We start from the raw sequence: 56,878 nt of genomic DNA on the forward strand, positions 1-56,878 counted from the left end.
CCTGCTCCACGTCGCCCGCGTACCAGGCGCCCAGCGGGGCGATCCGCATGGCGGCGCCGTTACCCCATGATCCCTGCCCCTGGAACAACCCGGCGGCCAGATCACGCCAGTCGCCGCCCTCCCTGACCAGCCGGAGCATCCGGTTCACGGCGGGGCCGTACCCCCGGTCGAAATCATGGTGCACGGCGAACGACCGGGCGAGGCCGTCCTGGTCGATCCGGCCGTGCTCGGCGAGGACGGCCAGCACGGAGCAGCCCATCTCGGTGTCGTCGGTCCACTGCCAGGGGGCGGGTGGCAGTTCCCGGCGCTTGAGGAAGGGATGGTTGGCGGGGACGAAGAACTGGGAGCCGAGGGCGTCGCCCACGGACAGCCCGCGCAGGCTCGCCAGAGCCCGGTGGTAACGGTCAGCGGTCATCGCTGGGCACTCTAACCGGTGAGTCCGTAGGGCTCGGGGGTACACCAGCGCTCGAAGGGCCGGTCGAGGTGGTAGCGGCCGTCGGAGCCCAGCAGCAGCATCCGTGTCTCGGCGTTGTCCGGGTTGGACAGCGACTCGAATTCGGCGACGCTCCAGTGCAGCCAGCGCATGCAGAACAGCCTCATGGTCAGCCCGTGGGTGACCAGCAGCACGTTCGGCGGATGCGCCGGGTCATCGAAGCTGCGCCACAGGCTCTCCAGGAACGCGTCCACCCGGTCGTAGACATCGGCCCCGGACTCGCCCTGCGCGAAGCGGTAGAAGAAGTGCCCGTAGGCGTCGCGGTAGGACTTCTGCTTCCGCACGTCCTCGCGGTCCTGCCAGTTTCCCCAGTCCTGCTCGCGCAGCCGCGGCTCCTCCCTGACCCGGGTGCGGGACGGATCCAGGCCGAGGAGACCCAGGGTCTGGTGGGTGCGCCGGTACGGCGACACATAGACCGACACGCGCTCGTCGGCGAAGGTGGCCCGCAGCCGGACGCCCGCCTCGAGTGCCTGCCGCCGCCCGGTCTCGGTCAGCCTCAGGGCGTGGTCGGGCACACGTTCGTACACCGAGTCATCGACATTCCCCTCCGATTCTCCGTGCCGTATGAGGATGATGCGCCGGGGTCGTGCCATGCCGCCCACCCTAGAGCGGGTGCGCGGAGACCGCCTCGCTCCCCTCGTCCGCCACCAGGCGGCCCGTTCGACGAGCCGGTAAACACAACCACAGTTGCATTACCCTCGGAGTGACGCAGGAAACCCACTAACGCGATCGGAGTTGCGATTGTCCGCGGAGAGCACAGCCCACACCCCGGGCACCGTCCGCCCCGGCGGGCGCACCGCGCGCACCCGCGCCGCGGTCCGCGACGCCGTGCTCACCGGTCTCGCCGAGCACGGCTACCCGGGCCTGACGGTCGAGTACGTGGCCGAGCACTCCGGCGTCCACAAGACGACGGTCTACCGGCGCTGGGGCAGCGTCGAGGGGCTGGTGGCCGACGCACTCGACCTCGCCGGGGAGGGCTCCTGGCGGCCGCCCGACACCGGCAGCCTCGACGGCGATCTGCGGGCCCTGGCCCGCGAGGTGACCGAGACGTTCGGCGACGCGCCGGCCGCGGCCGCGCCGACCGCCTACGTCGCCGCCGCGTTCCACTCCCCGCGCGCGGCGGAGGCACTCCGTGCCTTCTACGCCGAGCGGTTCGCCCGGTGCGAATCCGTGGTGACGCGGGCCGTCGAGCGTGGTGAGGCGCCCGTGGGCACCGACGCCGCGGCGGTCGTACGGGCCGTGTCCGCCCCGCTGTTCTTCCGGGCGCTGGTCACCCGTGACCCCATCGACACACCGCTGGCCGACCAGTCGGCGGCAGCGGTCGCCGCCGCCGTCCGGGCCGGGGCGTATCTCCCGGCCGGGTGACGATCAGGCCACGTGCCCCGATGCCGTCTCCGGGCGCGGCCGCCTTCTCAGACCGTCCAGGCGGACTCGACGCCCACCACATCGCCGGCTATCGCGGCCACGTCCGCCTCCGTCTGAGCGCGCAAACCCAGCCGCTCCACCCGCTCCACCCGGTACTTCCCGTGCTCGGCGGCCGAGTTCCACATCGACAGCACGAGGAACTCGTTGCCCGGCGCCTCGCCGAAAACCCCGCGCAGCATGCCGGGCGATCCGGCCATCGCCGGATTCCACACCTTCTCCTGCACCAGCGTGAAGTGGTCCACCCGCTCCGCGTGCACGCGGCAGTGCGCGACCCGCAGCACGTCCGCGTCGTTGAACCGGGGCTGGAAGCCGACCTTCACATCGAAGCGATGCTCGAAGAGCCGGACTTGCATGTTCCGGTACGTGCCCGACTGCGCGGCCGCCAGCCGGTTGTGCGATCGCGCCATGAAGGAGTCGTAGAACGCCCGGCTCTCCCAGAACGCGAAGATGTGCGCCACGTCCGGTCGTCCCCGGCTCCAGCCTCCGCCCTGCCCCCGGAATCCCGGCTCACCGGGCAGCCCCGCCCACTTCCGCTGCCCCCGCTCGAATCCCGGACGGTCCACCACGGTGCAGCGAATCCACTTGACCAGCACCGCGCCATCCTACGGCCCCGACGGTGGCCCGCATCACACAGCGAACCGTCAACTCAGGGCTTCGGTGATGGACAGGGGGGTGCCACCACAAGAGATCGCATCCGACCTCCCCCAGGCCTCCGGTCAGCGCCGCCTGCGCCCCGTCCCCGGCCCCGGAAGTCCCGCACCGGCACCCGGCATTCCGGTACCGGGACCCGGAAGCCGCATGCCCGGACTCGGCGCGTACGCCGCCTGCAGCTGCTGCCCGCCGGGGAGGGGCGCGTACCAGGCGCTCCCGTACAGGACGCTGCTGAGTCCGGACAACAGCCGTTGCACATCGGGTTCCGATCTCACCACGAGCCGCATGAACCGGCTGCTGCTGCCGAGCTTGTTGCCGCACTCGCGCACCAGCACGCCGTGTTCGGACAGCAGCCGGTCCCGCACCTGCACACCGTTCGCCCCGTCCGGCAGTTTGACGAACACGAAGTTGCCCTGTGAGGGGAAGACGGTCATCCCCGGCAGACATCCCAGCTGCGCGATCATTTCCTGCCGGTCGCGGCCGAGCATCCGCAGGCTCATCTCGTAGTCCTGCTGATGGTCCTTGAGCATGAAGACAATGATCTCGGCAAAGGAATTGAGGTTCCACTTCGGCAGCCTGGACCGGATCTTCCCGGCGAGCGAGGGATTCGCCACCAGGTAGCCGAAACGCACGCCGTGCAGGCCGAAGTTCTTTCCCAGACTGCGCAGGACGACGACGTTCGGGCGCACCACGGCCTCGTCGACGACGCTCGGCCAGGGACCGGAATCAGGGTCGGCGAACTCCAGGAAGGACTCGTCGATGACGACCAGGTCGAGGTCCGAGAGGGAGTCCATGAACGATATGACGGCGTCGCGGGAGAGGAGGCCGCCGTCGGGATTGTTGGGGTTGCAGATGACGGCGGCGCGTGATCCCCGCTGCCGTATGAAGTAGACGAAGGCATCGGGATCGAGGGCGAAGCCGTGCCGCTCCGGCAACCGGAACATGTCCACGCGCTTGCCGGTTCCCTCCGGCTGATCCGTCCAGCGGCCGAAGGTGGGGATCGGGACGGCCAGGCTGTCCTTGACCAGCAAATGGTCGATCCACGTGATGAGTTCCGTCGATCCATTTCCCATCGCCATGGTCTGTGGCTGGAGATCGAGCAGATGTGCCAATTCGGCCGTGATCGTCTCGGCGGAGCTGGGGTAATAGGTGAGAATGTCCCGCAGCATGGCCGACAGCTCGTCGAACATGCCGGGAGTGGGGAAGTAGGGATTACAGGGGATACAGAAATCCACGATGTCCTGTCCGCCGCCTGAAACTCCCGCGCGATTCAGCATGAAGTACGACGGACTGTGGTTGGTGCCCCGGAAAAGCTGTGCGGCGTTACCCGTGTTGCCGAAGGCGGCGACAGTCACAGCAAGACCTCCTCGGTCACATGGGCCGTGCTGGGCACGACGCGCGGCTCCGCTTGCACAGAGCGTCGCGCACGTGCCACCGCCAGTCGGGGCGTTGCCGAATTTCATGGTGCGTATGAGAAGTCGAGTGACAGGAGATACCGGAACCGCTACAGTCCTCCGGCTTACGCCTGCCCCCGAGCAGGGCTCCCACAGGTCGGCAACCCGCTCCCCCAGCGCGCGAGCGGGGCGCGGCCCGAAGGCCACGCCCCGCGTCGAAGGTCACCCTTCAGGGTGGACGATCAGCTGCAGCCGCTCGTCGAGCCGCAGCCCTCGCACAGGTAGCAGCTGCCCGCGCGGCGCATCTTGGTGCCGCAGGAGAAGCACAGCGGTGCGTCCGCGTTCAGGCCCAGCTGGATCTCGACCAGCTCGGTCGAGCTGTGGGCCTCCTTCGGGGCGGTCGTCTCGGACTGGGACGCGGTCGTGGTGGCCTTCGGGGCCTCCAGCCTCCGCGGCGCCGACTGGGCCAGGCCCTCGACGTCGACGTCGTCCTCGGACGCCTCGTACGAACCGGTCTCCAGGTGACGCTGGCGCTCCTCGGCGGAGTGGATGCCGAGCGCCGACCGGGTCTCGAACGGCAGGAAGTCCAGCGCCAGCCGGCGGAAGATGTAGTCGACGATCGACTGGGCCATCCGCACGTCCGGGTCGTCCGTCATACCGGCCGGCTCGAAGCGCATGTTGGTGAACTTCGAGACGTACGTCTCCAGGGGCACCCCGTACTGGAGTCCGACCGAGACGGCGATGGAGAAGGCGTCCATCATGCCCGCGAGGGTCGAGCCCTGCTTGGACATCTTCAGGAAGACCTCGCCAAGCCCGTCGTCCGGGTAGGAGTTGGCCGTCATGTAACCCTCGGCGCCGCCGACCGTGAAGGAGGTGGTGATCCCGGGACGGCCCTTGGGCAGGCGCTTGCGGACCGGGCGGTACTCGACGACCTTCTCGACCTCCGGCGCGGCCTGCTCGACCGCCTTCTCCTCCTTCTTCTTGGCGGAGAGCGGCTGGCCGACCTTGCAGTTGTCGCGGTAGATCGCCAGCGCCTTGAGGCCCAGCTTCCAGCCCTCGAAGTAGATCTCCTCGATCTCCTCGACGGAGGCCGACTCCGGCATGTTGACCGTCTTGGAGATCGCGCCGGACAGGAACGGCTGCGCGGCGGCCATCATCCGCACGTGCCCCATCGGCGAGATGGAGCGGTCGCCCATCGCGCAGTCGAAGACCTCGTAGTGCTCGGGCTTCAGCCCGGGCGCGTCGATCACATTGCCGTGCTCGGCGATGTGCGCGACGATCGCCTCGACCTGCTCCGGCTGGTAGCCGAGCCGCTTGAGCGCCTTGGGGACCGTGTTGTTCACGATCTGCATCGAGCCGCCGCCGACCAGCTTCTTGAACTTCACCAGGGCCAGGTCCGGCTCGACGCCCGTGGTGTCGCAGTCCATCATCAGGCCGATGGTGCCGGTGGGGGCGAGCACCGACGCCTGGGCGTTGCGGAAGCCGCTCTTCTCGCCGAGGCGCAGCACGTCCTGCCATGCCTCGGTGGCCGCCGCCCAGACCGGGGTGTCCAGGTCGTCCATGCGCTTGGCGATGGCGTTGGCGTCCGAGTGCTGCTTCATGACGCGGTTGTGGGCGTCCGCGTTGCGGGCGTAGCCGTCGTACGGGCCGACGACGGCCGCCAGCTCGGCGGAGCGCTTGTACGAGGTGCCGGTCATCAGGGAGGTGATGGCTCCGGCCAGGGCCCGGCCGCCGTCGCTGTCGTAGGCGTGGCCGGTGGCCATCAGCAGGGCGCCGAGGTTGGCGTAGCCGATGCCCAGCTGGCGGAAGGCGCGGGTCGTTTCGCCGATCTTCTGGGTCGGGAAGTCCGCGAAGCAGATGGAGATGTCCATCGCGGTGATGACCAGCTCGACGACCTTGGCGAAGCGCTCGGCGTCGAAGCGCTGGTTGCCGGCGTCGTCGTCCTCGAGGAACTTCATGAGGTTGAGCGAGGCCAGGTTGCACGAGGAGTTGTCCAGGTGCATGTACTCACTGCACGGGTTGGAGGCGGTGATCCGGCCCGTCTCCGGCGAGGTGTGCCAGTGGTTGATCGTGTCGTCGTACTGGATGCCCGGGTCGGCGCAGGCCCAGGCCGCCTCCGCCATCTTGCGGAAGAGGGACTTGGCGTCGACCTCCTCGATGGGCTCACCGTTGAGACGGCTGCGCAGACCGAACGGCGAGCCGGACTCCACGGCCTTCATGAACGTGTCGTTCACGCGGACCGAGTTGTTGGCGTTCTGGTACTGGACGGACGTGATGTCGTCGCCGCCCAGGTCCATGTCGAAGCCCGCGTCCCGCAGGGCGCGGATCTTCTCCTCCTCCTTGACCTTGGTCTCGATGAACGCCTCGACGTCCGGGTGGTCGACGTCGAGAACGACCATCTTGGCGGCCCGGCGGGTCGCGCCGCCCGACTTGATCGTTCCGGCGGAGGCGTCGGCTCCGCGCATGAAGGAGACGGGCCCGGAGGCGTTGCCACCGGAGGAGAGCAGTTCCTTGGAGGAGCGGATGCGGGAGAGGTTCAGGCCGGCGCCGGAGCCGCCCTTGAAGATCATCCCCTCTTCCTTGTACCAGTCCAGGATCGACTCCATGGAGTCGTCCACGGAGAGGATGAAGCAGGCGCTGACCTGCTGCGGCTGCTTGGTGCCGACGTTGAACCACACGGGCGAGTTGAAGCTGAAGACCTGGTGCAGCAACGCGTACGTGAGCTCGTGGTCGAAGATCTCGGCGTCTGCGGGGGAGGCGAAGTAGCCGTTGGCCTCGCCGGACGTGCGGTAGGTGCTCACCACCCGGTCGATGAGCTGCTTGAGGCTCGCCTCGCGCTCCGGGGAGCCGACGGCACCACGGAAGTACTTGCTCGTGACGATGTTGACCGCGTTCACCGACCAGAAGTCGGGGAACTCCACGCCGCGCTGCTCGAAGTTGACCGAGCCGTCACGCCAGTTGGTCATGACGACGTCACGACGCTCCCAGGCCACCTCGTCGTACGGATGCACGCCGGGGGTGGTGTGGACACGCTCGATACGCAGACCCTTGTTCTTGCTTCCCTTGGAGCGGGAGCCTCGTGCGGGGCCGCTCGTCGTCTCTGTCATTCCGCCTCCCAGTACGGGCGAAAACGCCCTGATGTGCCCATTTCTTCCCGGGCACGGTGTCTCTGTTTTTCACCCGGCGGCGCGATACGCCCCGGGCAGATCTTCGGCCGCCGGTCAGTCGGCGGCGGTGACGGGCGCGGGGGCCTCCGCGGCCCCGTCGGCGCCGGGCCCGCGGTCGTGCGCGGGAGGCCGTTGCTGATCACGCAGCTCCGCCACCGCGGCCTCGAAGTCCTCGAGCGAGTCGAAGGCGCGGTAGACGGAGGCGAAGCGGAGGTAGGCGACGAGGTCCAGCTCCTGGAGCGGACCGAGTATGGCGAGCCCCACGTCATGGGTGGACAGCTCGGCGCTGCCGGTGGCCCGAACGGCCTCCTCCACGCGCTGACCGAGCTTGGCGAGGGCGTCCTCGGTGACGGGACGGCCCTGGCATGCCTTGCGGACCCCGGAGATGACCTTGTCGCGACTGAAGGGCTCGGTGACCCCGCTCCGCTTGATCACCATCAGTGACGCGGTCTCCACGGTCGTGAAGCGGCGCGAACAGTCGGGGCACTGGCGGCGCCTGCGGATCGAGCAGCCGTCATCCGTGGTCCGGCTGTCGACGACGCGGCTGTCGGGGTGCCTGCAGAAGGGGCAGTGCATGACTCCGTACCCTCCCTCACCCTCAAGAACGGCGCATGACTGACAAGCCCCGACCGGCCGCGCGGGCCCGTCGAAGCGACCACAAGCATAGGCGAAGATCTCGGCAACGAATCACCAGGGACCACAAGCTGTGGGTGGCTGACATCCATCAAACCACTAGATCTGGTGTCTGGCACTCAATCGCACCGAATGGCGTGTCATGGCTCGGAAGCAGGCACGAGACTACGCGAACCCCACGGGTCCCGGCTCCACGGGGAGCCGGGTGCGAGACTGGGACCCGCCGCCGGACACGGCCGGAGATCACCCCTCAGCCCGTACCGGAACCGGCCTATACACCCAAGCCTGTGATCACGTCAGCTCATCTGGGATATTTCACTCGAACGTGTGTTTGGCGCAACCTTTCGAAAGCAACTACCGTTGTCCAACTAGGGAGAACATCTCGAGAGGGGCCGTCGTGACCACCACCGCAGAGAGCGCCGCTGTTACCGCCCAGGAGCGCTCCCAGAGCCGACTCGAACAGACGCACGCGATGAATCAGACCCACGCGATCAACGACGCGAGCACGAACCCGGAGGGACAGAAGGCGACCCGATCACTACCCGGGCGACCTCCAGGAATCCGGGCGGACAGCTCAGGGCTGACCGACCGGCAGCGTCGCGTCATCGAGGTCATCCGCGACTCTGTGCAGCGGCGCGGCTACCCACCGTCCATGCGGGAGATCGGTCAGGCGGTGGGCCTCTCCAGCACCTCGTCCGTCGCCCATCAGCTGATGGCCCTGGAGCGCAAGGGCTTCCTGCGGCGTGACCCCCACCGGCCGCGGGCCTACGAGGTCCGTGGCTCGGACCAGCCCAGCACGCAGCCGACGGACACCACCGGCAAGCCCGCCGCCTCCTACGTCCCGCTGGTCGGCCGGATCGCGGCAGGCGGGCCGATCCTCGCCGAGGAGTCGGTCGAGGATGTCTTCCCCCTCCCCCGCCAGCTGGTCGGCGACGGTGAGCTCTTCGTCCTGAAGGTGGTCGGCGACTCGATGATCGAGGCCGCCATCTGCGACGGGGACTGGGTCACGGTGCGCCGCCAGCCCGTCGCCGAGAACGGTGACATCGTCGCCGCGATGCTCGACGGGGAGGCGACGGTGAAGCGCTTCAAGCGCGAGGACGGCCATGTCTGGCTGCTCCCGCACAACGCCGCGTACCAGCCGATTCCCGGTGATGAGGCGACCATTCTGGGCAAGGTCGTCGCGGTGCTGCGGCGCGTCTGAACCGGCTGACCGAGGCGCGCCCCAGCGTGCCCAACGACCGGGCCCCGGGACCACTGCGCCGGTTCCGGGGCCCTGCTGTATGCCCGCGCGCTACGCCCCGTCGGCCTTGGCCGCCGCGTCGATCGCGGCCAGGGAACGGCGCACCTGATTGCGGTCGGTCGTGTACCAGAAGTCCGGCATGGTCTTCCGCAGGAACGAGCCGTAGCGGGCCCGCTCGACCCGCGGGTCCAGAACGGCGACGATGCCGCGGTCCCCGGAGGCTCGCACGAGCCGGCCCGCTCCCTGCGCCATCAGCAGGGCGGCATGCGTGGCCGCGACCGCCATGAAGCCATTGCCCCCGGCCTCCTCCACGGCCTTCTGGCGGGCGCTCATCAGCGGGTCGTCGGGGCGCGGGAAGGGCACCCGGTCCATGACCACCAACTGACAGCTCGGGCCCGGCACATCCACGCCCTGCCACAGCGACAGCGTGCCGAACAGGCAGGTCCTGGCATCGGCGGCGAACGCCCGGATCAGCTCGCCGAGGGTCTCCTCGCCCTGGAGGAGGATGGGCATGTCGAGCCGTCCGCGCAGCTCTTCCGCGGCGGCCTGGGCGGCGCGCATGGACGAGAACAGCCCGAGTGTGCGCCCGCCCGCGGCCTCCACCAGCTCGGCCAGCTCATCCAGCATGTCGCTGCGGCTGCCTTCGCGGCCGGGCTGGGCGAGATGCTTGGCGACGTAGAGGATCCCCTGTTTCGCGTAGTCGAAGGGCGAGCCGACATCGAGGGACTGCCAGCGCGGAGCGGATTCCTCGCCGCCCTCGGGGTCCTGCGGGCTCTCGGGAGCGAGGCCGAGCGATGCGGCCACACCGTTGAAGTCCCCGCCGATCTTGAGCGTGGCGGAGGTGAGGATCACCGAGCGGTCATCGAACAGCTTCTCGCGCAGCAGCCCGGACACGGACAGCGGGGCGACGCGCAGCGAGGCACCGAAACGGTCGTGCCGCTCGTACCAGACGACATCGAACTCGGAGGCCTCCACGATCCGCTCCGCCACCTGGTGGATGTTCTCCACCGCGCCCAGGGCCTGCTTACGGACGGCGTCCTCGTCCTGAACCGACGCATCGCGGGTGGCGCCGAGCGCGGAGATCACCGTACGGGCCGCGTCGCGCAACGCCATCAGGGCATAGCTCAGGTCCTCGGGGATGGTCTCGAGGCGGCCGGGCAGGGCCAGCTCCATGATCCGCTCGAAGGTCTCCGAGGCGGTCTGCAGAGCGTCGGCCGCCTTCTCGTTGACCAGCTTGGCGGCGCGCCGCACGGCCCGGTTGACCTGGCCGGGGGTGAGCTCGCCGCTGGCGACGCCGGTGACGCGGGAGACCAGCTCATGTGCCTCGTCGACGATCAGCACCTCGTGGCTGGGCAGAACCGGGGCGCCCTCGATCGCGTCGATGGCGAGCAGCGCGTGGTTGGTGACGACGACCTCCGCGAGCTTGGCGCGCTCGCGGGCGGCCTCGGCGAAGCACTCGGCGCCATAGGCGCATTTGGACGCGCCGAGGCATTCCCGGGAGGTGACCGACACCTGGGACCAGGCACGGTCGGAGACGCCGGGGGTCAGGTCGTCGCGGTCGCCCGTCTCGGTCTCGTCGGACCAGTCACGCAGCCGCATCAGGTCCTTGCCCAGCTTGCTGGTGGGCGCGGCCGCCTCGAACGGGTCGAACAGCCCGGCCTCGTCGGCGTCGTCCTGCGGCACCCCTTCGTGGAGGCGATGCAGGCACAGGTAGTTGGAGCGCCCCTTGAGCATGGCGAACTCGGGGCGGCGGCGCAGCAGCGGATGCAGAGCGTCGACGGTGCGCGGCAGATCGCGCTCGACGAGCTGGCGCTGCAGGGCGAGGGTCGCCGTGGCGACGACGACGCGCTCGCCCTGGGCGAGGGCGGGCACCAGATAGCCGAGCGACTTGCCGGTGCCGGTGCCGGCCTGGACCAGCAGATGGGAATTGTCGTCGATCGCCTCGGCCACGGCTTCGGCCATGGCTGTCTGGCCAGGGCGTTCGGTACCACCGACAGCGGTGACGGCGGCGTGCAGCAGGTCTGCGAGTGGAGGCGAGGACGTGTCAGTCATAGGGGTGCCAGCCTACGCGGCGGCACCGACATCACTCCCGTTGACGGCCGCATCACCCTCCGCGGAGAGAACCCGTGGTATCGGCGGAACCTGGACGGGCCGAGCGGTGTATCACAGGAAAAGGCGGCGTTCGGAGGCCGTCGCGGATCACAGGGGGTCACGATGGCTCACAGCAGGTGGCGCAGGGACCGTTCGCGCAGCATCAGCGCCGCCCGTTTCCCGGGGAGTTCCACCTCGGCGGAGAAGCGGAAACCGGCGCCGAGGAAGGCCGCGACGGAGGGGGTGTTGCGCAGGTCGGGTTCGGCCACGACGCGCGCGCAGGACGGGCGGTGTTCGAGCACGAGATCGGCCGCGGCGCGGAGCAAGGTCGCGCCGAGGCCCCGGCCGCGGTCGCTGACGCGGCCGATGAGCAGGTGGATGCCGGTGTCGTGCGGCCGGGCCGGGTAGTACCGGGCGAGCGGGTCGAGATCGGCGCGGTAGACCTCCCAGTAGCTCATCGGTACGCCGTCCAGCACTCCCAGGCAGGGCACGCTCCGGCCGTCACCGTCGAGCTGGCCGCCCAGGTGGCTCGCCGTGATGTCGTCCGGGCCGTCGAGTTCCCAGAAGGCGGCCACGGACGGGTCGTTCATCCATCGGGCGATGAGCCGCAGATCGCGCCCGATGCGGACCGGGACCAGCTGGAAGGCCCCCACCGGGGTGCTGGTGGGGCCCCATTCGGCGATGCGGTCGAGGAGGTCGGGGCTGCTGTCGAAATCCAAGCCGCTCAGCTGGCTCTCGGGGATTCGCGCGGTGTCCTCTTCCTGGCGCATCCGCATGTCGATGGTGTCGTCGGTGCTGGAGTCGGAGTGCGGCACGGCGACGCTCTCCTCTCATGGATCTCAGACGCGCCGTGAGGGGCGTGGGCAGCGGGATGGACGGACGTCATGCCGTGGAAGCGGCGGACGTGACAAGGGGGTTGGTGATGGTGACGTAGACGGACTGGGTGTCGACCGGCCCCACGAGTTCGTCCAGGCCGCGCAGGCGGGTGAGCAGATTGGCCTTGCAGCGCAGGGTGGGTGTCTCGAGGAGGCGGGCGGGCAACCGCGAGCGGAGTTTGCCGGGGCCGGACGCGGCGTCGGCGAGAAAGCGGCGGAACGCGGCCAGCAGCACGCGCTCGTCGGCGAGCCGCTGCGCCCCGAACGCTCCGATGACTCCGAGGACGTTGTTGACGCCGAGGTAGTAGGCGAAGCGCTCATCGGTGACCTCGTCGGACACGAAGGTGTCGCTGCGCCCGCCGATGCCGGGCAGCCGCCGCTGGAGATCGTCATATCGGGACTCACGGAAGTAGTAGCCCTGGTTGTCCCGGTAGCGGCCCCCGACCGGCCAGCCCTCCGGGTCCAGCAGCACCAGGGTGTTCTGCTGGTGTGCCTCCAGGGCGATGCCTGCCTCTCCGTCCAGCCAGAGCACGGGGCGTACGACCGTGCGCAGGTAGCGCAGGAACCACTCGGCGCTGACGGCCGCCGGGGAGCGGCCGGTGCGGGCGGCGAGCCGGGCGACGAGGTGGGCCAGCCGTGAGCGCATCGCGAGCTGTCCTGGCCAGGGCCGGAGCGCGAGGAGCCCGGCGACGCAGACGGCGTCGTCGCCCGGGCCGAACGGGTTGTGCCGGATGACGACGTCGAGCCCGGTCAGGGGGTCGCCGTCCGGCCCGTCCACCGCGAGCCAGGCCGGGTCGCGGACGATGTCGAAGCCGGGAAATCCGGGGAAGGCGGCCCGCCACTGCTCGGCCAGCCCGCTGCGCAGCAGCCGGTGCACCTCGACGCCGCGGCGGAGCTCCTTGCGGAGGTTCTCGCGGCGGGAGTTGGTGATCCGCAGCCCGAGGGAGAGCTTGAGCATCGCGGGCGCGCCGGGCCGGTAGACGGTGCGGACCGAGGAGGTGGGGTGCCAGTGTCCGCCGGCCGGGCCGAGGTCGTGCAGCAGGCCCGCGTCGAACAGCGCGGCGACGGCCGGGCGGTGCCGGATCTCGTGGGCCTGCCAGGGGTGCAGGGGCAAGGGCACGGATCCGGGGGGCAGTTGCAGACCGCTGCCCGCGAGAGAGAGGGCCAGCCTCTCGGCCGGCACGGTTCTGCCGCGTTCGGTCCAGGCCGACTCGCAGGCGAGCGCGGACCGGTCAACGGCGAGCCAGTACAGGGGAAAGGAGCCACGCGATTCGGGTGAGCACACAGGTGACGCGGCATCGGAGAGACCTTCGCGGCTCTTCGGCGTGGGGTGAAGGGGGTGACCGAGAAGGAGGGACTGTTCCGCGCTGAGGAAGGGGGTGCCGGCGGCGGGATCGGCGGGCACGGCCCGGCGGTGGGCGAGGAATTGGGCGGTGCGTCGTACGGAGTCCGCGACCCGGCCGACGAGGTCGGAGGCCTCCGCGTCGGTTTCGTCCTGCCGGGCCGCGTACGCCGCCTCCCGGGTGAGCAGCGCCGCGAGGGCCACCGCGCCCACGGCCGGGGCGTCCCAGGGGCCGTGTTCCAGCACAGGTGCGCCGAAGCGGTGCCAGCCGGTGGCCGACCAGTAGCGCACGGGCGCCTGGAGGGAGGTGCCGCTCGCGGGAAGGGGGATGCGCAGGGTGTCACCGTCCGGGGGGCCCGCGGCGGTCTCCCGTACCCAGCAGCGCAGCAGGTTCTCGACCCCCGCGGTGTCGGCGGCGAGCTGCGGGTCGGGATGGTCGAGCGGGTCCTGCCCGGCGGTGGGAGCGGGGCCCTCTGGAGCGTCAGGACCGCTGTGGTCCTGACGCGGTACCGGGGCCGTCACGAGGTGGGGCGGCTCGGCAGAGGCTGCCGAAGGTGCTGGTGCCATGGCCTGGGTCGGTGCGGGTTGAGCCGGCGCGGGCCGGGCCGGAGTTACCCGGGGCGGCGTGGTCAGGGGCGGTGCGGTCAGGGGCGGCGCGGGCGGGAGTCCGGCGGCCTCCCCCGCGGCGACGGCCGCAGGCGACTGGGGCACGAGCGGCGCGACGGTGGGGGGCTGGGCGGTCGGCGTCGCGGCCGGGGGTGTCGCCGGCTCGGGCGGTGCAGCCGGGGGCGACATCCGCGGCTGCGGTTCCGGCAGCGCGGTCGCGAGCGGGAAGCGCGTCGTCGTCTCCACGGCCACCCCTGGTGCCGCGGAGGGCACGGCGGGCGGTGCCTCGCCTCCGGATGGGGGACGCCCGGCGGCGGGGGTGTGGGCCATACGGTCGCTCATGGCACCGTCCTCCGGGTCCGGCTGGGAATGCAGGGGGGCTCGCCCAGGGGAGTGCGGCATGGTGGGTGCGGCGCTCGCGTCACGGCCTTCACGCCGGGAGCCTCGCGCCTGCCTCCTTCGATGGTGCGGTGGTGGGGCGGTCTTACGGCCGTCCCGCCCGTCACCGGCGGCCTCCGGTGACGGGCGGGGCGGATGGCGGGAGTTCATGGGCGGAGCGGTCGCCGAGAGCGCGGATCGCGCCCTCCAGGGCATCGGCGAGCCGGTCCAGGACGGCTTCGACCTGCTCGTCGGTGATGGTCAGCGGTGGAAGGAGGCGGATCACGGCGGAGTGGCGGCCCCCGAGTTCGACGATCAGGCCGCGGCGCAGGCACTCCCGCTGTACGGCGGCCGCCAGCAGCGGTGCGGCGGGACGGGCCGCGGCAGCGGTGTGCGTACGGCCGCCGGCATGGCCGTCCGCACCGGCGACGGCACCGCTGGTCACGGCGGGGGTGTCGGTCGTGGCCTCGGGTCGCTCAGAGCACTCAGAGCACTCAGGGCACTCAGGGCCGGGGCCCGGCTCCGCCGGGTCGACCAGTTCCAGGCCGATCATGAGGCCGCGGCCGCGGACGTCCCCGATGTGGGGCCACCGCGCGGCGAGGGCGCGCAGCCGCGTCAGCATGCGCTCGCCGACGACCGCGGCCCGCTGCGCGAGGCCGTTCTCGCGGACATACGCGAGGGTGGCCGCGCCCGCCGCCATCGCCAGCTGGTTGCCCCGGAAGGTGCCCGCGTGGGCGCCGGGCCGCCAGACGTCCAACTCCTCCCGGTAGACCACGACGGCCAGCGGCAGGCTGCCGCCGATGGCCTTGGACAGCACCATCACATCGGGCACCACGCCGCTGTGTCCGACCGCCCAGAAAGAACCGGTGCGCCCCACCCCGGTCTGCACTTCGTCCGCGATGAGCGGGATACCGCGGGCCGCGGTGATCTGCCGCATCCGGCGCAGCCAGCCGTCCGGCGCGGGAATCACCCCGCCCTCGCCCTGCACCGGTTCGAGGATCATCCCGGCCGGTGCGCCCGCCCCGCCCTTCGGGTCGTCCAGCAGCCGCTCGGTCCAGCGCGCCGCGAGTTCCGCGCCGCACTCACCGCCCACCCCGAACGGGCAGCGGTAGTCGTAGGGGAAGGGCAGCCGGGTCACGCTCACCGCCGGGGCTCCGCCGGAGGCGGCCAGCGCTCCGGCCGTCATCCCGTGGTAGGCCCCGGAGAAGGCCAGCAGGCCGTCTCGCCCGGTGGCGGTCCGTACCAGCTTGAGTGCGGCTTCGACGGCGTCCGTGCCCGCGGGTCCGCAGAACTGCACGCGTGCGTGTGCGGCGAGTTCGGGCGGCAGCGTGGCGAACAGCTCGTTCGTGAAGGCGTCCTTGACCGGCGTGGCGAGGTCCAGGATCTGGAGCGGGGCTCCCGAGTCCAGGACGGCGCGGATCGCTTCCAGCACCACCGGATGGTTGTGCCCGAGCGCCAGCGCCCCGGCCCCGGAGAGGCAGTCGAGGTAGCGGCGGCCGTCTGCCCCCTCGATCGTGAGCCCGCGGGCGCGCACCGGGACGATGGGCAGCGCTCGGGCGTAGGTGCGGGCGGCCGACTCCCGTAGCGACTGGCGCCGCAGGATGGCCGGAGCGTCCTCGCCGGACCCGTCGCCGTCCGGCACGACGGGCGGCGAAGGGTCCGGCGTCATCGGCGGGAGCTGGGTCATGGCCACGGCTCACGGTCCTCTCGCTGCTGAACACCCTCCGGCTGTCCCCCGTACGTACCAACGACGGGTCAGGCCCGGGATCACGGGCTGACCGAAGATCCTTGCCGCTGGGAACCAGGGACCCGCCTGTAGCCGTCGTAGGCGGCACCGGCATAGTGGGGGATCGCCCCACTGTCGGGGGGAGCATGACAATTCCGGACAGGCCATGAAGCAGTTCAGATCATCAGGGGGAGTCCCGCCCATGCCTTTCAAACGCCGGCCCGCGCTCGCCACGGCGGCCGTCGCCGCCGTGCTGGCGCTCACCGCCACCGCGTGCGGATCGTCGGACGACTCGGCCGATGCCGAGGCGTCCGCATCGTCGGACCAGCGGGGCGCGGACGACATCAAGCTGCCCGACAACCTCAACGACAAGCTGAAGAACCTCGGCGTCGATCTGGACCAGTGGAAGAACGGCGCGTGGAACAAGTGGAACCGGGACGACTGGCTCCGCGAGGCGGGCGACTTCATCAACCCGATCATCAAGGGGCTGTGGAAGCCGGACCGGATGCGGGAGGCCCAGGAGCCGGACAAGCCGGTCGACGACAGTGACATCGCGGACGACCAGGGTGTGACCGATCCCGATCCGCAGCCGGTGAAGGCCAAGGAGGTCGGCAGTCCGTACAGCTCCCGCGTTCCCTACGCGGGCAAGGTCTTCTTCGACGGCCCCGAGGGGTCGATGGTCTGCTCCGCGACCGTGGTCGAGGACCCCGCCCACCCCGGCAAGTCCAACATGGTCTGGACGGCGGGCCACTGTGTCCACGCGGGCAAGGGCGGCGGCTGGTACAAGAACCTGATGTTCGTGCCCTCGTACAACGACTCCGGCAAGTCGGCGGCCGAGCTGGAGAACGCCACCCGGGAAGAACTCGCCCCCAAGGGCGTCTGGTGGGCCGACTGGGCGCAGACCTCCTCCCAGTGGATCGACAGCGGCGCGGCCACCGGCGGCAAGGGCGCCCCGTACGACTTCGCGGTCATGCATGTGAAGCCGGAGGTCAGCGGCGGTAAGTCGCTGGAGGAGACGGTCGGCGGCGCGCTGCCGGTCGACTTCAACGCCCCGGCCGTGAAGTCCATAGACGAGATCACGGCCACCGGCTACCCGGCGGCCCCGCCGTTCGACGGCCAGAAGATGAACCAGTGCGCCGACAAGCCGGGCAGGCTGTCGCTGGACGCCAAGCAGCCGACCATGTACCGCATCGGCTGCACGATGACCGCCGGTTCCTCTGGCGGCGGCTGGGTCGCGAACGGTGCGGACGGCAAGCCCGCGCTGGTGTCCAACACCTCGATCGGCCCGTCCAACGCCACCTGGCTGGCGGGCCCGCACCTGGGCCCCGAGGCCAAGGGCGTCTACAACGCGGTCAGCAAGAAGTTCGCGGGGCGGTAGTCACCCGCGGTCGGCAACGGCGAAGGCCCGCCCCCGGGATGGGGGCGGGCCTTCGCCGTGAGTGCGCCGTTCCGTTCTACTGCCGCGTACCTGCCGCGGCCGGTACGAACCGCCGCAGCTCGGCTGCCAGCTCCTCGTGCACCCGCGCCTTGAGCAGAGTGCCCTCCGGGGTGTGCTCCTCGGAGATCACCTCGCCGTCGGCGTGCGTACGCGCGACCAGTTTGCCGTCGGTGTACGGCACCAGTACCTCGATCTCGACCTGCGGCCGGGGCAGCTCGTCATCGATCACCGCGAGCAGTTCGTCGATGCCCTGCCCGGAGCGGGCCGAGACGGCCATCGCGCGCCGCTCCATGCGCAGCAGCCGCTGCAGCACGAGCGGATCGGCCTTGTCCGCCTTGTTGATGACCACGATCTCGGGCACGTCGACCGCGCCCACGTCACGGATCACCTCGCGCACCGCGGCCAGCTGCTCCTCCGGCGCCGGATGCGAGCCGTCCACCACATGGAGGATCAGATCGGCGTCGCCGACCTCCTCCATGGTGGAACGGAACGCCTCGACCAGGTGGTGCGGCAGATGGCGGACGAAGCCGACCGTGTCCGCCAGCGTGTACAGCCGCCCGCTGGGCGTCTCGGCCCGGCGCACGGTCGGATCCAGGGTGGCGAACAGCGCGTTCTCCACCAGCACGCCCGCGCCGGTGAGCCGGTTGAGCAGCGAGGACTTGCCCGCGTTGGTGTACCCGGCGATGGCGACCGAGGGAACCTTGTGGCGCCTGCGCTCCTGCCGCTTGATGTCGCGGCCGGTCTTCATCTCGGCGATCTCGCGGCGCATCTTCGCCATCTTCTCGCGGATGCGGCGCCGGTCCGTCTCGATCTTGGTCTCACCGGGACCACGGGTGGCCATACCGCCGCCCGACGATCCGGAGCCACCGCCACCCATCTGCCGGGACAGCGACTGACCCCAGCCGCGCAGCCGCGGCAGCATGTACTGCATCTGGGCGAGCGAGACCTGCGCCTTGCCCTCGCGGGATTTGGCGTGCTGGGCGAAGATGTCGAGGATCAGGGCGGTGCGGTCGACCACCTTGACCTTGACGACGTCCTCGAGATGGATCAGCTGGCCCGGGCTCAGCTCACCGTCGCACACGACGGTGTCGGCACCGGACTCGATCACGACATCGCGCAGCTCCTCGGCCTTGCCGGAGCCGATGTACGTCGCCGGGTCGGGCTTGTTGCGGCGCTGGATGACGCCGTCGAGCACCAGGGCGCCCGCGGTCTCCGCGAGCGCGGCCAGCTCCGCCAGGGAGTTCTCTGCGTCGTGCACCGTGCCGGACGTCCAGACGCCGACCAGCACCACGCGCTCCAGGCGCAGCTGCCGGTACTCGACCTCGGTGACGTCCTCGAGCTCGGTGGAGAGTCCCGCCACACGCCGCAGCGCGGCGCGGTCGGAGCGGTCGTACTGGTCGCCGTCACGCTCCCCGTCGATCTCGTGACTCCAGGCGACGTCCTCTTCCATCAGGGCGTCGGCCCGAAGGCTCTCGGCGAGGCGCTGCCGGTCCTGCGGAAGGGAAGAGGAGTGGGTCAAAGGAATCCTTACGTCGAGGGACATCGTCACTGTCGACAACGCACGAGGGGCCCGTGGGATTCCCCACCGCTCCGGCGGCGACGCCGACCCCTCGATGGTCGCACGTGACGGCAGGGCCGTCACTCGGGTTTCGCGCTCCGGCGCGCCGCCGGGCCGCGCGGGGCGGAGTGGGCCGCGGGCCCGGCGCCCGTCTTGGCGCCCGGCTTCGCACCCGGCTTCGTCCCTTGCTCGGCACCCGCCTTGGCTCCCGGCTTCGCGTCCGGGCTCGGGGCGGTCTTCCAGTCGGGGTGCCCGGGCATCTTCGGCGTCTTCTCCCCGTACAGCCAGGGGTGCAGGAAGCCGTTCAGATCCCGGCCCGCCATCTCCGAGGCGAGCCGGACGAAGTCGGCGGTGGAGGCCACGCCGTCACGGTGGCGGACCACCCACTGCCGCTCCAGCCGCTCGAAGTCCGCCCGGCCGATCCGCTGCCGCAGCGCGTACAGGATCAGGGCGCTTCCGTCGTAGACGACCGGCCGGAAGAGCCCGATCTGCTTGCCGGGCTCGGCGGGCCTGGGCGCGGCGGGTGGCCCTCCGGCGGCGCGCCACGCGTCGGACTGCTCGTAGGCCAGCCGCATCCGGCGCTCCAGGCTCGCCTTGCCGTACTGCTCCGCGTAGAGCGCCTCGTACCAGGTGGCGTGGCCTTCGTTGAGCCACAGATCGGACCAGCGGCGCGGGCTGACGCTGTCGCCGAACCACTGGTGCGCCAGCTCGTGCAGCATGATCGACTCCACGTACCACCGCGGGAACTCGTCGTCGGTGAAGAGACCGCGTTCGAAGAGCGAGAGCGTCTGGGTCTCCAGTTCGAAGCCCGTGGTGGCGCGGGAGATCAGCACGCCGTAGTCCTCGAAGGGATACGGTCCGACCTTCTTCTCCATCCAGGTCAGCTGGCCCGGAGTGCGCGCGAGCCACTTCGCGAGCTTCTTGCGGTCCGCGGCGGGCACCACGTCGCGCACCGGCAGCCCGTGCGGGCCGGTGCGGTGGAGCACGGCGGAACGGCCGATGGATACCTGCGCCAGCTCGGTGGCCATGGGATGGGCGAGGCGGTACGACCAGGTGGTGCGCGCCCCGTCGCGGACGTGCCCGGCCGGAAGACCGCCCGCGACGACCGTGAGGTTCTTCGGCGCGGTGATCCGGAAGGTGAAGCGCGCCTTGTCGGACGGATGGTCGTTGCACGGGAAGACCCGGTGGGCGGCGTCGGCCTGATTGGCCATGGCCAGCCCGTCCCGGGTGCGGACCCAGCCACCGCTCGCGCCGTCCCCCGGGTCGCTGGTGTGCCGGACGGTGACCCGGAAGCCCGCGCCCCGCTCGATCCTGGTGCGCGGGGTGATGACCAGGTCCTCGCCCGCGGTGACGAACGCGGCGGGCGCGCCGTCCACCTGTACGGAGCGCACGGTGCCCTGGGCGAAGTCCAGATTGAGGGTGCGCAGTCCGGCGGTGGCGCGGGCGTCGATGGTGGTGACGGCGTCCAGCGGCCGGTCCGGGCGGCGGTAGTCCAGGGCGATGTCGTACGCCGTGACGTCGTACCCGGGGTTGCCGAGCCGCGGGTAGAGCGGGTCGCCGATGCCGAGCGGCCGCGGGCCCGTGGCGCCGACCGGCCCGGCGGCTGATGACGGGCCGACCGAGGCGAGCACGGCGGCCAGGGCGACGGCCACGAGGGCGGTCCTGCGGCGCCCCATCCGCGGGAGGGGACGGGCCAGCCGCGGGAGGGGACCGGGGCGGGGGCCCGGAGAATGCGTCATGCCTTACGGCTACCAGCGCCCGGGCGGGGGCGCAGTCCGACCCGGGCCCGATCCACCCGAAGGAGTTCAGGAACGGGCGGTCGCCACGCGGCGGCCCTCCCGGGTCACGTCGTAGACCCCGGGGACGTCGCGCATGGCCCGCATCAGGGTCGGCAGCCGGCCCGCGTCGGACAGCTGGAGCGTGTACGTATGGCGGACCCGCTGCTCACGCGGCGGTTCGACGGCGGCGGCGACCACCTCGGCGCCCTCCGCGGCGATGGCCTCGGTGAGGTCCGCGAGCAGATGGGGCCTGCTGAACGCCTCCGCGAAGAGGGTGACCCGGTAGTCGCCCCCGTCCCCGTCGTACTCCTCCGACCAGCGGACCCCGACCCGGGCCCGCCCGGCCGCGGTCATCCGCGCCACGGCGGGGCACCGCTCGCGGTGGACGGTGACGGCGCCGCCGCGCACCGCGAAGCCGGTGATCGCGTCCGGTGGTACGGGGGTGCAGCACCGGGCCAGCCGTACGATCACACCGGGCAGGTCGACGACGATGCCCGCCTCCGGGCGGCCGACGGGGGCCACGGGGAGCGCGGCCTCGTCCGGCCCGGAGTCATCCGGCCCGGCCTCCCCCGGCTCGGCCTCTTCCGGTTCCGCGGGACCGTGCAGGTGCTCGGCACCGGGCGCCTCGCCCTGCGGCGGCTCGTGCGCCGGGCCGGCCGGATGGGCGGCCAGCCAGCGGTTGATGGCGATGCGCGCGGCCGGGGTACGGGCGTGGTCGAGCCATTCCGGTGACGGCCCGGACGACGCCGCGTCACCCGCCATGAGCAGCTGGAGCGTGTCCCCGTCGCACAGCACGGTGCTGAGCGTCGCGATCCGCCCGTTGACCCTGGCCCCGATACAGGAGTGGGCATCCTCGCCGTACTGGGCGTACGCGGCGTCCACGCAGCTCGCGCCCGCGGGCAGGCCCAGGGTGCCGCCGTCGGACCGGAAGACCGTGATCTCCCGGTCCTGGGCGAGGTCGTCGCGCAGCGCGGTCCAGAAGATGTCGGGGTCGGGCGTGGCACTCTGCCATTCCAGCAGCCGGGACAGCCAGCCGGGGCGGGTGGGATCGGCCCGCTCGCCCTCGGGCGCGGCGGCCGCCTCGGTCGGGGCGTACGGATTGCCGAGGGCGATCACCCCGGCTTCGGCGACCCGGTGCATCTGGTGGGTGCGGATGAGGACTTCGGCGACCTCGCCCGTCCTCCCGGCCACGGCCGTGTGCAGCGACTGGTAGAGGTTGAACTTGGGGACGGCGATGAAGTCCTTGAACTCCGAGATCACCGGGGTGAAACAGGTGTGCAGCTCGCCGAGGACCGCGTAACAGTCGGCGTCCTCGGCCACGAGGACCAGCAACCGCCCGAGGTCGGATCCGGTCAGCTCGCCGCGCTTGATCCCGGCGCGGTGGACGGAGACGAAGTGGCGTGGGCGCACCAGGACTTCGGCGGTGATCCCTGCCTCCTGCAGCACGGCCCGTACGTCCTCGGCGGCGCGGGCGAGCGGATCGGGTCGGCCCGCGTGGACCTGGAGCAGCTCCCGGGTGCGGGCGTATTCCTCGGGGTGGAGGATCGCGAAGACCAGGTCCTCCAGCTCGGTCTTGAGCGCCTGCACGCCGAGCCGTTCGGCCAGCGGGATCAGAACATCGCGGGTGACCTTGGCGATGCGGACCTGTTTCTCGGGGCGCATCACGCCGAGGGTGCGCATGTTGTGCAGCCGGTCGGCGAGCTTGATCGACATCACCCGGACGTCGTTGCCGGTGGCGACGAGCATCTTGCGGAACGTCTCGGGCTCGGCCGCCGCCCCGTAGTCGACCTTCTCCAACTTGGTGACGCCGTCGACGAGATAGCGCACCTCCTCGCCGAACTCCTCCCCCACCTGGTCGAGCGTCACCTCGGTGTCCTCGACCGTGTCGTGGAGCAGGGAAGCGGTCAATGTGGTGGTCTCGGCGCCCAGTTCGGCGAGGATGAGCGTGACGGCGAGCGGATGGGTGATGTACGGCTCACCGCTCTTGCGCATCTGGCCGCGGTGGGAGGACTCGGCGAGGACGTACGCCTTGCGCAGCACGTCCAGATCGGCGCCGGGGTGGTAGGCGCGGTGCACCTTCGCGACGTGTTCGATCGCGTCCGGCAGCCGGTCCCGTGACGCCGGTCCCAGCAGCGCGGCCCGGCCGAATCTGCGGATATTGCGCAGATCGATACGGGGGAGGCCGCGCCTGCGGCCGAGAGCGGCTTGATCTGGGGCCTCTGCGCTCATGGGCACCTCCGGCGGCGTCGAGCGTCAACCGGCGTGGGCACTCCCCCGGGCCGGTGCTTGATGCTATCGAGCCCACCACGCACGGCCGACCGGCTCTCGCCCAGAGTGAAACGGATCACCCATGAGAGGGACGAGTCAGTCGAGGGCCGTGTCCAGCCATACGGAATCAAGCTCCCCCTCGGCGACGATCACGGCAGGGCCCGTCATCTCCACCGTACCGTCCGGCCGCTCGCTGATCACAAGTCGCCCACCGGGCACGTCCACCGTGTATGTGACGGGCCGACCGGTGACGCCGGGGTCGGCCCCGTCGCGGCGGGCGGCGGCCACCATGACGGCGCAGGCGCCGGTGCCGCAGGAACGGGTCTCGCCGGAGCCGCGCTCGTGCACGCGCATCGCGACGTGCCGCGGCCCGCGGTCGACGACGAATTCGACGTTGACGCCATCCGGGTACGCGGAGGCGGGGTGGACGGCGGGAGCCGTGAACAGGTCCCCGGCCTGGGCGAGGTCGTCGACGAAGGCGACCGCGTGCGGGTTGCCCATGTTCACGTTGCGGGCGGACCAGGTCCGGTCGCCGACCGCGACGGTGATACCGCCGTCGGGGCCGGGCTCGGGGAGCACGGCCTTGCCCATGCCGACGGTGATCGCGCCTCCGTCCGCGCCTTCGTCCGTGCCTCCGCCCGAGGTGCCCTCGGGGCCCCCGGCGGCCTTGGCGATGTGGATGTGCCGCAGTCCGGCCCGGGTCGCGATCGTCAGATCGCCCTCCTCGACGAGCCCCGCCCGCCGCAGATACCGGGCGAACACCCGGACGCCGTTTCCGCACATCTCGGCGATGCTGCCGTCGCCGTTGCGGTAGTCCATGAACCACTCGGCCTCGGCGGCCATGGCCCGCGCCTCGGGGTGGGCCGACGACCGTACGACGCGGATCAGCCCGTCGCCGCCGACACCGGCGCGGCGGTCGCAGATCCGGGCGACGGCGGCGGCGGACAGCTCCAGCCGACCGTCCGGGTCGGGGACGATGACGAAGTCGTTCTCGGTGCCGTGGCCCTTCAGGAACCGCAGCCGGGGCGCGTTGCTCATCCCTCGATCCTACGGCGCGCCGCACGGGCCGTCGCTCCGCGCCGTACGGGCACGGGGAGGCCCCTAGCGCAGGCGGGCCACGCGCCAGAAGGTGAGAGTCGCGAGCAGCACCACGATCACCACGTAGAGCACCACGAAGCGCCAGTCCGGGCGGCGGCCGGAGCCCCGGGGCGGCAGGCCGGGCCAGGTGTAGCCCACCCGGCGGGCGGCCATCAGACCCCAGCCCGCCGCGCAGCAGCTCAGCAGCAGGCCCAGCATGGCCACGACCGCGCCCCCGTCGCCGAACTCGAAGGCGAGCGGGAAGGCGAACATCAGCGAGCCGAGGATGGCGAGGCCGACGATCGGCGCGATCTGCCAGATCCGCATCCGACGCGGCGGGCGCAGCTCGCGGAAGGACTCCCCGGAGCCAGGCTCACCCGGCTCCCCCAACTCCTCCGCCTCGTCGAGGGCCGGGCCCAGCAGCTCGGGGAGGGCAGGGACCTCGTCGGGGCCGTCAGGGGTCAGCGGCCCGGGCTCGCCCTGCGGCGAGTCCCGCGCTGCTTGCTGCGATGCGTTGCGAGGGCCGGCCTCCATCGCCACGCGCCCTCCCAACTCCAGACACCACGATCGGAGCTTGATGATGGCATGCCCGCGAGGGCCTCAATGACGAGCGGAGCGTCCCGATGCCATCACGTGATCAGGCTGTGACCGCCCGTTCAACCAACGCGAGCGCGTTACTCAGGAGTTCTTCCCGGTCCGCCGCCGCTCCGCTGAGCCAGTGGACCCGCGGATCGCGCCGGAACCAGGAGTCCTGACGGCGCGCGAACCGCTTGGTGGCGCGCACGGTCTCGGCCCGTGCCTCGTCCTCCGTGCACTCTCCGGCGAGGGCGGCGAGCACCTGCTGATAGCCGAGGGCCCGGGAGGCGGTACGCCCCTCCCGCAGCCCGGCCGCTTCCAGCCGGCTGACCTCGTCCACCAGCCCGGCCTCCCACATCCGGTCCACGCGGACGGTGATCCGCTCGTCCAGCTCGGGCCGCTCGACGTCCACGCCGATCTGGAGGGTGTCGTAGACCGCCTCGTGACCGGGCAGGTTGGCGGTGAAGGGACGGCCGGTGATCTCGATGACCTCCAGCGCCCGCACCACCCGCCGGCCGTTGCTGGGCAGGATCGCCCGGCCCGCCTCGGGGTCGGCGGCGGCCAGCCGAGCGTGCAGGGCCCCCGGGCCCAGCTCCGCCAGCTCGGCCTCGAGCCTGGCCCGCACGGCGGGATCGGTGCCCGGGAAGTCGAGCGCGTCGATGGCCCCGCGGATGTACAGGCCCGAGCCGCCGACCAGGACCGGCGTACGGCCCTCGGCGAGCAGCCGGTCCATCTCGGCGCGGGCCAGTCGCTGGTATTCGGCGACGCTGGCCGCCTGGGTGACGTCCCAGATGCCGAGCAGACGGTGCGGCACGCCCTGCCGCTCCTCTTCCGTCAGTTTGGCGGTGCCGATGTCCATGCCCCGGTAGAGCTGCATGGAGTCGGCGTTGACGACCTCGCCGTCGAGGTGCCGGGCGAGTGCGACGCCCAGATCGGACTTGCCGGCCGCGGTGGGGCCGACGACGGCGATGACTCGCGGCGGATGGCCTGCTGTATTCACCCGCCCAGTCTCGCAAACCCCGGGGGGCCTCCTCGAACGAGCGACGTGACGGGGGACGGCCGCGGTCGTTGCCAGTTGCGAGGTTCCGAGGACCGGTTCGGGAAACCGGTCCCCGCGAGCGGCGCAATGGGACGCTCCGAGCGGCACGGGATTTCGCCCACACGAGTAGGCTATGGAGTAGATATGGGCGTGTTTTCCAGGTTTCGTCGTGCGTCGAAGGAGACGAGCCGTTCGTCCGAAGAGGCGCCATCCGAGCAGACCGCGGCCGACGCCGTGACGGCGGCACCGGCCTCCGAGCCCCCCGCCGAAGCGGAGCCGGAGCGGAGCGAGGAGGAGCCCGCGACGGGTGAGGCGGCGGCGATCCCCAAGCAGCAGTCCGCGGCCGAATCGGCGGACAGCGAGGCCGGTGAGGGCGCCCGCGCATAAGGGATCCGACAAGGGAAGGTGGCCCATGGGCCTGATGGACAATCTCAAGGCCAAGGCCGGTGTCATGAAGGACCGGGCCGGCAGCTTCGCCCAGCAGCACGAGGCCAGGATCGGACGGGGCCTCGACAAGGCCGCCAAGACGGTCGACACCAGGACCAAGGGCAAGTACAGGGCAAAGATCGAGACTGGCACGGGCAAGGCGAAGGACGCCCTCAGCCGCCTCTCCCACCGGGACGAGGACCGCAACCGGACCGAGCGCAAGGACCAGGGCGGCGACAGCGCCTGATCCCCGCCGGTACGCGGCCGCGAAGCGGATGCCTCGCGGCCGCGGCGGCCCCGCGCCCCCGCACCCCGCCGCCGCACATCCCGACACCGCACGTCTCGCCGCTCCGGCAGCGGATCGCGCCGTAGATCTCGCCGCTCCGGCAGCGGCTCGCCCCGGGACGCCGTGATCCGGCGGCCGCGATGGGCGATACCCGCCCTACGCCCAGCGGGCCACGAAATACCCCACGCCGTATGGCGCCTCGTCATACCGCAACTCCCCCTTCAGCCCCGCCCCTTCGGCCGCCCCCGCGAGCACCTGCAGCGAGGCGCGGCCCGCGGCCTTCAGCTCGTAGGCCAGCTCCTCGTCGAGCGCAGCGAGGGCCGCGGTGTCGGCCGCCGCCAGCGCCCGCGCCACCTCGGCGTCGAACGCGGCGGCACGCTCGTCGAGATAGCCCGGCGCCTTCAGCGTCCGGCACGCGCTGCCGTCACCCATGACCAGCAGCCCGACCCGCTCCGCCGACGCTGCGAGCTTCCTTCCGACTTCGATACACCGCTCGGCCGCGAGCGGTTCCCCCACCCCCAGCCCCTCGACGGGCGAAACGTCCCACCCCGCGCGCTCCAGCAGCCAGGCGCCGACCGCCAGCGACGGCGGCAGCGGCCGCCCGGGCGCCCCGTCCCCGGCTCCACCGCCCCCGTCCCCGTCCCCGGCCTCACGAGTCCCGGCCTCACCGCCCCGGTCCGCCCCCGGCGCCGCGCCCCCGAGCCGTACCTCCACGTCCACGCCGAAGCCGCTGAACGATCCGGTGGCGCCCTGCGGATGGGACCCGTGCCCGGAGTGCTCGGCCGGACCGGCCACGACCAGCCGCTCCGGCCGGGCCGCCGCGAGCGCCGCGAGCGCGTCCAGACACGCCGCACGCAGCGAGTCCAGCTCGGGGGCCGCTCCCGCGGCCAGCTCGGGCACCAGCAGCGGCGGACACGGACAGACGGCGGCGGCGATCAGCATGATCGCCAGCTTATCCGGCGGGCTCGGGGCGGGGCGCCGAGTCCCACAGCAGCTCGGCCACCCTGAACCGGTAGCAGTAGTTGCCGGTCGCGGCCTCCAGGACCATCAGGAAAACGTCCCCGTCCCGGTACACCAGCTTCCGGTAGGGGTTCACCGGGTGCCGGGGCTCGTACCGCAGCGCGCGCTCGCGCAGGGCCTCCAGCGCCTCCTCGCGGGTCCCCCGGACATGCCCCAGCGCCGTGATCGAGTGGTTACGGGCCCCCGGGCCCATGATCTGGAGGTAGTCCTCGGCCAGCAGGCCCCACCACGTCGTCATTCCATCCCCCGTGTCCTCTGCGGCGCCGCGCTCGCCGCGCGTCACCCGCCGCTCGTCAGTCGCAGCCGCAGCCCGCCGCGGGCGCCGGGGCGGGAGCAGGGGCGCCGATGGTGGGCAGCCCCAGCATCACGCCCGCCGGCTTCTTCTCCTCGGCCGTGTTCCGCCGCTCCCAGGCATCGCCGGCGCGCGTGCGCCGGACGCCCCGCGCCGGGCTCTCGGCCAGCAGGTGGTGCGGTGCGGCGTAGGTGATGTCGACGGTGACGACGTCGCCGGGGCGCACCGGCTCCTCGGGCCGGGCGAAGTGCACCAGGCGGTTGTCGGGGGCGCGGCCGGACAGCCGCCGGGTGGCGTCGTCCTTGCGGCCCTCACCCTCGGCGACGAGCACCTCCAGCGTGCGGCCCACCTGCTTCTTGTTCTCCTCCCAGGAGATCTCCTCCTGGAGGGCGACCAGCCGCTCGTACCGCTCCTGGACGACCGCCTTCGGCAGCTGCCCGTCCATCTCGGCGGCGGGCGTCCCGGGCCGCTTGGAGTACTGGAAGGTGAACGCCTGGGCGAACCGCGCCTCGCGCACCACGTGCAGCGTCTGCTCGAAGTCCTCGTCGGTCTCACCGGGGAAGCCGACGATGATGTCGGTCGAGATGGCGGCGTCCGGCATCGCGGCGCGCACCTTCTCGATGATGCCGAGGAAGCGCTCCTGCCGGTACGAGCGGCGCATCGCCTTCAGCACGGTGTCGGAGCCGGACTGCAGCGGCATGTGCAGCTGCGGCATCACGTTCTCCGTCTCCGCCATGGCGGCGATGACGTCGTCCGTGAAGTCACGCGGATGGGGCGAGGTGAACCGGACCCGCTCCAGCCCGTCCACCTTTCCGCAGGCACGCAGCAGCTTGCTGAACGCCTCGCGGTCGCCGATGTCCGAGCCGTACGCGTTCACGTTCTGGCCGAGCAGGGTGATCTCGGTGACGCCCTCGGCGACCAGCGCCTCCACCTCGGCGAGGATGTCGCCCGGGCGGCGGTCCTTCTCCTTGCCGCGCAGCGCGGGGACGATGCAGAACGTGCAGGTGTTGTTGCAGCCGACGGAGATGGAGACCCACGCGGCGTACGCGGACTCGCGCCGGGTCGGAAGGGTGGAGGGGAAGGCTTCGAGGGACTCGGCGATCTCGACCTGGGCCTCCTCCTGGACCCGGGCGCGCTCCAGCAGCACCGGCAGGCTGCCGATGTTGTGGGTGCCGAAGACGACGTCGACCCAGGGGGCCTTCTTGACGATGGTGTCGCGGTCCTTCTGGGCCAGGCATCCGCCCACGGCGATCTGCATGCCCGGGCGCCGCGCCTTGATCGGTGCGAGCCTGCCGAGATTTCCGTACAGCCGGTTGTCGGCGTTCTCCCGCACCGCGCAGGTGTTGAAGACGACGATGTCGGCCTCACCCTCACCGGTGCCTTCGGGCGCACGGACATAACCGGCGCCTTCCAGCAGGCCGGACAGGCGCTCGGAGTCGTGGACGTTCATCTGGCACCCGTAGGTGCGCACCTCGTAAGTCTTCGCACTCATCTCAATCGACCAGGGTACGTGTTCGTCCCGCTCCCCCGCCCCTCCCTTCCCGGGACGGGTACTGGCAGGATCCTTCCCATGGCCGTCAGTCTTCCGCGCCCGGACCGGCGCCGCGCCCTGCAGTCCGCCGCGGCGGGCCTGGTCGTCCTCACGCTGCTGCTGTGGTGGCTCCTGCCGGTCGGCGGCGAGGAGAAGCCCCGGGGGAAGGTGACCTTCGCGACGGGGGTGTCCACCGGGGTCTACCAGACCTACGGCGAGATGCTGAAGCGGGATCTCGCCCGTGACCTGCCCGATCTGGGTGTCAGCCTCCTGGAGACCCGGGGGTCGCCCGACAACGTGGAGCGGCTGGCCCGGGGCCGGGCCACCTTCGCCATCGCCGCCACCGACGCCGTCGCCGCCTACCACGGCAAGGGCGCCGGGCGGCTGCGTGCCTGCGCGCGGCTGTACGACGACTACATGCAGCTGATCGTGCCGCGCGGCTCGAAGGTGCGCTCGGCGCGGGACCTGCGGGGCCTGCGGGTCGGCGTCGGGGACGACGGCTCGGGCGTGCAGCTGATCACGCGGGGGCTGATCAAGGCCGCCGGGCTGAGCTTCGACAAGGACATCACGGCCGTGCGCTCCGGTATCGACAAGATGCCGGGCCTGCTGCGGAAGGGGAAGCTGGACGCCTTCTTCTGGTCGGGCGGGCTGCCGACCACCGCGGTGCGCACCCTGGCCCGGGAGTATCCGATCCGGCTGGTCCAGCTCGGCGACCTCACCGGACCGCTGCACCGGCAGGGCGGGGTGACGCGCTACTACCGGGCGGCGACCGTGCCCGCCGACGCGTACCGGGAGATACGCCAGCCGGATGACGTGAAGACGATCGCGGTACCGAATCTCCTGGTCACCACGGACCGGGTGGACCCGGAGCTGGCGAAGGGCGTCACCCGCACGGTGATAGAGAACCGGGACCGCATCGGGGCGAAGGTGCACGCCGCGCAGAAGGTGGACCTGCGGACGGCCGTTTTCACCGATCCGCTGCCGCTGCACAAGGGCGCCGCGCGCTACTACCGCTCGGAGAAGCCCTGAGGCCCCGGCGGCTCGCAGAAGCCCTGAGGGCCCGGCGGCTCGCAGAAGCCCTGAGGTCCCGGCGGCGCGCAGAAGCCCTGAGGGCCCGGCGGCGCGGCCGCCTCACTGCGGCTTGTCGCGCGGCACGGTGATGGTGACGCACAGTCCGCGGGGCTCGTTGGGCGCGTAGGCGATGGTGGCGCCGCCCGCCATGAGCAGCGCCCGGGAGATGGACAGGCCCAGCCCGGAACCCGAGACGTTCTGGTGCCGGTTGCTGCGCCAGAAGCGGTCGCCGATCCGGGCCAGCTCGTCCTCGGTGAGGCCGGGGCCGCCGTCGGCGACGGTCAGGGCGATGGACTCGCCGTCGGCCCGCGCCGAGACCTCGACGTGCGACCCCGGGGGCGTGAACTTCAGCGCGTTGTCGACGACCGCGTCCAGGGCGCTGGACAGCGCCACCGGATCGGCCCAGCCGGTGACGGCCGAGGGGCCCGTGTAGGCGAGACCGACCTCCTCGCGGCCGGCGACCGGAAGCCAGGCGTCCACCCGGTCGGCGGCCAGTGCGGCGATGTCGGTCAGCCGCAGGTCGGCCGCGGTGTGCTCGGCCAGGGCGAGGTCGAGGAGGTCGTCCAGGACGCGGGCCAGGCGTTTGCCCTCCGTGCGCACCGAGGCGATCTCCTCATGACCCTCGGGCAGTTCGAGACCCAGCAGCTCGATGCGCAGCAGCAGCGCGGAGAGCGGGTTGCGCAGCTGGTGGGAGGCGTCGGCGACGAAGGCCCGCTGCTGCTCCAGGACTTCCTCGACATTGTCGGCCATCTCGTTGAACGAGCGGGCCAGCCGGCGCAGCTCCGGCGGCCCCGAGGCGGCCGCGACCCGCGACTGCATGCGCCCGGTCGCGATGTCGTGCGTGGCGGTGTCCAGGATGCGTACGGGCCGCAGCACCCAGCCGGTGAGGCGGAACGCGGCCCCCACCGCGAGCAGCATCGCTGCGCACTCCCCGCCCGCGATGACCAGCCAGCCGTGCAGGATGCGCGAGCGCATCCGGCCGGTGGGCGAGTCGGTCACGACGACGGCCACCACGTCCCCGTCCCGGACGACGGGGGACGCGACGGTGAGCCTGCCCTCCTGCCAGGGCCACACCTGCGGCGGGTCGTGGCTGCGGCGCCCGGCCAGGGCCTCCTCGAAGGCCTCGGCACCGTTTCCGTCCCGGGGCAGCCGCCAGTCGGCCGGTGCCTTGGCCATCCGCAGGCCGTCCCGGTAGAACACCCCGGCCCGGATGCCGTACAGGTCGTGGTAGCGCTTGAGTTCCGAACTCAGCGTATGGAGCCGCTCGTTGCCCTCCTCGCCCGCCACGGCCGTCGGCCCGGCGGTGACGAACTGGGCGAGCGCGGCGAAGCGGGCGGTGTCGTCGATCCGGTCGACGACCACGCGCTGCTGCTCGCGGGCGGCCAGGCTCCCGGCCAGCGGGAAGCCGAGCGCGAGCAGTACGCCCGCCATGAGGACGATCAGCAGCGGGAGGAGACGAGTGCGCACGGGGGGAGCCCTGGCCGCTCAGCCGGCCGGGGCGACGAGACGGTAGCCCACGCCCCGGACCGTCTCGATCAGGGCGGGCATGTGCAGCTTGGAGCGGAGCGAGGCGATGTGCACCTCCAGGGTGCGCCCGGTCCCCTCCCAACTGGTGCGCCACACCTCGCTGATGATCTGCTCACGGCGGAAGACCACGCCGGGGCGCTGGGCGAGCAGCGCGAGCAGGTCGAACTCCTTGCGGGTGAGCGAGATCGTCGCGCCGTCGACCGAGACCTGGCGGGTGGGCAGTTCGATGGTGACCGGTCCGAGCCGCAGCGGCGGCTGCGGGCCGTCCCCGCCCTCCTCGGTGCCGGCCCCGCCCCCGGCGCCGGAGTCGGCCGGGAGGGTGCGCCTGCTGACGGCGTGGATGCGGGCGAGCAGCTCCATGGTGTCGTACGGCTTGACCACGTAGTCGTCGGCGCCGAGGTTGAGCCCGTGTATGCGGGACCGTACGTCCGCGCGCGCCGTCACCATGATCACGGGCGTCGCGGTGAGCTTGCGGATCCGGCCGCACACCTCGAAACCGTCCTGGTCCGGCAGTCCGAGGTCGAGGAGTACGACGCCGAAGGGCGCGCCCGCACCGGGCAGCAGCGCCCGCAGTGCCTCCTCACCGCCGCGGGCGTGGGTGATGTCGAAGCCGTGCCGGGACAGCACCGCGGTCAGAGCCGCGGCGACATGGTTGTCGTCCTCGACGAGCAGCAGCCTCACCAGCCCCTCCTCCACCTTCCCTCTCATGGGTGCGCGCCTTCTGCCGCGCGCGGCCCGAACGTGACCGAAGACACGGCCCCAGGGAATCCACTCCGATCCGCACCCACGCGTCAAGACGCATACAGTCACAGGAAGGTTTCCGTTATGCAGCCGGTACGACGCCCGCACGGGCCTTTACCCAGAGTGCCGAGTCGAAGCCAGATCGTTATCCTCAATTTCCGCTCAGATGTAATGACGCTGATCGTGGCAGCTCATTAATGTCCTCCCAACCAAGGAGGACGGGAGCGGAAAGCCGAATGAGCGAAGTATCGGTGACCAAGGACGCCGCACCAGTGGCGAACGCGTTGGTCGCGCTGTCCGGAGTCAATAAGCACTTTGGCGCGCTGCATGTCCTCCAGGACATCGACCTGACCATATCCCGCGGCGAAGTGGTCGTCGTCATCGGGCCGTCGGGTTCCGGCAAGTCCACGCTGTGCCGCACGATCAACCGGCTGGAGACCATCGACGCCGGATCCATCACCATCGACGGCAAGCCGCTGCCCCAGGAGGGCCGGGAGCTGGCCCGCCTGCGCGCGGACGTCGGCATGGTCTTCCAGTCCTTCAACCTCTTCGCGCACAAGACGGTGCTCGAGAACGTGATGCTGGGCCAGATCAAGGTCCGCAAGGCGGACAAGAAGGCCGCCGAGGACAAGGCCCGCAAGCTGCTCGACCGGGTGGGCGTCGGCGCCCAGGCGGACAAGTACCCCGCCCAGCTCTCCGGCGGCCAGCAGCAGCGCGTGGCCATCGCCCGCGCGCTGGCCATGGACCCGAAGGTGATGCTCTTCGACGAGCCCACCTCGGCGCTCGACCCGGAGATGATCAACGAGGTGCTGGAAGTGATGCAGCAGCTCGCCCGGGACGGCATGACGATGGTCGTCGTCACCCACGAGATGGGCTTCGCGCGCTCCGCGGCGAACCGGGTGGTCTTCATGGCGGACGGCCGGATCGTCGAAGAGGCCGAGCCGGACCAGTTCTTCAACAACCCGCGCAGCGACCGGGCCAAGGACTTCCTCTCGAAGATCCTCCACCACTGAGGCATGTGGCCAGGACAGTCACCACGTTTGCGAAGACGTACGGAACCAAGGATGGGGCAGCACCATGAGGATGCGTAACACGGCAGCGGCCGCAGCGGTGGCACTCGCGCTGGCGGCGACGGCGACCGCCTGCGGCGGCGAGAAGGGCCCCGCCGGCGACAAGCCGAAGGGCGGCGACGTCTACAACGGCACGTACACCGTCGCCAAGGACGTGAAGCTCGACTCGCCGACGCTCAAGGCGGCGCAGAAGCGCGGCAAGATCGTCATCGGCGCCAAGGCCGACCAGCCGTACCTCGGCTTCCAGGACACCGATGGCAAGCGCTCCGGCTTCGACATCGAGATCGCCAAGATGGTCGCCGCCGACCTCGGCTTCTCCGCGGACAAGATCACCTTCAAGACGGTCGACTCCAACGTCCGCGAGACCTCCATCTCCAAGGGTCAGGTCGACTACTACGTCGGCACCTACACCATCAACGACGAGCGCAAGAAGCAGGTCGGCTTCGCGGGCCCGTACTACCAGGCCGGTGCCGACCTGCTGATCCGCAAGGACGAGAAGGGCAAGATCACCGGGCCGGACAGCATCAAGGGCAAGAAGGTCTGCTCGATCGTCGGCTCCACTCCGCTCCAGGAGATCAAGAAGCCGAAGTACGGCGCCGAGACCACCGAGCTGAGCAAGTACTCGCTCTGCGTCAAGCAGCTCCTCGACGGCCAGGTCGACGCGGTCACCACCGACGACGCGATCCTCAAGGGCTACGCGGCCCAGCGTCCCACCAAGCTCACGCTGGTCGGCAAGCCGTTCACCGAGGAGCCGTACGGCATCGGGATGAACAAGGGCGACAAGGTGCTGCGCGACGCGATCACCGACGCGCTCGAGAAGCACATCAAGAACGGCGACTACAAGAAGGCGTACGAAGGCACGCTCGGCAAGTCCGGCTCCTCCTACGTCGCGCCGAAGACCCCGCTGCCCCGCTACTGAGCAGGAGCTGGGCAGGCCCGGTCCCCGGTCCCCCGTTCACCCGTGAAGCCGGTGCGCTCCGCACGCCGCTGACCCGACCGCTACCGCGGAGAATCGATGAACGTACTCCTCGATCATTTGCCCCAGTTCCGTGAGGGGTTCCTCGGAACCCTGGCCCTCACGGCGGCCAGTGCGGCGCTCGCCCTCGTCCTGGGCATCATCATGGCCGGCTTCCGGGTGTCCCCCATCCCGCCGCTGCGCGCCTTCGGCACGGCGTGGGTCACCCTGTTGCGCAACACCCCGCTGACCCTGCTGTTCCTGATCGCCTTCTTCGTGGTCCCGCAGATCTTCTTCCCGGGAACGAGTCCGTTCGTTCTCGCGATGCTGGCGCTGGGCTGCTACACGTCGTCCTTCGTCTGTGAAGCCGTGCGGTCCGGTATCAACACCGTGCCGCTCGGCCAGGCGGAGGCCGCCCGCAGCCTGGGCATGACCTTCGCCCAGACGCTGCGGATGATCGTCCTTCCGCAGGCCACCCGGACCGTGATTCCTCCGATGAGCAGCATCTTCATCGCTCTGACGAAGAACTCGGCCATCGCGGGCGCCTTCAGCAACACCGAGCTGTTCAACGTCTCGAAGCTACTCAGTGACAAGGGCTTCGCGATCGGGTGGATCTTCCTGTGGATCGCCCTGTGCTACCTCGTCATCACCTTCACCATCAGCGGTGCTTTCCGACTGCTGGAGAGCCGTCTGGAGGTGGCCCGATGAGCGCGAGCGTCCTGTACGACGCGCCCGGCCCCAAGGCCCGTGTCCGCAACCGCGTCTACTCGGTCATCGGCACCCTCGCCGTCCTCGGCCTGATCGTCTTCGCCGTCCTGCGGCTGAGCGCCAAGGGCCAGTTCGCGCCGGAGATGTGGGAGATCTTCAACTACGCGGGCGTGCGGACCAGCATCCGCGACGGCGTGCTCACCACCCTCCAGGTGTTCGCCGTGGCGTCGGTGCTCTCGCTGGTCCTGGGCGTCGTGCTCGCGGTCGCCCGGCTCTCGGACCACCAGCCCGTCCGCTGGCTCGCGACCGGATTCGTCGAGCTGTTCCGGGCCATCCCGCTGCTGATCACCATCTATGTGCTGTGGGTGCTCCTGCTCACCTACCGCTCCGACCTCGGCCTCACCGGCGACAGCACCGGCTTCTGGGCCCTGGTCGTCGGGCTGACCGTCTACAACGGCTCGGTGCAGGCCGAGGTGTTGCGGGCGGGCATCAACGCGGTCCCCCGCGGGCAGCGTGAGGCCGCCTACGCCCTCGGCATGAGCAAGACCCAGGTCATGACGACGGTCCTGATCCCGCAGGGCGTGCGGGCCATGCTGCCGACCATCATCAGCCAGCTCGTGGTGACCCTGAAGGACACCTCGCTGGGCTACGTCATCACCTACCAGGAGCTGCTGTACCAGCTCCAGCAGATCGCGAACAACACCATCGTCAACGACGACAACCCGTACGTCCCGGTGATCATCGTCGGGGGCACCATCTACATCGCGATGTGTCTGGCCCTCTCCTCCCTGGCCACCTGGATCGAACGGCGCGGCCGACGCGCCAAGACCGGCATCCCGGTCGCGGACGCCGCCCAGCCGCTCGCGGCCGCCGACGCCCTCGACGCGGTGGAGCAGCCCGCGCCGGAGCAGCCGGCCGGCAAGGTCAACTGAGGCAAGCGGGTCCTGACGGGCGGTGGCGCGCGCGCCACCGCCCGTCGCCGCTTGACGCGGGCACTCGCAGTCGGTTGCATGCTTTCTGTGATCGCTCACCGGGTTTCAACTGCCAGTTTCCGTACGTCACGTACGCCCCGCAGGGCCATGGGAACCGCGCCGTGGACCCGGTGATCGTCGCCGGGGCGGGCCCGGTCGGGCTCACCCTGGCCCTCGCACTCGCCCGTCTGGACGTCCCCGTCGTGCTGTTCGACGAGACCACCGGGGGCGATGAGCCACGCCTGGCCCGCACCGTCGTGCTGCGCCCGGACACCGCCGCCCTGCTGGAGCGGCTGGGCTGCCGGGCCGCGGCCGGCGCGCGGCCGTGGACGGGGTGGCGCACGCTGCGCCGGCGCCAGCTCGTCCGGCACGTACCCCTGGAGCCCGGCCCGCTCTTCGGCGCCCCTCCCCCGGCGGCAGACGCCTCCGGGGACGGCGGCCCGCAGGAGGGCGACCGGCGGGACGGGGCCGCGCGGGACGACGAGCCCGAGGCGCCGGTGTCCTCGCCGCTGCATCTGCCGCAGCACGAGCTGACCCGGGCGCTGCGGGCGGCGCTGGCCACGATCGGTGACGAGGACCTCGTACGGATCGTCCCCGGCACCCGCGTGGAGACCGTCGAGCAGGACGCGCGCGGGGTCAGCGTACGGACCCGGGGCGCCCAGGCCACCTGGTGGCGGGGCAGCCATCTCGTCGGCTGCGACGGCCCCCGGTCCACTGTCCGCAAGCAGCTGGGGGTGCGCTTCCCCGGGCGTACGGCGGTGGAACGGCACGCTGTCGCCGCCCTGCGCGCCGACCTCCCCTGGCCCGGCGAGGCCGTGCTGCACCGCTCCCCGCCGTGGCGGAGCATCGACGCGGAGGTGACCGCCCGGCCGCTGCCGCACGGGGTCTGGCGGATCGACTGGCTGCTCCCGCCCGGCCGTGACCTCGTCACCCCGGACGCCCTGATGGTCCGGGTGCGCGACACCCTCGCGGGGTGGTGCGAGGAGACCGCGGTCCCCTACGAGCTTCTGGACACCGGCGTGCACACCGTGCACCACCGGCTCGCCCGGCGCTGGCGCGTGGGCCGCGCCTTCCTCGCCGGGGACGCCGCCCATCTGCACGGCGCCCTGGGCACCCAGGGGCTGGAAGAAGGGCTGCGGGATGTCGGCAACCTGGCCTGGAAGCTCTCCCTCGCCTGGCACCACGGCGCCTCCGACGCCCTGCTCGACAGCTATCAGGCGGAGCGGCGCACGGCCTTCGCCGCACGGCTGCGCACCGCCGACCAGGCGCTGCCGCTGGTCCGGGCGGCCGGAGGGTGGCACGCGGTACGGCGCACGGTGCTGCCGGGCGGCGCGCGCGGCCATGACGCGCTGCTCACCGACGGTCACCTCGGCCGTGGCCCGCTGGGCGCGCCCCCCGTCTACAACCGCTCCCCGCTGGCCCCCGCGGCGCCGCCGGAGGGCTCCGTCACGGTGGGCACGCCGACCGGGGCTCCGGTGGCCGACGTCCGCGTGACCGCGCCGGACGGCGCGGTGGTGCGGCTTTCGGAGCGACTGGGCCGGGAGCTGCTGGTGGTGCTGGTCGCTCCGGGCACCGGGGTGTGGGACCGCCGCCACTGGATGCGTGCCGGGTTGATGCCCCGGCTGGCGGCGGCCGTCACGGCCCTGCCGATGCGCACGGAACTGCTGGTCGCCGAGGAGTATCCGGGGGCTCCGGCGCACACCGTGCTGCTGGTGCGGCCGGACGGTCATCTCGCCGCGGCGCTGTCCGGGGTACGGCCGGCCGAGCTGTACGCGTGCGCGGACGCGGCGCGGGGCGGGGACACCGCCCGGGGTGCGGACGCAGAGCAGCGAGGCCATCAGGACACAGAGGCCACGGCCCGCCGGTAGTGAGGAGTGTGTCACGTGCCCTCGCGCGCTCCATGCCGCTGACGTCGTACGCCGTGGTGTGAGCGCTCCGGGCCCGCGCCGACACGATTGACCTTCCCTTCCAGATCATGCTTCACTGCGGAGCGTGACTGACACCGGTCTGCCTCGCTTCTGGCGGAGGGTCCATCTGGACCTCCTCCGCTATGCGGGCTGCGTGTGTCGTCCGTCCTGTTGATCCGCTTTTTCTCCCGCGCGGCCCGCCGCGCCTCTTTCGCGATCACCCAGGACGGTTCCCGTGTCTGACGCATCTGTTCTTTCCTCTGAGCGCCCTTCGGCCGGTCCCGCCGCGCCGCCCAGCGCGGCCGATCTGCTGGACTTCGTCCGTCGTACCGCCGCCGACGCGGACCTGGTCGCCTCGCTCCCGCTCGATCCGGAGGGGCGCACCTGGCTGCGGCTGGACGGCCCGGGCGGCAGCGAGGCATGGCTGATCGCCTGGCCGCCCGGAACCGGCACCGGCTGGCACGACCATGGCGGTTCGCACGGGGCGTTCGTGACGGCGGCCGGTGAGCTGAACGAACAGTCGCTGGCCGTCCGCCTGCCCACCGAGGGCTGGAAGACCCTCGAACTGTCCGAGGGCGTGGACCGCGAACGGCGGCTGTCCGCCGGGCTTGGCCGGGCCTTCGGCGCGCACCATGTCCATGAGGTCATCAACCCGTCGTCGGAGCGGCACGCGGTGTCGGTGCACGCCTACTATCCGCCGCTGCCGCTGATGCGGCGCTACAGCCGCACCGGCCAGGTGCTGCGGCTGGAGCAGGTCGAGCGGCCGCAGGAATGGGAGTAGCGACGATGGGCGCGACGAAGCGCAGCGTGGACGAGCTGCTGGCCGAGGCGCGCCAGGGGCTGGACCGGATCGGGCCCGAGGAGGCCGCTGCCGTGCAGTCCGAGGGCGGGCTGCTGGTGGACATCCGGTACGCGGCACTGCGGGAGCGCGACGGGACCATTCCGGGGGCGCTGATCGTCGAGCGGAACGAGCTGGAGTGGCGGCTCGACCCGCAGTGCGACCATCGGCTGCCCGAGGCGACGCACCACGATCTGCCCGTGGTGGTGGTCTGCAACGAGGGCTACGCGTCGAGCTTCGCGGCGGTCTCGCTGCGGCAGCTGGGCCTGACGCGGGCCACCGATCTGGCCGGCGGCTTCCAGGCCTGGCGAGCGGCCGGCCTCCCGGTGCACTGACCCGAGCAGCCGGGCCGCCCTCGTGTCGGCCCGGGCCCGCGGGCCGGAGGGTCAGGCGTCGGGCAAGTGGTGCTCCAGCAGCTCCGGGTCCTCGCCCTCCTCCTCCAGCGCACGACGCACCACCCGGAGCGCCAGTCCCTCGGGATACCCCTTGCGGGCGAGCATTCCGGCGAGGCGGCGCAGCCGCTTGTCCCGGTCGAGGCCGCGGGTGGTGCGCAGCTTGCGCTCGACCAGCTCGCGGGCGGTCTGCTCCTCCTGGTCGGCGTCGAGCTGTTCCACGGCGTCGGCGATCACTGCGGAGTCGACACCCTTGGTGCGCAGCTCACGGGCGAGCGCGCGGCGGGCCAGACCCCGGCTGTGGTGCCGGGACTCCACCCAGGCGCCCGCGAACGCCGCGTCGTCGATCAGCCCGACGTCCTCGAACCGGGACAGCACCTCCTGCGCCGCCTCGTCGGGGATACCACGGGCGTGCAGGGCGTCCGCGAGCTGCTTACGAGTACGCGGGGTCCCGGTGAGCAGGCGCAGGCAGATCGCCCGCGCCTGCTCCTCCGGGCCGAGCGGCGTCCCCTGCTCGGCCCTCGACGAGGAGGGGGCGCCGCGATCCGGACGGTCCGGGGGCTCCGGACGGCCCGGGCCGTCCGGCCAGTCGGTCCGCCGTGTCATGGTTCAGCTCTTCGTCGCGGCGGTCTTGGCCGCCTTCGCCCCGGACTTGGCAGCCGGGGCGGCCGCGGCCTTCGGCGGCGCGGCGGCGGGCGCGGCACCCGCCGCGTCCGGGCCGGGTTCGGCGGCCGGGTCCGCGGGCTTCACACCGATGCCGAGCTTCTCCTTGATCTTCTTCTCGATCTCATTGGCGAGATCGGGGTTGTCCTTCAGGAAGTTACGGGCGTTCTCCTTGCCCTGGCCGAGCTGGTCGCCCTCGTAGGTGTACCAGGCACCGGACTTGCGGACGAAGCCGTGCTCGACGCCCATGTCGATCAGGCCGCCCTCACGGCTGATGCCCTGGCCGTAGAGGATGTCGAACTCGGCCTGCTTGAAGGGCGGCGCGACCTTGTTCTTGACGACCTTGCAGCGGGTGCGGTTGCCGACCGCCTCCGTGCCGTCCTTGAGGGTCTCGATACGACGGATGTCGATGCGGACCGATGCGTAGAACTTCAGCGCCCGGCCACCGGTCGTCGTCTCCGGGGAGCCGAACATGACGCCGATCTTCTCGCGCAGCTGGTTGATGAAGATCGCGGTGGTCTTGGACTGGTTCAGCGCACTGGTGATCTTGCGGAGCGCCTGGCTCATCAGCCGGGCCTGCAGGCCGACGTGGGAGTCGCCCATCTCACCCTCGATCTCCGCGCGCGGCACCAGAGCGGCGACGGAGTCGATGACGATGAGGTCGAGAGCACCGGAGCGGACCAGCATGTCGGTGATCTCGAGCGCCTGCTCGCCGTTGTCCGGCTGGGACAGGATCAGCGAGTCGGTGTCCACACCCAGCTTCTGCGCGTAGTCCGGGTCGAGCGCGTGCTCCGCGTCCACGAAGGCCACGGTGCCGCCCGCCCGCTGCGCGTTGGCCACGGCGTGCAGGGTCAGGGTCGTCTTACCGGAGGACTCGGGGCCGTAGACCTCCACCACGCGGCCGCGCGGAATGCCGCCCACACCGAGGGCGACGTCGAGAGCGGTCGACCCGGTGGGAATCACCTCGATGGGGTCGTTCGGCCGGTCGCCCATGCGCATCACGGCGCCTTTGCCGAACTGCCGTTCAATCTGTGCGAGCGCGGCGTCGAGCGCCTTCTCGCGGTCGTTTCCTGCCATGGGTTCCACCCGGTTTGCTTGAGTCGATCGCTTCACGTCCATGACGCTAGCGCCTGCCACTGACAAGCGGCCCGGACGTGCTCGGCCTGTGGATAACCGGGCCGGGCCTCCATGAGAATGGATGTTCGATTTTTGTGTCAACTGCGCCGGGACAGCGCGTGTCGCACCCGCGCCAGCGCGGAGGCACCGCGCCGCCGCGTGCGCCCGTGCATCCGCGGATCGTCCGTCACGTCGTAGCGCTTGATGTACGCGCCGAGGAACGCCTGCAGCGTCGCGGTCGCCGGAATCGCGATCAGCGCCCCCACCGCGCCGAGCAGCGCGGTGCCCGCGATCACCGATCCGAAGGAGACGGCGGGGTGGATGTCCACGGTCCGCGCCGTGATCCTCGGCTGCAGCAGGTAGTTCTCGAACTGCTGGTAGACCACGACGAAGACCAGCACCCAGATCGCGTACCAGGGGTTGACGGTGAAGGCGATCAGCATCGGCAGGGCGCCCGCCAGATAGGTGCCGATGGTCGGGATGAACTGCGAGATCAGCCCCACCCAGACGGCCAGCGCCGGGGCGTAGGGCACGCCCAGGCTCTCCAGCAGGATGTAGTGCGCGCCCCCGGAGATCAGTGCCATCAGCCCGCGCGAGTAGATGTAGCCGCCGGTCTTGGCGACCGCGATCTCCCAGGCCCGCAGCACCTCGGTCTGCCGGTTCGGCGGCAGGACGGAGCACAGCGCGCGGCGCAGCCGGGGGCCGTCGGCGGCGAAGTAGAAGGCGAACAGCGTCACCGTGAGGAGCCTGAAGAGCCCGCCGAGCACCTGCGTCGAGACGTCCAGCACATTGTCGGCGCTGTTCTTCACATAGCTCTGCAGCCAGTCGGAGTGGAGCAGGCTGTCCTGGATCTCCAGCCGCGACAGCCGGGTGTGGAACGTGTCGTTGACCCAGCTGACCACCTGATCGAGGTACTTGGGGAAGTCCTGGACCATGGTCATGATCTGGTCGGCAAGCATCGAGCCGAGCAGGGTGAAGAAGCCCGCGGCGCCGATGAGGATGCCGAGGAAGACCAGTCCGGTGGCCAGGCCCCGGCGGACGCCGCGCGCGGCCATGCGGTCCACGGCCGGCTCGATCGCGAGGGCCAGGAAGAACGCGATCAGGACGTTCAGCAGCAGTCCGGTCAGCTGATCGAAGGCCCAGGTGGCAAGCCGGTAACAGGCCACCAGGGCGAGGGCGAGCACCATGGCTCGGGGCAGCCAGCGCGGCATGCGCGCGGACTGCGCCGGCGCGTCCTTGGGGGCTTGTGCGGTGGTCGGGACGCCGTCGGCGTCGGGGGAGAGGGTCTCTTCGGTCGGGGCCACCCGGCAAGTGTGGCGTACACCCGTCCAGAAAATCCGGCCACCCCGGGAGTCCGCCCCCCTCTCCCACGTCCCGGCCCGCGCCCGGTGCCCGCCGCCGCCCGTCGGCGTCAGCGCTCGTCAGCGCTTCTCGGCCGGGATCTCCATCGCGGTGCACACCCCGCGCCAGACGTCCTTGGCATCCCATCCCGCGGCGAGCGCCTGGTGGACGGTCCGGCCGCCGAGCTGGGACATCACATGATCGCGCGCGAAGGAGTCGGCGTAGCCCTCGCCGAAGTGATCCGCCATCCGCTGCCAGAAGACCGTCAACCGCATGCGACCAGTATCGCGCTCCCGGGGTGCACCGGGGCATGAGCCCCCTTCCGGGGGCGTTTCCCGCCCTACGGTCTGTCCCATGGATCGATCCGCAGCAGTCCCCTCCTCCCCGTCCACGCCGCCCGCGCCCGCCTCGCCGCTCGCACGCGCCGCGCGGTTCGTGTGGCTGACCGCACGCGTGCTCGAGCAGCGCCGGTTCGCGTATCACTTCCAGGACGCCGACGCCGAGCCGGTCGAGACCGCGCTGTCCGCGTACCTGGGCGCCGACGGGGGCTACGGCCACGCCCTGGAGCCGGATCTGCGCGGACCGGTGAGCCAGCCGCAGCACGCCGCGCACGCCCTGCGGGTGCTCGACGGGATCGGCCGCTGCGGCGGGCAGCGGGTCGAGCGGCTGTGCCGCTATCTGACCGCGATCTCCACCCGGGACGGCGCGCTGCCCGCGTGCCACCCGTCGCTGCGCGACTACCCGGCCGCCCCCTGGATCCGGCCGTCGGACCATCCGCGCGGCGATCTGCTGACCACCGGTCCCGTGGTGGGGCTGCTGCACCGCAACGAGGTGTGGCACGCCTGGCTGTTCCGGGCCACGGACTTCTGCTGGGCGGCGGTGACGGCGCTGGAGGAGGGCGCCCCGGCGCGACCGTACGAGGTGGGGGCGGCCGTCGCCTTCCTGGACGGCGCGCCGGACCGGGCGCGCGCCGAGCAGATGGCCGAGCGGCTGGGCCGCCGGGTGCGGGAGCGGCGGCTGGTGGTGCTGGACCCCGAGCGCGCCGAGGACGGTCCCCTGCCGCCCGGGCACGGCCCCGGTGAGCACACCTTCGTGTACGACATCGCCCGTACGCCCGGCTCGCTGGCCCGCCGCTGGTTCACCGACGCGGAGGTGGGGCGCTCGCTGGACTTCCTGGCGGACGCGCAGCGGGAGGACGGCGGCTGGCCGGTCCGGCGGCGGACCTGGACCGCGGGGGCGGCGCTGGAATGGCGGGCGGTGGTGACCGTGGAGGCGCTGCTCACGCTGCGCGCCTACGGGCGGGCGGTCTGAGAGGCCGCCGCGCCGACCTGCGGAGACGACCCGTTGTCAGTGGGGCGGTGCACGATGGGGGGCATGGCACGGTCGGCACTGCACGCATTCTCCCCGGCCACCCGCGGGTGGTTCACGGGCGCCTTCACCGCGCCCACGGCCGCCCAGGAAGGGGCGTGGCGGGCGATCGGCGAAGGGTCGGACGTGCTGGTGGTCGCCCCGACCGGATCCGGCAAGACGCTGGCGGCGTTCCTGGCGGCGCTGGACCGGCTGGCCGCCGAGCCCCCGCCCGCCGAGCCCCGCAAGCGCTGCCGGGTGCTGTACGTGTCGCCGCTGAAGGCCCTGGCGGTGGATGTGGAGCGCAATCTGCGCAGCCCGCTCACCGGCATCCGGCACGAATCGGCGCGCCTGGGCCTGCCCGAGCCGGAGATCCGGGTGGGCATCCGCTCCGGCGATACCCCGGCCGCCGAGCGCCGCGCCCTGGCCACCCGCCCGCCGGACATCCTCATCACCACACCCGAGTCGCTGTTCCTGATGCTCACCTCCGCCACCCGGGAGGCGCTGCGCGGAGTGGAGACGGTGATCCTGGACGAGGTGCACGCCGTCGCGGGGACGAAGCGCGGCGCGCACCTCGCCCTGTCCCTGGAGCGGCTGGACGAGTTGCTGGACCGGCCCGCCCGGCGGATCGGCCTGTCGGCGACGGTGCGCCCGGTGGACGAGGTGGCGCGCTATCTGTCGCCGCGGCGCGCGGTGGAGATCGTCCAGCCGCCCTCGGGCAAGGAGTTCGACCTGTCGGTGGTCGTCCCCGTCGAGGACCTGGGGGAGCTGGGCGGCTCCCCGGCCCAGGACGGACAGCCGGGCGAGAAGCCGTCGATCTGGCCGCATGTGGAGGAGCGGATCGCCGATCTGGTGCAGGCGCACCGGTCCACGATCGTCTTCGCCAACTCCCGCCGGCTGGCCGAGCGGCTGTGCAACCGGCTCAACGAGATCGCCTACGAGCGGGCCACCGGTGAGGCGCTGCCCGAGGACCACTCCCCCGCCGAGCTGATGGCGGAGGCCGGTGCGGCCCGTGGCGCGCCCGCGCTGCTCGCCCGCGCGCACCACGGCTCGGTGTCCAAGGAGCAGCGGGCCCTGGTCGAGGAGGATCTGAAGGCGGGCCGGCTGCCCGCCGTCGTGGCCACCTCCAGCCTGGAGCTGGGCATCGACATGGGCGCGGTGGACCTGGTGATCCAGGTCGAGTCGCCGCCCTCGGTGGCCTCCGGGCTGCAGCGGGTGGGCCGGGCGGGCCACCAGGTGGGCGCGGTCTCCACCGGTGTGGTGTTCCCCAAGTACCGCGGCGATCTGGTGCAGGCGGCGGTGGTCACCGAGCGGATGCGGGAGGGCGCCATCGAGTCGCTGCGGGTGCCCGCGAACCCGCTGGACGTGCTCGCCCAGCAGCTCATCGCCATGACGGCCATGGACAGCTGGGACGTGGAGGAGCTGCTGGCCCTGGTCCGCCGCGCCGCCCCGTTCGCCTCGCTCCCGGAGTCGGCGTACACCTCGGTCCTCGACATGCTCGCGGGCCGCTATCCCTCCGACGCCTTCGCCGAGCTGCGGCCGCGCCTGGTGTGGGACCGGGTCGCCCATACGGTCACGGGGCGGCCGGGGGCGCAGCGGCTCGCGGTGACCTCCGGCGGCACCATCCCCGACCGCGGGCTGTTCGGCGTCTTCCTGGCGGGCGCGGACCCGAAGAAGGGCGGCGGCAGGGTCGGGGAGCTGGACGAGGAGATGGTCTACGAGTCCCGGGTGGGCGATGTGTTCACCCTGGGCACCACGTCCTGGCGGATCGAGGACATCACCCGCGACCGCGTCCTGGTCTCCCCCGCTCCCGGCGTCCCCGGCCGGCTCCCCTTCTGGAAGGGCGACCAGCTCGGCCGCCCGCTGGAACTGGGCCGGGCGCTGGGCGCGTTCCTGCGGGAGGTCGGCGCCCTCGCCCCCGAGAAGGCCCGGGAGCGGCTGCTGGCCGCCGGGCTCGACGCCTGGGCCGCCGACAACGTGATCGCGTACCTCGGCGAACAGCGCCAGGCCTGCGGCCATGTGCCGGACGACCGGACGATCGTGGTGGAGCGCTTCCGTGACGAGCTGGGCGACTGGCGCGTGGTCGTCCACTCCCCCTTCGGGGCCCAGGTCCACGCCCCCTGGGCGCTCGCGCTCGGCGCGCGGCTGTCCGAGCGGTACGGCATGGACGCCCAGGTGATGCACGCGGACGACGGCATCGTGCTGCGGCTGCCCGACGCGGACCTCATGGGCCTGGACCTGCTGGACGCGGATCCGATGCGGCAGGGCACCGAGTACGACGGCGAGCAGTCCCCCATCGGCGCGGCCGATGTCGCCTTCGACCAGGGCGAGGTGTCCCAGATCGTCACCGACCAGGTCGGCGGCTCGGCCCTGTTCGCCTCCCGGTTCCGCGAATGCGCCGCCCGCGCCCTGCTGTTGCCGCGCCGCGATCCCGGCAAGCGCACCCCGCTGTGGCAGCAGCGCCAGCGCGCCGCCCAGCTCCTCCAGGTGGCGAGCGAGTTCGGTTCGTTCCCCATCGTCCTGGAGGCCGTCCGCGAATGCCTGCAGGACGTCTTCGACGTGCCCGGCCTCGCCGAGCTGATGGGCGACCTCGAGGCGCGTCGGGTGCGGCTGGTGGAGGTGACCACCCCGGAGCCGTCCCCCTTCGCCCGCTCGCTGCTCTTCGGCTACGTCGCGCAGTTCCTGTACGAGGGCGACTCGCCGCTGGCCGAGCGGCGCGCCGCGGCCCTCTCCCTGGACTCGCGGCTGCTGGCCGAGCTGCTGGGCCAGGCCGAGCTGCGCGAGCTGCTGGATGCCGATGTCCTGGCCGAGCTGGAGCGCGAGCTGCAGTGGCTCACCGAGGACCGCCGGGTCAAGGACACCGAGGGCGTCGCCGATCTGCTGCGGCTGCTCGGCCCGCTCACCGGCGCCGAGCTGGCCGAGCGCGGCGCCGAACCGGCGTGGGCGGAGGAGCTGGAGCGGGCCCGGCGCGCCATCCGGGTCCGTATCGCGGGCGAGGAGCACTGGGCGGCTGTCGAGGACGCGGGGCGGCTGCGCGACGCGCTGGGCACGGCGCTGCCGGTCGGCGTCCCCGAGGCGTTCACCGAACCGGTCGCGGACCCGCTCGGCGATCTGCTGGCCCGCTTCGCCCGCACCCACGGCCCGTTCACCTCCGCCGAGGCGGCCGCCCGGCTGGGCCTGGGCACGGCCGTCACCGACGGCGCGCTGCAGCGCCTGGCCGCGAGCGGCCGCGTCGTCCAGGGCGAATTCCATCCTGCGGGAACGGCGCACGAATGGTGCGACGCCGCCGTGCTGCGCCGGCTGCGCCGCCGCTCGCTGGCCGCGCTGCGTCAGGAGCTGGAGCCCGTACCGCCCTCGGCGCTCGCCGCCTTCCTCCCCCAGTGGCAGCATCTGGGCACCCACAGCCTGCGGGGCATCGACGGGCTGGTGCGCGCCATCGAGCAGCTGCAGGGGGCGCCGGTCCCGGCGTCCGCCCTGGAGAAGCTCGTCCTGCCCTCCCGGGTCGGCGACTACAGCCCGACGATGCTCGACGAGCTGACCGCCGCCGGTGAGGTCGTCTGGGCCGGGGCGGGCGCGCTGCCCGGCAAGGACGGCTGGGTCAGCCTCCATCTCGCCGAGACGGCGCCGCTGCTCCTGCACACCCCGCACCCCTTCGAGGCGGAACCGCTCCACCAGGCCGTGCTGGACGCGCTGGCCGGGGGCTTCGGTCTGTTCTTCCGGCAGATCGCCGAGCAGGTCCGGGCCGCCGGTCACGAGTTCCAGGACGCCCAGCTCGCCGAGGCGATATGGGACCTGGCCTGGTCCGGGCGGCTCACCGGCGACACCCTGGCCCCGCTGCGCTCCCTGCTGGGCTCGGGCCGCACCGCGGGCGCCACCGCCCACCGCGCCAAGCGCTCGGTCCCCCGGGGCCGGTACGGCACGCTGACCGCGCGCACCGGCCGCCCCACCGCCTCGCGCAGCGGGCCACCGACCGTCGCCGGACGCTGGTCGCTGCTGCCGGAGCGCGAGCCCGAACCCACCCACCGGGCGCACGCCCTGGCCCGCACCCTGCTGGACCGGCACGGCGTGGTCACCCGCGGGGCGGTCGCCGCCGAGGGGGTCGAGGGCGGCTTCTCCGCCGCGTACCGGGTGCTGTCCGCCTTCGAGGAGACCGGCCAGGCGCGCCGCGGCTATGTGGTGGAGGGGCTGGGCGCCGCGCAGTTCGCGATGGACGGCGCGGTCGACCGGCTGCGCGCGGTCAGCACGGCGCGCGACCGGGCGGCGGGCGCGGCCTTCGGCGGTCAGCCGGGGCCGTCCTCCCCGCGCACCGTCGTCCTCGCCGCCGCCGACCCCGCCAACGCGTACGGCGCGGCCCTCCCCTGGCCCGATCCGCCCGAGGGCGCGAACCACCGGCCGGGCCGCAAGGCGGGCGCGCTGGTGGTGCTCGCCGACGGCGAGCTGAGCCTCTACATGGAGCGCGGCGGCAAGACCCTGCTCGCCTGGCCCGCGGGCGAGGCGGAGGCGGCGTCCCCGGAGGACGACGCCCGGCTGCGTACCGCGGTGGAGGCCCTGGCCCAGTCGGCCCGCGCGGGCGCCCTCGGCTCGGTGACCGTCGAGCGGGTCAACGGCGCCGCGGCGCTGTCCTCGCCGATCGGGCGCGTCCTGGAGGCCGCGGGCTTCCACGCGACCCCGCGCGGCCTGCGGCTGCGTCCCTGAGGGGGCGGAGATGCCCGAGGGAGACACCGTCTGGCAGACGGCCCGGCGCCTCCACGACGCGCTGGCGGGCCCGCCGCTCACCGGCTGCGACCTGCGGGTGCCCCGGCTGGCGACCGTCGACCTCACCGGCCGCCGGGTCCTCGAGGTGGTCCCGCGCGGAAAGCATCTGCTCACCCGGGTGGAGGACGGGCTGACCCTCCACTCCCATCTGCGGATGGACGGCGCCTGGCTGGTGTACGGCCGTGGCGAGCGCTGGCGCGGCGGCCCGCACCACCAGATCCGCGCCGTCCTGGCCACGGCCGAGCGCACCGCCGTCGGCTACCGCCTCCCGGTCCTGGAGCTGATGCGCACCGCGGAGGAAGACCGTGCGGTGGGCCACCTCGGGCCCGACCTCCTCGGCCCGGACTGGGATCCGGACGAGGCGCTGAGACGGCTGCTCGCCGATCCGTCCCGCACGGTGGGCGAGGCGCTGCTGGACCAGCGCAACCTGGCCGGGATCGGCAATGTGTACAAGTGCGAGCTGTGCTTCCTGCTGCGGATCCCGCCCTGGCTGCCGATCGGCCGCGTCCCCTCCCCCGAGCGGCTGGTGGCCCTCGCCAAGCGGCTTCTGGAGGCGAACCGGACGCGCCGGGCCCGGGTCACCACGCCCCACGATCGCCCCGGCCGGCGGCTGTGGGTGTACGGCCGCGCCGGGCGGCCCTGTCCGCGCTGCGGTACGCCGGTGCGCGCCACGGACCAGGGCACCGCGGGTCAGGAGCGTACGACCTTCTGGTGCCCGGGGTGCCAGCCGGAGCCGCCCCCCGCAGAGTAATTGACGAGTCGTCAGATCCGGTCGTACCGTCGGCCCATGAGCGTCACGGCGTACGACCTCACGGGCCGCACCGCACTGGTCACCGGCGCCGCGAGCGGCATCGGCCGAGCGACAGCCATCCTGCTGGCGGCGGCCGGGGCGGTCGTGCACTGCGCCGATCTGGCCGGGAAGGGCGCCCGGCGGACCGCGGAGCGCATCACCGCCGACGGCGGCAGCGCCCACGCCCACCCCCTCGACGTCACCGACCGCGCCCAGGTCGCGGCCGTCGTCTCCGCCGCCGCCACGGCGGCCGCCCGCACCGGGGGCCATCTCTCCGTGATGGCCGCCATCGCCGGGATCATGCACCGCAGCCCGGTCCTGGAGACCGCGGAGGACGATCTGGACCGGGTGCTGGCGGTCAACTTCAAGGGGGTGCTGTACGGCTGCCAGGAGGCGGCCCGCGCCATGATCGACCACGGCGCCGGCGGATCCATCGTCACCATGGCCTCCGGCGCGATCGACTCCGGCACCCCCGGACTGCTGTGCTACGGCGTCGCCAAGGCCGCCGTGGTCCAGCTGACCCGGACCCTCGCCACCGAGGTGGGACCCCACGGCATCCGCGTCAACGCGGTCGCCCCGGGCTGGGTCCGTACGCCCATGACGCGGCGCGGCACCGCCGAGGAGCAGCGGCGCGCCGAGGCTCCCATGGTCCGCCTCGCACCGCTGGGGCGGGTGGGCGAGCCGGATGACGTCGCCCATGCGGTGCTGCACCTGGCGTCGGACGCCTCCGCGTTCACGACCGGCCAGATCCTGCGCCCGAATGGCGGAGTCGCGATGCCCTGGTGATCCGCTCACGCACGCTTCCGCGCCGGGGCGAGGGTCCGCAGTGCACGGGCAGCAGGCTCAGCCCCCAGCCGCCGACGGCGAACGCCCCCTCGACCGGTCCTGCCTCGGACGGCTGCACCGCCAGCCGGAGCACGGACCACCACCACAGACAGCCGAGAACGAGCGCGATCACCCATCGAACCGGCCTTCGGCGCAGGGTGCCGGCCCCTCCCACGGCTGCCATGCTGCCTCCTTCGGGCGACTAGCGGGCGACGCTAGACGCCTGTTCGCACGCGGCGGGAGGGCGCACAGAAGGCCCGTCAGCGCGTGTCGGACCTCCGCGCTCCCTCAGTGTGCCCAGCCGCACCGCGGGGCGCACCCAGAGCGGGGCACACCCGCGGCCGACCCCTGAGCCGACATCCGTCAGCTCGCAGACTGTGCGGCCATCGCCGGAGGCCGGGGGACCTTGCCCCGGCGATGACCACACAGGGTGCGAGCGGAACTACCGCCTCTGTCCTGCCTGTCTCGTCACTCAGTGTCCGTTGACGTTCTCCGCCTGGAACATCCAGTGGTGCTTCTCCAGGTCACGGGTGACCCCGATGAGAATGTCCTGGGTCACCGGGTCCGGCTCATCCGTCGCGGCGATGCGCTCACGCATGCGCGAGATCACGGACCCCAGTGCGTCCACGAGCGCCCTCACGGCATCCGTGTCCTGGGTCCAGCCGTCCTTGACCGTGCCGACCGCGCTCTGCTTGGCCACCGTCTCGGCCCGTCCGTCCGGCGCGATCCCGAGCGCCGCGGCACGCTCCGCGACGGTGTCGGCATGCGTCCTGGCGGTCGACACCACGTCGTCGAGCTGGAAGTGAACCGTGCGGAAACGCGGTCCGATGACCGTCCAGTGGATCTGCTTGCCCACCAGGGCGAGGTCGACGAGGTCGACGAGGGCGCCTTGGAGAGCGTCGCCGACGACCTTGAGGCTTTCCTCGGCGAGCGGGCTCTTGACCACAGACATCCACTTCCTCCTGTTCGACCGTTTGGCCCCCCTTGATTACCTCTCCACCAGTCAGGTGACCGGAAAGCCGCCGATCAAACATCGAGCCCCGGCCGGTATCGCTACCGGCCGGGGCTCGAAGAGCTTCCGCGCTGACGTGGGGGCCGTCAGGCCGCCACGACGTCCACTGCCTCCTTGGGCGACTTGATGGTCACCCGCTCGTCCGGGACGCCCGTCACGGAGGTGACGGACACCGAATTGAGCATGGGCCGCATCGGTGCGGGCACCTTCTCGCTCGCCGTGGCCGACTCAGCCAGCTCCGCGAGCGACAGCTCGTCGCTGACCTCGCGCATGACCTGTGACATCCGTACGTCCAGGGCGTCGCAGATCGCCGACAGCAGCTCGGACGAGGCTTCCTTCTGCCCGCGCTCGACCTCTGACAGATAGCCGAGCGACACCCGGGCGGAGGAGGAAACCTCGCGCAGAGTACGGCCCTGGCGCTGGCGCTGCCGGCGCAGCACGTCACCCAGCAGGCGACGGAGCAGAATCATCGCTGGCTCCCTCCTCGGACCTCGGATCCGGATCCTTCTCGCCCCACCGTACCGCCTCTGGCTGTGCCCGTGCGGGGAGCGATGTCGTGTTCACTCAGGGCTGCAAACATCAAAATTCGTCGTGTTGTTCCGTATCCTGTGCCCCCGCTGTCGCGATCAATTCGCTGAACAGCAGCTTGACCGCGGCGCGGACGCTCTGTGCGCGGATTCCGGCCCGGTCCCCCTCCAGCCGCAGCGCCGCGGCCGCCGGGCTGTTCGAGGGCCCTGCGACGGCCACGTGGACCGTGCCCACCGGCCGGCCGTCCTGCGGTGTGGGACCCGCCACACCGGTGGTCGCCACGCCCCAGTCGGCGCCCAGGGCGCGCCGTACGCCCCGGGCCATCTGCCGGGCGACCTCCGCGTCCACCGCCCCGCGCTCGGCCAGCAGGGTGCCGTCCACGCCCAGCAGCTCGCGCTTGAGATCGGTGGCGTACGCGGTCACCGAGCCCCGGAAGGCGCGGGAGGCCCCGTCCACGGCGGTCAGCTCGGCGGCCACCAGGCCGCCGGTCAGGGACTCGGCGACGGCCACGGTCTGCCCGCGCCGCACCAGCAGCGCCAGCACCTCGGCCGCACCGCCCTCGGCAGCGCCGTCCCCGGCCGCCCCACCGTCTCGCGCTGCCGCCGCCGTCCCGTCGCCGCTCATAGGGCCGGTTCCTGCCCGGGCTCCTCCCCCACACCGCCGCTCTCCGCCGCGCGGCCCGCCCGGCGCAGCACCAGGGCCTGCCGTACGTAGTCGAGGCCGGTGAGGACGGTCAGGGCGACGGCCACGGCCATCACCCAGAACCGCAGCGTGGCCAGCGGCCCGGTGAGCACGAGGATGTACATCCCCACCGCCACGCCCTGGGCGAGGGTCTTCATCTTTCCGCCGCGGCTGGCCGGGATGACCCCGATCCGGATCACCCAGAACCGCATCAGAGTGATCCCCAGCTCACGGAGGAGGATCACGCCCGTCACCCACCATGGCAGGTCGTCGAGGGCCGACAGACAGATCAGCGCCGCCCCCATGATCGCCTTGTCCGCGATGGGGTCGGCGATCTTGCCGAAGTCGGTGACCAGGTTGTACCGGCGGGCCAGATGCCCGTCGAACAGGTCGGTGATCATGGCGATCGCGAAGGCGGCCCAGGCGTAGGCGCGCCAGGCCGGGTCGTACCCGCCGTTGTGGAACATCAACAAAACGAACCCCGGCACCAGGACCAGGCGCGCCATGGTGAGGATGTTGGCGATGTTCCACAATCCGGCGGGCCGGGCGGCCGCGGCGGTCCGGTGGTGGCTCCCCGCGGCGGAGGCCGGGACGCCTGTCATCTGGCCGCCTCCTCGGTACACACGCCGCCGCCCCGCTGCTCCAGCGGTTCCAGCGGCTCCGCGACGAGGTCCACTCCCTCCGCCGCGATCACCTTCGCTTCGACCATACGTCCCACCGCGGGCCGGGCCGACGTGCGCAGCAGCGTCTGCCCGTCGGTCTCGGGCGCCTGGTGGGCCGCCCGGCCCAGTACGGCACCGGTGTCGTCGATCTCGTCCACCAGCACCGCGACGGTCTCGCCGAGCCGCTCGTCCGCCCGCTGGGCGGTCAGCTCCTCCGCGAGCCGCGAGATGTGCTCCAGCCGCTCCGCGACCTCGTCCGGGTCGACCTTGTCCTCGTAGCCCGCGGCCTCGGTGCCGTCCTCGTCCGAGTATCCGAAGACGCCGATCGCGTCGAGCCGCGCCTCACTGATGAAACGCTCCAGCTCGGCCACGTCGTCCTCGGTCTCGCCGGGGAATCCGACGATGAAGTTCGAGCGGGCGCCTGCCTGCGGCGCCTTGCCTCTGATCTGTTCCAGCAGGTCCAGGAAGCGGTCGGTGTCGCCGAAGCGGCGCATCCGGCGCAGCACGCCGGGCGAGGAGTGCTGGAAGGACAGGTCGAAGTACGGGGCGACCTTCTCGGTCGAGGTCAGCACGTCGATCAGCCCGGGCCGCATCTCGGCGGGCTGGAGGTAGCTGACCCGGATCCGCTCGATCCCGTCCACCGCGGCCAGCTCGGGCAGCAGGGTCTCCAGCAGCCGGATGTCGCCCAGGTCCTTGCCGTAGGAGGTGTTGTTCTCGGAGACCAGCATGACCTCCTTCACGCCCTGCTCGGCCAGCCACCGGGTCTCGCCCAGCACATCGGAGGGCCGGCGGGAGATGAACGAGCCACGGAAGGACGGAATGGCGCAGAAGGAGCACCGCCGGTCGCATCCGGAGGCCAGCTTCACGGAGGCGACGGGGCTGTTCCCGAGTCTGCGGCGCAGCGGGGCGCGCGGGCCGGAGGCCGGGGCGACACCGGCGGGCAGGTCCTCGGGCGGGGTGTCCTGGGCGTGGCCGGGCAGCGCCACGGCGGAGCTGTCCTGCCGCTCGGCGGGGCTGATCGGCAGCAGCTTGCGCCGGTCGCGCGGGGTGTGGGAGGCGTGGATGCCGCCGGAGAGGATGGTCTGGAGCCGGCCGGAGATGTCGGTGTAGTCGTCGAAGCCGAGCACCCCGTCGGCCTCGGGCAGCGCCTCGGCCAGTTCCTTGCCGTACCGCTCGGCCATACAGCCGACGGCCACGACCGCCTGGGTGCGGCCGTGCTCCTTCAGATCGTTCGCCTCCAGCAGGGCGTCGACCGAGTCCTTCTTCGCGGCTTCGACGAAGCCGCAGGTGTTGACGACGGCCACGTCGGCGTCGGCGGCTTGCTCGACGAGCTCCCAACCGTCCGCCGCCAAGCGGCCTGCGAGCTCCTCCGAGTCCACCTCGTTACGGGCGCAGCCAAGAGTGACAAGGGCGACAGTGCGGCGTTCGGGCATGGCCTCAGACTACTTTGTCACAGCGCCGCCCTCCGCTGGCAGGTCTGCCACCCCCACCGCCGGGCTGGTCAGCCCGCTTCGGGATCGCCCTTGGTGTAGCTCAGACGCTGGACCGTGCCGCTGTCGCTCAGGTTCTTGACTTCCTTGCCGTTCACGAAGAGCTTGATCGCCCCGGCGTTGCCCAGCACCAGGTCGATGCGCTTGCTGTCGCTGAAGGTCTTGGACTGGCCCTTCCGCAGCACGCCCTCTTCCATCAGCCGCCCGTTGTGGTCCTGCGCGGAGATCCAGCTCTGGCCGTCCTCGGCGGTCAGCTTCACGGTGACCTTGTCCGCGGGGACGCCCGCGATGGCGCTCTCGGACGGCTCGGGCTTCCGCTCGCCGGACTTGCTGGGGGCTGCGCTGGGGCTGCTGGAGGCGGACGCGGTCGGTTTGGCCGAGCCGGTCTCCCCGGCGACCGAGGAGCCGTCGTTCTTGTCACCGCCACTGAAAAGCGTGAAACCGACGAATCCGACGACGGCGACGATCGCGGCGACCATCGCGGCCGTCCAGTTCGGCCGACGGGGTTCGGGGCGGATGCGTTCGGCGTCGAACAGTGGCGCCGCCGGGGTCGGCTCGGGCCGGCCGCCGTGCTCGGCGTCGAATTGGTTGATCAATGCCTCCGGGTCGAGCCGGACGGCGCGCGCGAGCACACGAATGTGCCCCCGGGCGTACACATCCCCGCCGCAGCGGGAGAAGTCGTCCTGCTCGATCCCCTGCACTATGGGGACGCGCACCCGGGTGACGGAACTGACCTCGTCGACGGTCAGCCCCGCGGCGATGCGGGCCTGCTGGAGGGCGCGACCGACGGAAGGCCGGTCTTCTTCGGGGGAGTTACCGTCTTCGAGATCGTTGCCGATGGACACGGGGGCGCCTTTCGAGCGTGTAGCCACCTGCTGGAGGTTCAGTCTAGGGGTGGGGCGAAAGGGTGGGGCAAGCGGGAGGACGGAGTTTGTCCGCCATCGGGATTGTCCTGTGACCTGCGGTCCGGGACCTCACTCCGCCACCTCCCTCAACTTGACGTCTCGGCAGGGGAAACGGTTGCCCGCCTTACCCTTACGAGTGAGCATTACCGCGGATCACCGCGAGCACGCCATCCAATTCGTCCGGCTTGACGAGCACATCGCGCGCCTTGGAGCCCTCGCTGGGGCCGACCACGCCGCGTGACTCCATGAGATCCATCAGCCGGCCCGCCTTCGCGAACCCCACCCGCAGCTTGCGCTGGAGCATCGACGTCGACCCGAATTGCGTGGAAACCACCAGCTCAGCGGCCTGGCACAGCAGATCGAGATCATCGCCGATCTCCTCGTCGATCTCCTTCTTCTTCGACGTCCCGACCGTGACGTCGTCCCGGAAGACCGGCGCCATCTGCTCCTTGCAGTGCGCGACGACCGCCTGGACCTCCGCCTCGGTCACGAACGCGCCCTGCATCCGGACCGGCTTGCTCGCGCCCATCGGCAGGAACAGCCCGTCGCCCTTGCCGATCAGCTTCTCGGCACCCGCCTGGTCCAGGATGACCCGGCTGTCGGCCAGCGACGAGGTGGCGAAGGCGAGCCGCGAGGGCACGTTCGCCTTGATCAGACCGGTGACGACGTCCACGGACGGCCGCTGGGTGGCCAGCACCAGGTGGATGCCCGCCGCCCGGGCCAGCTGCGTGATCCGCACGATGGAGTCCTCGACGTCGCGCGGCGCGACCATCATCAGGTCCGCCAGCTCGTCGACGATCACCAGCAGATACGGATACGGCTTGAGCTCCCGCTCGCTGCCCTCGGGCTGCTTCACCTTTCCGGCGCGCACCGCGGCGTTGAAGTCGTCGATGTGGCGGAACCCGAACGCGGCGAGGTCGTCGTAGCGGAGATCCATTTCGCGGACGACCCATTGCAGGGCCTCGGCCGCGCGCTTGGGGTTGGTGATGATCGGTGTGATCAGATGCGGAATGCCCTCGTACGCGGTCAGCTCCACGCGCTTGGGGTCGACCAGCACCATGCGCACATCGTCCGGGGTCGCCCGCGCCATGATCGAAGTGATCAGGCAGTTGATGCACGACGACTTACCCGAACCGGTCGCGCCCGCCACCAGCACATGCGGCATGGTGGCCAGGTTGTGCGCCACGTAGCCGCCTTCGACGTCCTTGCCGAGCCCGACGACCATCGGGTGCGTCTCGCCCATCGAGTCGGCCGAGCGCAGCACGTCCCCGAG

Annotated in this window: 50 protein-coding genes and 1 pseudogene (2 of these 51 cut by a window edge); 18 read left to right on the forward strand and 33 right to left on the reverse strand. The window is 71.8% G+C overall.

Annotation, left to right across the window (positions count from 1 at the left end):
• Together ACFZCY_RS36015 and ACFZCY_RS36020 are read right to left on the reverse strand one after the other, a co-directional pair.
• Positions 1-415 carry the 5' end (the start) of an ADP-ribosylglycohydrolase family protein gene (locus ACFZCY_RS36015; RefSeq protein WP_391183132.1) on the reverse strand. Its footprint begins 476 nt before the window's first position, so the window shows 415 of its 891 coding nt (coding positions 1-415); the start codon lies at positions 413-415; the stop codon falls past the left edge of the window.
• Between the two features lie 11 nt (positions 416-426).
• Entirely contained in the window at positions 427-1,086 is a 660-nt protein-coding gene (locus tag ACFZCY_RS36020) for a histidine phosphatase family protein (protein ID WP_055550080.1), read from the reverse strand.
• Positions 1,087-1,228: 142 nt separating this feature from the next.
• Between ACFZCY_RS36020 and ACFZCY_RS36025 the strand changes: the two genes are divergently transcribed.
• Positions 1,229-1,858, forward strand: a complete 630-nt coding sequence (locus ACFZCY_RS36025; protein WP_391183134.1) for a TetR/AcrR family transcriptional regulator C-terminal ligand-binding domain-containing protein — start codon at positions 1,229-1,231, stop codon at positions 1,856-1,858.
• Positions 1,859-1,905: 47 nt separating this feature from the next.
• Here the strand turns inward: ACFZCY_RS36025 and ACFZCY_RS36030 are convergent, their stop codons facing one another.
• The 4 genes and pseudogenes from ACFZCY_RS36030 to nrdR all read right to left on the reverse strand — a co-directional run bounded on the left by ACFZCY_RS36030 (position 1,906) and on the right by nrdR (position 7,706).
• On the reverse strand, positions 1,906-2,511 hold the full coding sequence (locus ACFZCY_RS36030; RefSeq protein WP_361485739.1) for a YdbC family protein: 606 nt from the start codon (positions 2,509-2,511) through the stop codon (positions 1,906-1,908).
• 147 nt (positions 2,512-2,658) lie between these two features.
• Positions 2,659-3,846 (reverse strand): annotated as a pseudogene (locus ACFZCY_RS36035) (pyridoxal phosphate-dependent aminotransferase); the annotation flags it as partial.
• 359 nt (positions 3,847-4,205) lie between these two features.
• Positions 4,206-7,070 carry a vitamin B12-dependent ribonucleotide reductase gene (locus ACFZCY_RS36040; protein WP_391183138.1) on the reverse strand — a complete coding sequence of 955 codons (2,865 nt, stop codon included), beginning with the start codon at positions 7,068-7,070 and terminating at the stop codon, positions 4,206-4,208.
• A 114-nt stretch (positions 7,071-7,184) separates the two neighbouring features.
• Entirely contained in the window at positions 7,185-7,706 is a 522-nt protein-coding gene (gene nrdR / locus ACFZCY_RS36045; protein ID WP_391183140.1) for a transcriptional regulator NrdR, read from the reverse strand.
• A 454-nt stretch (positions 7,707-8,160) separates the two neighbouring features.
• Here nrdR and lexA point away from each other — a divergent pair, with 454 nt between their 5' ends.
• Positions 8,161-8,964 carry a transcriptional repressor LexA gene (lexA, locus tag ACFZCY_RS36050; protein ID WP_361485733.1) on the forward strand — a complete coding sequence of 268 codons (804 nt, stop codon included), beginning with the start codon at positions 8,161-8,163 and terminating at the stop codon, positions 8,962-8,964.
• A 90-nt stretch (positions 8,965-9,054) separates the two neighbouring features.
• On the opposite strand, the gene ACFZCY_RS36055 is transcribed toward lexA, so the two are convergent.
• The 4 genes from ACFZCY_RS36055 to ACFZCY_RS36070 form a co-directional block, all read right to left on the reverse strand.
• A complete protein-coding gene (locus tag ACFZCY_RS36055; RefSeq protein WP_391183144.1) occupies positions 9,055-11,055 on the reverse strand; it encodes a helicase C-terminal domain-containing protein in 2,001 nt (666 codons plus the stop codon).
• A 167-nt stretch (positions 11,056-11,222) separates the two neighbouring features.
• The gene (locus tag ACFZCY_RS36060; protein WP_391183147.1) at positions 11,223-11,909 is read right to left on the reverse strand and encodes a GNAT family N-acetyltransferase; all 687 of its coding nucleotides are present in this window, start codon (positions 11,907-11,909) and stop codon (positions 11,223-11,225) included.
• A gap of 67 nt (positions 11,910-11,976) precedes the next feature.
• Positions 11,977-13,878 (reverse strand): IucA/IucC family protein, encoded by a 1,902-nt coding sequence (locus ACFZCY_RS36065; RefSeq protein ID WP_391183251.1) that lies wholly within the window; start codon positions 13,876-13,878, stop codon positions 11,977-11,979.
• A gap of 541 nt (positions 13,879-14,419) precedes the next feature.
• Positions 14,420-15,964: a diaminobutyrate--2-oxoglutarate transaminase family protein gene (locus tag ACFZCY_RS36070; protein WP_391183253.1), complete on the reverse strand. Its 1,545-nt coding sequence runs from the start codon at positions 15,962-15,964 to the stop codon at positions 14,420-14,422.
• Between the two features lie 259 nt (positions 15,965-16,223).
• Here ACFZCY_RS36070 and ACFZCY_RS36075 point away from each other — a divergent pair, with 259 nt between their 5' ends.
• On the forward strand, positions 16,224-17,399 hold the full coding sequence (locus tag ACFZCY_RS36075) for a trypsin-like serine peptidase (RefSeq protein WP_391183150.1): 1,176 nt from the start codon (positions 16,224-16,226) through the stop codon (positions 17,397-17,399).
• Between the two features lie 76 nt (positions 17,400-17,475).
• On the opposite strand, the gene hflX is transcribed toward ACFZCY_RS36075, so the two are convergent.
• From hflX to miaA, 6 genes are all read right to left on the reverse strand, one after another.
• Positions 17,476-18,978: a GTPase HflX gene (hflX, locus tag ACFZCY_RS36080; protein WP_391183153.1), complete on the reverse strand. Its 1,503-nt coding sequence runs from the start codon at positions 18,976-18,978 to the stop codon at positions 17,476-17,478.
• Positions 18,979-19,097: 119 nt separating this feature from the next.
• Entirely contained in the window at positions 19,098-20,756 is a 1,659-nt protein-coding gene (locus tag ACFZCY_RS36085) for a M1 family aminopeptidase (protein WP_391183156.1), read from the reverse strand.
• Positions 20,757-20,822: 66 nt separating this feature from the next.
• Positions 20,823-23,024, reverse strand: a complete 2,202-nt coding sequence (locus ACFZCY_RS36090; protein WP_391183159.1) for an HD domain-containing protein — start codon at positions 23,022-23,024, stop codon at positions 20,823-20,825.
• 135 nt (positions 23,025-23,159) lie between these two features.
• Positions 23,160-24,101, reverse strand: a complete 942-nt coding sequence (dapF, locus tag ACFZCY_RS36095; protein WP_391183162.1) for a diaminopimelate epimerase — start codon at positions 24,099-24,101, stop codon at positions 23,160-23,162.
• A gap of 63 nt (positions 24,102-24,164) precedes the next feature.
• Positions 24,165-24,674, reverse strand: coding sequence for a hypothetical protein (locus tag ACFZCY_RS36100; RefSeq protein ID WP_361485814.1), 510 nt, complete (start codon positions 24,672-24,674; stop codon positions 24,165-24,167).
• Positions 24,675-24,777: 103 nt separating this feature from the next.
• Positions 24,778-25,716, reverse strand: coding sequence for a tRNA (adenosine(37)-N6)-dimethylallyltransferase MiaA (gene miaA, locus ACFZCY_RS36105; protein WP_391183165.1), 939 nt, complete (start codon positions 25,714-25,716; stop codon positions 24,778-24,780).
• Between the two features lie 189 nt (positions 25,717-25,905).
• Here miaA and ACFZCY_RS36110 point away from each other — a divergent pair, with 189 nt between their 5' ends.
• Positions 25,906-26,142, forward strand: a complete 237-nt coding sequence (locus ACFZCY_RS36110; protein ID WP_391183167.1) for a gliding motility protein — start codon at positions 25,906-25,908, stop codon at positions 26,140-26,142.
• Between the two features lie 25 nt (positions 26,143-26,167).
• Positions 26,168-26,428, forward strand: coding sequence for an Rv0909 family putative TA system antitoxin (locus tag ACFZCY_RS36115; protein ID WP_391183170.1), 261 nt, complete (start codon positions 26,168-26,170; stop codon positions 26,426-26,428).
• Positions 26,429-26,623: 195 nt separating this feature from the next.
• Here the strand turns inward: ACFZCY_RS36115 and ACFZCY_RS36120 are convergent, their stop codons facing one another.
• Genes ACFZCY_RS36120 through miaB form a run of 3 tightly spaced genes read right to left on the reverse strand, consistent with a single transcriptional unit; the run spans position 26,624 to position 29,271 of the window.
• A complete protein-coding gene (locus ACFZCY_RS36120; RefSeq protein WP_391183171.1) occupies positions 26,624-27,409 on the reverse strand; it encodes a class III extradiol dioxygenase subunit B-like domain-containing protein in 786 nt (261 codons plus the stop codon).
• Between the two features lie 10 nt (positions 27,410-27,419).
• Positions 27,420-27,725, reverse strand: coding sequence for a hypothetical protein (locus ACFZCY_RS36125; RefSeq protein ID WP_391183174.1), 306 nt, complete (start codon positions 27,723-27,725; stop codon positions 27,420-27,422).
• Between the two features lie 55 nt (positions 27,726-27,780).
• On the reverse strand, positions 27,781-29,271 hold the full coding sequence (gene miaB, locus ACFZCY_RS36130) for a tRNA (N6-isopentenyl adenosine(37)-C2)-methylthiotransferase MiaB (protein ID WP_391183177.1): 1,491 nt from the start codon (positions 29,269-29,271) through the stop codon (positions 27,781-27,783).
• A 78-nt stretch (positions 29,272-29,349) separates the two neighbouring features.
• Between miaB and ACFZCY_RS36135 the strand changes: the two genes are divergently transcribed.
• Positions 29,350-30,339, forward strand: coding sequence for a TAXI family TRAP transporter solute-binding subunit (locus ACFZCY_RS36135; protein WP_391183180.1), 990 nt, complete (start codon positions 29,350-29,352; stop codon positions 30,337-30,339).
• A 102-nt stretch (positions 30,340-30,441) separates the two neighbouring features.
• Here ACFZCY_RS36135 and ACFZCY_RS36140 read toward each other — a convergent pair whose 3' ends face one another.
• Both ACFZCY_RS36140 and ACFZCY_RS36145 read right to left on the reverse strand, forming a co-directional pair.
• Positions 30,442-31,848 carry an ATP-binding protein gene (locus ACFZCY_RS36140; protein ID WP_391183182.1) on the reverse strand — a complete coding sequence of 469 codons (1,407 nt, stop codon included), beginning with the start codon at positions 31,846-31,848 and terminating at the stop codon, positions 30,442-30,444.
• 18 nt (positions 31,849-31,866) lie between these two features.
• Positions 31,867-32,589 (reverse strand): winged helix-turn-helix domain-containing protein, encoded by a 723-nt coding sequence (locus ACFZCY_RS36145; RefSeq protein WP_391183258.1) that lies wholly within the window; start codon positions 32,587-32,589, stop codon positions 31,867-31,869.
• A 296-nt stretch (positions 32,590-32,885) separates the two neighbouring features.
• Between ACFZCY_RS36145 and ACFZCY_RS36150 the strand changes: the two genes are divergently transcribed.
• The 8 genes from ACFZCY_RS36150 (at position 32,886) to ACFZCY_RS36185 (ending at position 39,433) form a co-directional block, all read left to right on the forward strand.
• Positions 32,886-33,662 (forward strand): amino acid ABC transporter ATP-binding protein, encoded by a 777-nt coding sequence (locus ACFZCY_RS36150; RefSeq protein WP_361485701.1) that lies wholly within the window; start codon positions 32,886-32,888, stop codon positions 33,660-33,662.
• Positions 33,663-33,726: 64 nt separating this feature from the next.
• The gene (locus ACFZCY_RS36155) at positions 33,727-34,638 is read left to right on the forward strand and encodes a transporter substrate-binding domain-containing protein (protein ID WP_391183185.1); all 912 of its coding nucleotides are present in this window, start codon (positions 33,727-33,729) and stop codon (positions 34,636-34,638) included.
• Between the two features lie 96 nt (positions 34,639-34,734).
• On the forward strand, positions 34,735-35,382 hold the full coding sequence (locus ACFZCY_RS36160; RefSeq protein WP_391183188.1) for an ABC transporter permease subunit: 648 nt from the start codon (positions 34,735-34,737) through the stop codon (positions 35,380-35,382).
• The gene (locus tag ACFZCY_RS36165; RefSeq protein ID WP_391183190.1) at positions 35,379-36,314 is read left to right on the forward strand and encodes an ABC transporter permease subunit; all 936 of its coding nucleotides are present in this window, start codon (positions 35,379-35,381) and stop codon (positions 36,312-36,314) included. Before ACFZCY_RS36160 ends, ACFZCY_RS36165 begins: the two co-directional genes overlap by 4 nt.
• Positions 36,315-36,475: 161 nt before the next feature.
• Positions 36,476-38,221, forward strand: a complete 1,746-nt coding sequence (locus ACFZCY_RS36170; RefSeq protein ID WP_391183193.1) for an FAD-dependent monooxygenase — start codon at positions 36,476-36,478, stop codon at positions 38,219-38,221.
• A 124-nt stretch (positions 38,222-38,345) separates the two neighbouring features.
• Positions 38,346-38,435: a putative leader peptide gene (locus ACFZCY_RS36175; RefSeq protein WP_324618140.1), complete on the forward strand. Its 90-nt coding sequence runs from the start codon at positions 38,346-38,348 to the stop codon at positions 38,433-38,435.
• Positions 38,436-38,495: 60 nt separating this feature from the next.
• Positions 38,496-39,041 carry a cysteine dioxygenase gene (locus ACFZCY_RS36180; protein ID WP_391183197.1) on the forward strand — a complete coding sequence of 182 codons (546 nt, stop codon included), beginning with the start codon at positions 38,496-38,498 and terminating at the stop codon, positions 39,039-39,041.
• Positions 39,042-39,046: 5 nt separating this feature from the next.
• Entirely contained in the window at positions 39,047-39,433 is a 387-nt protein-coding gene (locus tag ACFZCY_RS36185; protein WP_391183200.1) for a rhodanese-like domain-containing protein, read from the forward strand.
• A gap of 51 nt (positions 39,434-39,484) precedes the next feature.
• Here ACFZCY_RS36185 and recX read toward each other — a convergent pair whose 3' ends face one another.
• From recX to ACFZCY_RS36205, 4 genes are all read right to left on the reverse strand, one after another.
• On the reverse strand, positions 39,485-40,096 hold the full coding sequence (recX, locus tag ACFZCY_RS36190) for a recombination regulator RecX (RefSeq protein WP_391183203.1): 612 nt from the start codon (positions 40,094-40,096) through the stop codon (positions 39,485-39,487).
• Between the two features lie 3 nt (positions 40,097-40,099).
• On the reverse strand, positions 40,100-41,230 hold the full coding sequence (gene recA, locus ACFZCY_RS36195) for a recombinase RecA (RefSeq protein ID WP_391183205.1): 1,131 nt from the start codon (positions 41,228-41,230) through the stop codon (positions 40,100-40,102).
• Between the two features lie 137 nt (positions 41,231-41,367).
• Complete coding sequence (locus ACFZCY_RS36200; protein WP_391183207.1) at positions 41,368-42,573, reverse strand: AI-2E family transporter; 1,206 nt, start codon at positions 42,571-42,573, stop codon at positions 41,368-41,370.
• A gap of 117 nt (positions 42,574-42,690) precedes the next feature.
• A complete protein-coding gene (locus ACFZCY_RS36205; RefSeq protein WP_391183209.1) occupies positions 42,691-42,885 on the reverse strand; it encodes a DUF3046 domain-containing protein in 195 nt (64 codons plus the stop codon).
• A gap of 79 nt (positions 42,886-42,964) precedes the next feature.
• On the opposite strand from ACFZCY_RS36205, the gene ACFZCY_RS36210 reads away from it, so the two are divergent.
• From ACFZCY_RS36210 to ACFZCY_RS36225, 4 genes are all read left to right on the forward strand, one after another.
• Positions 42,965-43,921 (forward strand): hypothetical protein, encoded by a 957-nt coding sequence (locus ACFZCY_RS36210; RefSeq protein ID WP_391183212.1) that lies wholly within the window; start codon positions 42,965-42,967, stop codon positions 43,919-43,921.
• A 63-nt stretch (positions 43,922-43,984) separates the two neighbouring features.
• Positions 43,985-48,652, forward strand: coding sequence for an ATP-dependent helicase (locus tag ACFZCY_RS36215; protein WP_391183215.1), 4,668 nt, complete (start codon positions 43,985-43,987; stop codon positions 48,650-48,652).
• Between the two features lie 10 nt (positions 48,653-48,662).
• Complete coding sequence (locus tag ACFZCY_RS36220; protein WP_391183217.1) at positions 48,663-49,463, forward strand: DNA-formamidopyrimidine glycosylase family protein; 801 nt, start codon at positions 48,663-48,665, stop codon at positions 49,461-49,463.
• Positions 49,464-49,499: 36 nt separating this feature from the next.
• A complete protein-coding gene (locus ACFZCY_RS36225; RefSeq protein ID WP_391183220.1) occupies positions 49,500-50,288 on the forward strand; it encodes an SDR family oxidoreductase in 789 nt (262 codons plus the stop codon).
• Here ACFZCY_RS36225 and ACFZCY_RS36230 read toward each other — a convergent pair.
• The 8 genes from ACFZCY_RS36230 to ACFZCY_RS36265 form a co-directional block, all read right to left on the reverse strand.
• Complete coding sequence (locus tag ACFZCY_RS36230; RefSeq protein ID WP_391183222.1) at positions 50,236-50,511, reverse strand: hypothetical protein; 276 nt, start codon at positions 50,509-50,511, stop codon at positions 50,236-50,238. The genes ACFZCY_RS36225 and ACFZCY_RS36230 overlap by 53 nt on opposite strands.
• 288 nt (positions 50,512-50,799) lie before the next feature.
• Positions 50,800-51,279: a DNA starvation/stationary phase protection protein gene (locus ACFZCY_RS36235; RefSeq protein ID WP_361489282.1), complete on the reverse strand. Its 480-nt coding sequence runs from the start codon at positions 51,277-51,279 to the stop codon at positions 50,800-50,802.
• A 146-nt stretch (positions 51,280-51,425) separates the two neighbouring features.
• Positions 51,426-51,809 carry a helix-turn-helix domain-containing protein gene (locus ACFZCY_RS36240; protein ID WP_055549938.1) on the reverse strand — a complete coding sequence of 128 codons (384 nt, stop codon included), beginning with the start codon at positions 51,807-51,809 and terminating at the stop codon, positions 51,426-51,428.
• Between the two features lie 109 nt (positions 51,810-51,918).
• Positions 51,919-52,491: a nicotinamide-nucleotide amidohydrolase family protein gene (locus ACFZCY_RS36245; protein ID WP_391183226.1), complete on the reverse strand. Its 573-nt coding sequence runs from the start codon at positions 52,489-52,491 to the stop codon at positions 51,919-51,921.
• A complete protein-coding gene (gene pgsA, locus ACFZCY_RS36250) occupies positions 52,488-53,150 on the reverse strand; it encodes a CDP-diacylglycerol--glycerol-3-phosphate 3-phosphatidyltransferase (RefSeq protein ID WP_391183228.1) in 663 nt (220 codons plus the stop codon). The genes ACFZCY_RS36245 and pgsA overlap by 4 nt, the downstream gene beginning before the upstream one ends.
• On the reverse strand, positions 53,147-54,643 hold the full coding sequence (rimO, locus tag ACFZCY_RS36255; RefSeq protein ID WP_391183231.1) for a 30S ribosomal protein S12 methylthiotransferase RimO: 1,497 nt from the start codon (positions 54,641-54,643) through the stop codon (positions 53,147-53,149). The genes pgsA and rimO overlap by 4 nt, the downstream gene beginning before the upstream one ends.
• A 68-nt stretch (positions 54,644-54,711) precedes the next feature.
• Positions 54,712-55,545 carry a RodZ domain-containing protein gene (locus ACFZCY_RS36260; RefSeq protein WP_391183233.1) on the reverse strand — a complete coding sequence of 278 codons (834 nt, stop codon included), beginning with the start codon at positions 55,543-55,545 and terminating at the stop codon, positions 54,712-54,714.
• A 190-nt stretch (positions 55,546-55,735) separates the two neighbouring features.
• Positions 55,736-56,878: the end of a DNA translocase FtsK gene (locus ACFZCY_RS36265; RefSeq protein WP_391183235.1), read on the reverse strand. The gene runs 1,683 nt beyond the window's last position; 1,143 of the gene's 2,826 nt are visible here — the last part of the coding sequence; its start codon lies off the right edge, out of view; it ends in the stop codon at positions 55,736-55,738.

It is taken from the genome of Streptomyces sp. NPDC007983, assembly GCF_042958345.1.
Taxonomy (GTDB): domain Bacteria; phylum Actinomycetota; class Actinomycetes; order Streptomycetales; family Streptomycetaceae; genus Streptomyces.

Excerpts from the sequence above, each read along its gene's own strand:
- ACFZCY_RS36055 (WP_391183144.1), bottom strand. The coding sequence starts at position 11,055 with ATGACTGACACGTCCTCGCCTCCACTCGCAGACCTGCTGCACGCCGCC.
- ACFZCY_RS36220 (WP_391183217.1), top strand. The coding sequence starts at position 48,663 with ATGCCCGAGGGAGACACCGTCTGGCAGACGGCCCGGCGCCTCCACGAC.
- ACFZCY_RS36120 (WP_391183171.1), bottom strand. The coding sequence starts at position 27,409 with ATGCTGATCGCCGCCGCCGTCTGTCCGTGTCCGCCGCTGCTGGTGCCC.
- ACFZCY_RS36165 (WP_391183190.1), top strand. The coding sequence starts at position 35,379 with ATGAGCGCGAGCGTCCTGTACGACGCGCCCGGCCCCAAGGCCCGTGTC.
- recX (WP_391183203.1), bottom strand. The coding sequence starts at position 40,096 with ATGACACGGCGGACCGACTGGCCGGACGGCCCGGGCCGTCCGGAGCCC.
- ACFZCY_RS36040 (WP_391183138.1), bottom strand. The coding sequence starts at position 7,070 with ATGACAGAGACGACGAGCGGCCCCGCACGAGGCTCCCGCTCCAAGGGA.
- ACFZCY_RS36125 (WP_391183174.1), bottom strand. The coding sequence starts at position 27,725 with ATGACGACGTGGTGGGGCCTGCTGGCCGAGGACTACCTCCAGATCATG.
- ACFZCY_RS36235 (WP_361489282.1), bottom strand. The coding sequence starts at position 51,279 with ATGTCTGTGGTCAAGAGCCCGCTCGCCGAGGAAAGCCTCAAGGTCGTC.
- miaB (WP_391183177.1), bottom strand. The coding sequence starts at position 29,271 with ATGAGTGCGAAGACTTACGAGGTGCGCACCTACGGGTGCCAGATGAAC.
- ACFZCY_RS36090 (WP_391183159.1), bottom strand. The coding sequence starts at position 23,024 with ATGAGCGCAGAGGCCCCAGATCAAGCCGCTCTCGGCCGCAGGCGCGGC.
- recA (WP_391183205.1), bottom strand. The coding sequence starts at position 41,230 with ATGGCAGGAAACGACCGCGAGAAGGCGCTCGACGCCGCGCTCGCACAG.
- ACFZCY_RS36065 (WP_391183251.1), bottom strand. The coding sequence starts at position 13,878 with ATGGCACCAGCACCTTCGGCAGCCTCTGCCGAGCCGCCCCACCTCGTG.
- ACFZCY_RS36020 (WP_055550080.1), bottom strand. The coding sequence starts at position 1,086 with ATGGCACGACCCCGGCGCATCATCCTCATACGGCACGGAGAATCGGAG.
- ACFZCY_RS36160 (WP_391183188.1), top strand. The coding sequence starts at position 34,735 with ATGAACGTACTCCTCGATCATTTGCCCCAGTTCCGTGAGGGGTTCCTC.
- ACFZCY_RS36245 (WP_391183226.1), bottom strand. The coding sequence starts at position 52,491 with ATGAGCGGCGACGGGACGGCGGCGGCAGCGCGAGACGGTGGGGCGGCC.
- ACFZCY_RS36210 (WP_391183212.1), top strand. The coding sequence starts at position 42,965 with ATGGATCGATCCGCAGCAGTCCCCTCCTCCCCGTCCACGCCGCCCGCG.
- ACFZCY_RS36100 (WP_361485814.1), bottom strand. The coding sequence starts at position 24,674 with ATGGAGGCCGGCCCTCGCAACGCATCGCAGCAAGCAGCGCGGGACTCG.
- ACFZCY_RS36225 (WP_391183220.1), top strand. The coding sequence starts at position 49,500 with ATGAGCGTCACGGCGTACGACCTCACGGGCCGCACCGCACTGGTCACC.
- ACFZCY_RS36205 (WP_391183209.1), bottom strand. The coding sequence starts at position 42,885 with ATGCGGTTGACGGTCTTCTGGCAGCGGATGGCGGATCACTTCGGCGAG.
- ACFZCY_RS36230 (WP_391183222.1), bottom strand. The coding sequence starts at position 50,511 with ATGGCAGCCGTGGGAGGGGCCGGCACCCTGCGCCGAAGGCCGGTTCGA.
- ACFZCY_RS36075 (WP_391183150.1), top strand. The coding sequence starts at position 16,224 with ATGCCTTTCAAACGCCGGCCCGCGCTCGCCACGGCGGCCGTCGCCGCC.
- ACFZCY_RS36150 (WP_361485701.1), top strand. The coding sequence starts at position 32,886 with ATGAGCGAAGTATCGGTGACCAAGGACGCCGCACCAGTGGCGAACGCG.
- rimO (WP_391183231.1), bottom strand. The coding sequence starts at position 54,643 with ATGCCCGAACGCCGCACTGTCGCCCTTGTCACTCTTGGCTGCGCCCGT.
- ACFZCY_RS36115 (WP_391183170.1), top strand. The coding sequence starts at position 26,168 with ATGGGCCTGATGGACAATCTCAAGGCCAAGGCCGGTGTCATGAAGGAC.
- ACFZCY_RS36155 (WP_391183185.1), top strand. The coding sequence starts at position 33,727 with ATGAGGATGCGTAACACGGCAGCGGCCGCAGCGGTGGCACTCGCGCTG.
- pgsA (WP_391183228.1), bottom strand. The coding sequence starts at position 53,150 with ATGACAGGCGTCCCGGCCTCCGCCGCGGGGAGCCACCACCGGACCGCC.
- ACFZCY_RS36085 (WP_391183156.1), bottom strand. The coding sequence starts at position 20,756 with ATGACGCATTCTCCGGGCCCCCGCCCCGGTCCCCTCCCGCGGCTGGCC.
- dapF (WP_391183162.1), bottom strand. The coding sequence starts at position 24,101 with ATGAGCAACGCGCCCCGGCTGCGGTTCCTGAAGGGCCACGGCACCGAG.
- nrdR (WP_391183140.1), bottom strand. The coding sequence starts at position 7,706 with ATGCACTGCCCCTTCTGCAGGCACCCCGACAGCCGCGTCGTCGACAGC.
- ACFZCY_RS36215 (WP_391183215.1), top strand. The coding sequence starts at position 43,985 with ATGGCACGGTCGGCACTGCACGCATTCTCCCCGGCCACCCGCGGGTGG.
- ACFZCY_RS36240 (WP_055549938.1), bottom strand. The coding sequence starts at position 51,809 with ATGATTCTGCTCCGTCGCCTGCTGGGTGACGTGCTGCGCCGGCAGCGC.
- ACFZCY_RS36135 (WP_391183180.1), top strand. The coding sequence starts at position 29,350 with ATGGCCGTCAGTCTTCCGCGCCCGGACCGGCGCCGCGCCCTGCAGTCC.
- ACFZCY_RS36185 (WP_391183200.1), top strand. The coding sequence starts at position 39,047 with ATGGGCGCGACGAAGCGCAGCGTGGACGAGCTGCTGGCCGAGGCGCGC.
- ACFZCY_RS36070 (WP_391183253.1), bottom strand. The coding sequence starts at position 15,964 with ATGACGCCGGACCCTTCGCCGCCCGTCGTGCCGGACGGCGACGGGTCC.